Origin of the sequence: Bartonella sp. B1098 (genome assembly GCF_944896145.1) — a bacterium.
GTDB lineage: Bacteria > Pseudomonadota > Alphaproteobacteria > Rhizobiales > Rhizobiaceae > Bartonella.
The window spans coordinates 512,501-570,171 of sequence record NZ_CALYLP010000003.1; the positions used below are offsets into that span (position 1 = coordinate 512,501).

At 39.0% G+C, this 57,671-nt stretch carries 41 protein-coding genes, 9 pseudogenes and 1 riboswitch (2 of these 51 running past the window's edge); of the genes and pseudogenes, 24 read left to right on the top strand and 26 right to left on the bottom strand.

Going from position 1 to position 57,671, the window contains the following annotated elements:
* Window positions 1–1,428: the 3' portion of a DHA2 family efflux MFS transporter permease subunit gene (locus NNJ85_RS06635; protein WP_254474631.1), read on the top strand. Its footprint begins 144 nt before the window's first position; only the last 1,428 of its 1,572 coding nucleotides appear in the window; the start codon falls outside the window, past its left edge; it ends in the stop codon at window positions 1,426–1,428.
* Between the two features lie 658 nt (window positions 1,429–2,086).
* Here the strand turns inward: NNJ85_RS06635 and NNJ85_RS06640 are convergent.
* The 3 genes from NNJ85_RS06640 to NNJ85_RS06650 all read right to left on the bottom strand — a co-directional run bounded on the left by NNJ85_RS06640 (window position 2,087) and on the right by NNJ85_RS06650 (window position 6,342).
* Window positions 2,087–2,671 carry a GNAT family N-acetyltransferase gene (locus tag NNJ85_RS06640; RefSeq protein WP_254474633.1) on the bottom strand — a complete coding sequence of 195 codons (585 nt, stop codon included), beginning with the start codon at window positions 2,669–2,671 and terminating at the stop codon, window positions 2,087–2,089.
* Between the two features lie 76 nt (window positions 2,672–2,747).
* Window positions 2,748–3,881 carry a type III PLP-dependent enzyme gene (locus NNJ85_RS06645; RefSeq protein ID WP_254474635.1) on the bottom strand — a complete coding sequence of 378 codons (1,134 nt, stop codon included), beginning with the start codon at window positions 3,879–3,881 and terminating at the stop codon, window positions 2,748–2,750.
* Window positions 3,882–5,424: 1,543 nt separating this feature from the next.
* The gene (locus tag NNJ85_RS06650; protein ID WP_254474637.1) at window positions 5,425–6,342 is read right to left on the bottom strand and encodes a rhodanese-related sulfurtransferase; all 918 of its coding nucleotides are present in this window, start codon (window positions 6,340–6,342) and stop codon (window positions 5,425–5,427) included.
* Window positions 6,343–6,457: 115 nt separating this feature from the next.
* Here NNJ85_RS06650 and eda point away from each other — a divergent pair.
* A pseudogene (gene eda / locus NNJ85_RS06655) lies at window positions 6,458–7,124 on the top strand (bifunctional 4-hydroxy-2-oxoglutarate aldolase/2-dehydro-3-deoxy-phosphogluconate aldolase).
* Between the two features lie 159 nt (window positions 7,125–7,283).
* Here the strand turns inward: eda and NNJ85_RS06660 are convergent.
* Window positions 7,284–8,114: a ferredoxin--NADP reductase gene (locus NNJ85_RS06660; protein WP_254474639.1), complete on the bottom strand. Its 831-nt coding sequence runs from the start codon at window positions 8,112–8,114 to the stop codon at window positions 7,284–7,286.
* 627 nt (window positions 8,115–8,741) lie between these two features.
* On the opposite strand from NNJ85_RS06660, the gene alr reads away from it, so the two are divergent.
* The gene (gene alr / locus NNJ85_RS06665; protein ID WP_254474641.1) at window positions 8,742–9,857 is read left to right on the top strand and encodes an alanine racemase; all 1,116 of its coding nucleotides are present in this window, start codon (window positions 8,742–8,744) and stop codon (window positions 9,855–9,857) included.
* Between the two features lie 1,119 nt (window positions 9,858–10,976).
* Here alr and gcvP read toward each other — a convergent pair.
* Genes gcvP through gcvT form a run of 3 tightly spaced genes read right to left on the bottom strand, consistent with a single transcriptional unit; the run spans window position 10,977 to window position 15,265 of the window.
* Window positions 10,977–13,772, bottom strand: coding sequence for an aminomethyl-transferring glycine dehydrogenase (gene gcvP / locus NNJ85_RS06670; RefSeq protein ID WP_254474643.1), 2,796 nt, complete (start codon window positions 13,770–13,772; stop codon window positions 10,977–10,979).
* Between the two features lie 5 nt (window positions 13,773–13,777).
* A complete protein-coding gene (gene gcvH / locus NNJ85_RS06675; RefSeq protein WP_254474644.1) occupies window positions 13,778–14,146 on the bottom strand; it encodes a glycine cleavage system protein GcvH in 369 nt (122 codons plus the stop codon).
* Window positions 14,147–14,152: 6 nt separating this feature from the next.
* Window positions 14,153–15,265: a glycine cleavage system aminomethyltransferase GcvT gene (gcvT, locus tag NNJ85_RS06680; protein WP_254474646.1), complete on the bottom strand. Its 1,113-nt coding sequence runs from the start codon at window positions 15,263–15,265 to the stop codon at window positions 14,153–14,155.
* 136 nt (window positions 15,266–15,401) lie between these two features.
* Window positions 15,402–15,499, bottom strand: a riboswitch (glycine riboswitch).
* Between the two features lie 452 nt (window positions 15,500–15,951).
* Here gcvT and NNJ85_RS06685 point away from each other — a divergent pair.
* From NNJ85_RS06685 to NNJ85_RS06700, 4 genes are all read left to right on the top strand, one after another.
* The gene (locus NNJ85_RS06685; protein ID WP_144755123.1) at window positions 15,952–16,614 is read left to right on the top strand and encodes an LON peptidase substrate-binding domain-containing protein; all 663 of its coding nucleotides are present in this window, start codon (window positions 15,952–15,954) and stop codon (window positions 16,612–16,614) included.
* A 13-nt stretch (window positions 16,615–16,627) separates the two neighbouring features.
* Window positions 16,628–16,834 carry a Trm112 family protein gene (locus NNJ85_RS06690; protein WP_139412298.1) on the top strand — a complete coding sequence of 69 codons (207 nt, stop codon included), beginning with the start codon at window positions 16,628–16,630 and terminating at the stop codon, window positions 16,832–16,834.
* A 797-nt stretch (window positions 16,835–17,631) separates the two neighbouring features.
* On the top strand, window positions 17,632–18,012 hold the full coding sequence (locus NNJ85_RS06695) for a helix-turn-helix domain-containing protein (RefSeq protein WP_254474648.1): 381 nt from the start codon (window positions 17,632–17,634) through the stop codon (window positions 18,010–18,012).
* Between the two features lie 499 nt (window positions 18,013–18,511).
* A complete protein-coding gene (locus tag NNJ85_RS06700) occupies window positions 18,512–19,543 on the top strand; it encodes an aspartate-semialdehyde dehydrogenase (RefSeq protein WP_254474650.1) in 1,032 nt (343 codons plus the stop codon).
* Window positions 19,544–20,049: 506 nt separating this feature from the next.
* Here the strand turns inward: NNJ85_RS06700 and NNJ85_RS06705 are convergent.
* The gene (locus tag NNJ85_RS06705; RefSeq protein ID WP_254474652.1) at window positions 20,050–20,697 is read right to left on the bottom strand and encodes an SH3 domain-containing protein; all 648 of its coding nucleotides are present in this window, start codon (window positions 20,695–20,697) and stop codon (window positions 20,050–20,052) included.
* Between the two features lie 518 nt (window positions 20,698–21,215).
* Between NNJ85_RS06705 and NNJ85_RS06710 the strand changes: the two genes are divergently transcribed.
* From NNJ85_RS06710 to NNJ85_RS06720, 3 genes are read left to right on the top strand one after another with little or no spacing between them, the layout of a single operon-like run.
* Window positions 21,216–22,034 carry a MetQ/NlpA family ABC transporter substrate-binding protein gene (locus NNJ85_RS06710; protein WP_254474654.1) on the top strand — a complete coding sequence of 273 codons (819 nt, stop codon included), beginning with the start codon at window positions 21,216–21,218 and terminating at the stop codon, window positions 22,032–22,034.
* A gap of 48 nt (window positions 22,035–22,082) precedes the next feature.
* Complete coding sequence (locus NNJ85_RS06715) at window positions 22,083–23,117, top strand: methionine ABC transporter ATP-binding protein (protein WP_254474656.1); 1,035 nt, start codon at window positions 22,083–22,085, stop codon at window positions 23,115–23,117.
* Entirely contained in the window at window positions 23,110–23,769 is a 660-nt protein-coding gene (locus NNJ85_RS06720) for a methionine ABC transporter permease (RefSeq protein ID WP_254474658.1), read from the top strand. The genes NNJ85_RS06715 and NNJ85_RS06720 overlap by 8 nt, the downstream gene beginning before the upstream one ends.
* Window positions 23,770–24,034: 265 nt before the next feature.
* Here the strand turns inward: NNJ85_RS06720 and NNJ85_RS09665 are convergent, their stop codons facing one another.
* On the bottom strand, window positions 24,035–24,157 hold the full coding sequence (locus NNJ85_RS09665; RefSeq protein ID WP_256481080.1) for a hypothetical protein: 123 nt from the start codon (window positions 24,155–24,157) through the stop codon (window positions 24,035–24,037).
* A 42-nt stretch (window positions 24,158–24,199) separates the two neighbouring features.
* Between NNJ85_RS09665 and NNJ85_RS06725 the strand changes: the two are divergent.
* The 5 genes and pseudogenes from NNJ85_RS06725 to NNJ85_RS09750 form a co-directional block, all read left to right on the top strand.
* A pseudogene (locus tag NNJ85_RS06725) lies at window positions 24,200–24,696 on the top strand (tyrosine-type recombinase/integrase); the annotation flags it as partial.
* 210 nt (window positions 24,697–24,906) lie between these two features.
* A complete protein-coding gene (locus NNJ85_RS06730; RefSeq protein ID WP_254473274.1) occupies window positions 24,907–25,107 on the top strand; it encodes an AlpA family transcriptional regulator in 201 nt (66 codons plus the stop codon).
* 103 nt (window positions 25,108–25,210) lie between these two features.
* Window positions 25,211–26,086: a toprim domain-containing protein gene (locus tag NNJ85_RS06735; RefSeq protein ID WP_254473277.1), complete on the top strand. Its 876-nt coding sequence runs from the start codon at window positions 25,211–25,213 to the stop codon at window positions 26,084–26,086.
* Window positions 26,083–27,063, top strand: a pseudogene (locus NNJ85_RS06740) (DUF3987 domain-containing protein); the annotation flags it as partial. The gene NNJ85_RS06735 and the pseudogene NNJ85_RS06740, both read left to right, overlap by 4 nt.
* 104 nt (window positions 27,064–27,167) lie before the next feature.
* A pseudogene (locus NNJ85_RS09750) lies at window positions 27,168–27,979 on the top strand (hypothetical protein).
* A 429-nt stretch (window positions 27,980–28,408) separates the two neighbouring features.
* On the opposite strand, the pseudogene NNJ85_RS06755 reads toward NNJ85_RS09750, so the two are convergent.
* The 5 genes and pseudogenes from NNJ85_RS06755 to NNJ85_RS06775 form a co-directional block, all read right to left on the bottom strand.
* Window positions 28,409–28,888: pseudogene (locus NNJ85_RS06755) on the bottom strand (restriction endonuclease); the annotation flags it as partial.
* A 612-nt stretch (window positions 28,889–29,500) separates the two neighbouring features.
* Window positions 29,501–31,099: pseudogene (locus NNJ85_RS06760) on the bottom strand (YfjI family protein).
* On the bottom strand, window positions 31,096–31,971 hold the full coding sequence (locus NNJ85_RS06765) for a toprim domain-containing protein (RefSeq protein WP_254473277.1): 876 nt from the start codon (window positions 31,969–31,971) through the stop codon (window positions 31,096–31,098). The pseudogene NNJ85_RS06760 and the gene NNJ85_RS06765 overlap by 4 nt, the downstream one beginning before the upstream one ends.
* Before the next feature lie 103 nt (window positions 31,972–32,074).
* A complete protein-coding gene (locus tag NNJ85_RS06770; RefSeq protein ID WP_254473274.1) occupies window positions 32,075–32,275 on the bottom strand; it encodes an AlpA family transcriptional regulator in 201 nt (66 codons plus the stop codon).
* A gap of 210 nt (window positions 32,276–32,485) precedes the next feature.
* Window positions 32,486–33,654 (bottom strand): annotated as a pseudogene (locus tag NNJ85_RS06775) (tyrosine-type recombinase/integrase).
* Between the two features lie 172 nt (window positions 33,655–33,826).
* Here NNJ85_RS06775 and NNJ85_RS06780 point away from each other — a divergent pair.
* A pseudogene (locus NNJ85_RS06780) lies at window positions 33,827–34,133 on the top strand (autotransporter outer membrane beta-barrel domain-containing protein); the annotation flags it as partial.
* A 419-nt stretch (window positions 34,134–34,552) separates the two neighbouring features.
* On the opposite strand, the gene NNJ85_RS06785 reads toward NNJ85_RS06780, so the two are convergent.
* The 9 genes and pseudogenes from NNJ85_RS06785 to NNJ85_RS06825 all read right to left on the bottom strand — a co-directional run bounded on the left by NNJ85_RS06785 (window position 34,553) and on the right by NNJ85_RS06825 (window position 47,003).
* A complete protein-coding gene (locus NNJ85_RS06785; protein WP_254474662.1) occupies window positions 34,553–35,335 on the bottom strand; it encodes an ABC transporter ATP-binding protein in 783 nt (260 codons plus the stop codon).
* Window positions 35,322–36,206 (bottom strand): ABC transporter ATP-binding protein, encoded by an 885-nt coding sequence (locus NNJ85_RS06790; RefSeq protein WP_254474664.1) that lies wholly within the window; start codon window positions 36,204–36,206, stop codon window positions 35,322–35,324. The genes NNJ85_RS06785 and NNJ85_RS06790 overlap by 14 nt, the downstream gene beginning before the upstream one ends.
* The gene (locus NNJ85_RS06795) at window positions 36,199–37,128 is read right to left on the bottom strand and encodes an ABC transporter permease (protein WP_254474665.1); all 930 of its coding nucleotides are present in this window, start codon (window positions 37,126–37,128) and stop codon (window positions 36,199–36,201) included. Before NNJ85_RS06795 ends, NNJ85_RS06790 begins: the two co-directional genes overlap by 8 nt.
* Before the next feature lie 2 nt (window positions 37,129–37,130).
* Window positions 37,131–38,204, bottom strand: a complete 1,074-nt coding sequence (locus NNJ85_RS06800; RefSeq protein WP_254474667.1) for an ABC transporter permease — start codon at window positions 38,202–38,204, stop codon at window positions 37,131–37,133.
* Window positions 38,205–38,314: 110 nt separating this feature from the next.
* Entirely contained in the window at window positions 38,315–39,916 is a 1,602-nt protein-coding gene (locus NNJ85_RS06805) for an ABC transporter substrate-binding protein (RefSeq protein WP_254474669.1), read from the bottom strand.
* Window positions 39,917–40,600: 684 nt separating this feature from the next.
* On the bottom strand, window positions 40,601–41,227 hold the full coding sequence (locus NNJ85_RS06810; RefSeq protein WP_254474671.1) for a DNA-3-methyladenine glycosylase I: 627 nt from the start codon (window positions 41,225–41,227) through the stop codon (window positions 40,601–40,603).
* Window positions 41,205–42,635 carry an exodeoxyribonuclease VII large subunit gene (gene xseA / locus NNJ85_RS06815; RefSeq protein ID WP_254474677.1) on the bottom strand — a complete coding sequence of 477 codons (1,431 nt, stop codon included), beginning with the start codon at window positions 42,633–42,635 and terminating at the stop codon, window positions 41,205–41,207. The genes NNJ85_RS06810 and xseA overlap by 23 nt, the downstream gene beginning before the upstream one ends.
* A gap of 403 nt (window positions 42,636–43,038) precedes the next feature.
* The gene (locus NNJ85_RS06820; RefSeq protein WP_254474679.1) at window positions 43,039–44,670 is read right to left on the bottom strand and encodes an ABC transporter substrate-binding protein; all 1,632 of its coding nucleotides are present in this window, start codon (window positions 44,668–44,670) and stop codon (window positions 43,039–43,041) included.
* Window positions 44,671–45,377: 707 nt separating this feature from the next.
* A pseudogene (locus tag NNJ85_RS06825) lies at window positions 45,378–47,003 on the bottom strand (ABC transporter substrate-binding protein).
* Window positions 47,004–48,085: 1,082 nt separating this feature from the next.
* Here NNJ85_RS06825 and NNJ85_RS06830 point away from each other — a divergent pair.
* Window positions 48,086–48,367, top strand: a complete 282-nt coding sequence (locus NNJ85_RS06830) for a DUF6460 domain-containing protein (protein WP_254474680.1) — start codon at window positions 48,086–48,088, stop codon at window positions 48,365–48,367.
* Between the two features lie 24 nt (window positions 48,368–48,391).
* On the opposite strand, the gene NNJ85_RS06835 is transcribed toward NNJ85_RS06830, so the two are convergent.
* From NNJ85_RS06835 to NNJ85_RS06845, 3 genes are all read right to left on the bottom strand, one after another.
* A complete protein-coding gene (locus NNJ85_RS06835) occupies window positions 48,392–49,204 on the bottom strand; it encodes a TIGR02186 family protein (RefSeq protein WP_254474682.1) in 813 nt (270 codons plus the stop codon).
* Window positions 49,205–49,206: 2 nt separating this feature from the next.
* Window positions 49,207–50,133: a sulfite exporter TauE/SafE family protein gene (locus NNJ85_RS06840; protein WP_254474684.1), complete on the bottom strand. Its 927-nt coding sequence runs from the start codon at window positions 50,131–50,133 to the stop codon at window positions 49,207–49,209.
* Window positions 50,134–50,314: 181 nt separating this feature from the next.
* A complete protein-coding gene (locus NNJ85_RS06845) occupies window positions 50,315–51,217 on the bottom strand; it encodes a hypothetical protein (RefSeq protein WP_254474686.1) in 903 nt (300 codons plus the stop codon).
* Between the two features lie 535 nt (window positions 51,218–51,752).
* Between NNJ85_RS06845 and NNJ85_RS06850 the strand changes: the two genes are divergently transcribed.
* From NNJ85_RS06850 to NNJ85_RS06880, 7 genes are all read left to right on the top strand, one after another.
* Window positions 51,753–52,499 carry an electron transfer flavoprotein subunit beta/FixA family protein gene (locus tag NNJ85_RS06850; protein ID WP_254474688.1) on the top strand — a complete coding sequence of 249 codons (747 nt, stop codon included), beginning with the start codon at window positions 51,753–51,755 and terminating at the stop codon, window positions 52,497–52,499.
* 46 nt (window positions 52,500–52,545) lie between these two features.
* Window positions 52,546–53,466: an electron transfer flavoprotein subunit alpha/FixB family protein gene (locus tag NNJ85_RS06855; RefSeq protein ID WP_254474690.1), complete on the top strand. Its 921-nt coding sequence runs from the start codon at window positions 52,546–52,548 to the stop codon at window positions 53,464–53,466.
* A 3-nt stretch (window positions 53,467–53,469) separates the two neighbouring features.
* The gene (locus NNJ85_RS06860) at window positions 53,470–55,131 is read left to right on the top strand and encodes an electron transfer flavoprotein-ubiquinone oxidoreductase (protein WP_254474692.1); all 1,662 of its coding nucleotides are present in this window, start codon (window positions 53,470–53,472) and stop codon (window positions 55,129–55,131) included.
* A gap of 297 nt (window positions 55,132–55,428) precedes the next feature.
* Entirely contained in the window at window positions 55,429–56,319 is an 891-nt protein-coding gene (gene rsmI, locus NNJ85_RS06865) for a 16S rRNA (cytidine(1402)-2'-O)-methyltransferase (RefSeq protein ID WP_254474703.1), read from the top strand.
* 4 nt (window positions 56,320–56,323) lie between these two features.
* A complete protein-coding gene (locus NNJ85_RS06870) occupies window positions 56,324–56,692 on the top strand; it encodes a YraN family protein (RefSeq protein ID WP_254474904.1) in 369 nt (122 codons plus the stop codon).
* 103 nt (window positions 56,693–56,795) lie between these two features.
* A complete protein-coding gene (locus NNJ85_RS06875; protein WP_005773112.1) occupies window positions 56,796–57,041 on the top strand; it encodes a hypothetical protein in 246 nt (81 codons plus the stop codon).
* Between the two features lie 55 nt (window positions 57,042–57,096).
* On the top strand, window positions 57,097–57,671 hold the 5' portion of the coding sequence (locus tag NNJ85_RS06880; protein ID WP_254474705.1) for a pyrroline-5-carboxylate reductase. Its footprint extends 217 nt past the window's final position; the window shows 575 of its 792 coding nt (coding positions 1–575); its start codon is at window positions 57,097–57,099; its stop codon lies off the right edge, out of view.

Here is a 57,671-nt window from a genome sequence, read left to right on the forward strand (position 1 = left end):
GCGGGTCTTGCTGCAAGCTCTGAAGAAATTTCATGGGTTCAAACCTCTTATCTCATCGCTGAAGTCATCATGTTACCTCTTTCTGGCTTCTTAGGAAGATTGCTTTCAACACGCGTTTTCTTTACGATCTCGGCAATTGGATTTACGATTACCTCTATTCTTTGTGCAACAGCAACATCCATTGAAGAGATGATTATCTACCGTGCATTGCAAGGTTTTATTGGTGGAGGAATTATCCCAAGCGTTTTTGTCGCCTCTTATGTTCTTTTTCCTCCTTCCAAACGTCCAGTTGTCGTCCCTATTGTTGGACTCGTCGCAACACTCGCCCCCACAATTGGTCCAACGGTCGGCGGTTATCTCTGTCATCTCTTATCATGGCACTGGCTTTTTCTCATCAATGTGCCTTTTGGGATTATTATTTCAATTCTCGCTTGGAAATTAATTAATTTTGATAAAACAAACCCATCTCTCATGGCTAAATTTGATTGGTTGGGACTCATTTCTATGGCTGTTTTTTTAGGAACTTTAGAGTATATACTAGAAGAAGGCGCACATCATGATTGGTTAAATGATAGACTGATTCGAAATTTGTTCATTATCATGATTCTTGCTGCCGTCCTCTTCTTCTGGCGCGCTTTTACGGCAAAAGAGCCTATTGTTGATCTTACGGCTTTTTCTAATTTCAATTTTTCTGCTGCATCCATTTTTTCCTTTTCTTTGGGAATAGGTCTTTATGGACTCACATATCTTTATCCTGTTTATTTGAGCCAAATCCGCCATTATGATGCTCTCATGATTGGAGAAACATTGTTTCTTTCAGGATTCGTCATGCTATTAACCGCCCCCCTTGCCGGATATCTTTCCGCACGAATGGATCCACGTTTGATGATGGCGATAGGACTTTTGGGCTTTGCAATAGGAACTTGGATGGCAAGTTCTATCACAGACAACTGGGATTTTTGGCAACTCTTTTGGCCACAAGTTTTCCGTGGTGCTTCTGTCATGTTATGTATGGTTCCTGTTAATAACATTGCCTTGGGAACACTTCCGCCAGAACGCATGCAAAATGCTTCTGGACTTTTTAATCTCACACGGAATCTGGGGGGGGCTGTAGGGCTTGCCATTATCAGCACTCTCATGACAAAACGCACAGACTTCCACTACGAACGAATAGCCGAAACGCTCAATCACGCAAATAGACAAGCAACTGAAATGCTTTCAAAGCTTGCTTTATTCTTCAAAACAGAAACCTTTGATTCGTATACGCTTGCTCTTTCTCAACTATTTGGTATAGCGCGCATCCAAGCAACGATTATGGCTTTGAGTGATATTTTCTTTATCATAACCATCATCTTTGGTCTTTTGACATTTATGACCATTTTTCTCAAAAAAATACCACCCCTCACTGATTCTACACCAAGCCACTAGACTTAACCTAAATTGAGAAATATTTTATTGCTTCCCTTTATTCTCTATAACTTTATTGCCTTTTAAGAGATAAGACAAACCTACATATGATTCTAAACGATTTTTTCTGATAAAAATTCTTTTCAATGCATGGCTCTTTAGGCAGTAAAAAATAAAAGGGCAGAAAAATCATTAAAAGAATATTTGCCCTGTCATGAGAGTGCTCATCTTTCAGGCAATCTATTTTACGCCACTGTCTTCATAAAAACGATCCTGTAAGATTCTGTGCGCTTCACTCTTTTTAAGCTTACGAGAATAGATCACCTTTCTCTTTTCCTATTCTCCATGGTGCCCTCTTTCTTTGAAGTATTTCATAAAAGATTGATGATTCTTTTGAGTTTTATTTACGTCCCAATTTCCTTACGATCAGAGGCTGTTACTCTATATAGAACAATGATTTTTTGATTCTGCATGTGAAATTTGAAATGAGAATCCTGTATTCGACACGCTCATACCATTTGAAAAACATTGCCTTTAGAGTAAAGAAGTAAGAATATGTTTTTTAAGAAATTTTCAAACATGTGATTTTATTTTTTATGCTCTGTACAAACCCTTTGTTGCCTGCCAATAGGCGCTCTTTCAATGCTCGCAGTGTTGAAAAACGGAATGAATACAATCTTCAAGCCACTTTATGATGCTGAAAACGCCTAGAAACGGCTCGTTCCCCGCTCGCAACCAAAGTGCCATAACAACTAGAAAGATAGTGTGGTATCAGTTCCAAGGCTTGAAAACGATGCTTTTCGTAAGGACCAGGCATGGACAAATTTTCTGTTAAACGATTTGAAAAACCAAAACGTTGATAAAATTCACAATCTCCTACCAATAAAATAGCGCCATATCCTAATTTTTTGGCTCTTTCAATTGCATGGTGGACTAAAATGGATCCTATTCCCATACTAGAACATTCAGTAGCAACAGCCAAAGGTCCCAAAAGTAAAGCATGTTGTGTTTCATTTTTTTCTTTTAAAAAAGACACATGCCAAAGACGCACACTCCCCACAAGCTCACCAAGCGCATTTTTAACCACAAAAGAAAGCCCTTGAGCCGCTAACCGACCACGACGTAAAGCCTCTGATGACTTACGTTTACGTCCACGCCCCATCGTTGCATCAAGCAAAATTTCTCGATAAGGCTTGTCTGCTTCTTGCTCCAATAAAAGTGTAAAACGTGCCCCATTTTTTGTTTGAAAATTAATCGTGTTCATCTCGATGACCCACCCTCTTATAGTGCAATACGAGCACAGCAAAAAATCTAAAAACACCTATCGTTACAAGGAAATTTCAGATCACATACGATCGTAAAGGCTCAAAACCATTAAAGGCAACAGATGCGTAAGTTGCTGTGTAAGCACCCGTTCCATGGATTAATATCTTATCTCCTATTGTTAGAGATAAAGGAAGCGGATAAGGTGTTTTTTCATAGAGAACATCTGCCGAATCGCATGTTGGCCCAGCTAAAATACAAGGCTCCATAACCTTATCATCATGAGGGGTCTCAATAGGATAACGAATGGCTTCATCCATCGTTTCAGCAAGACCATTAAATTTTCCAATATCAAGATAAACCCATCGGACATTATCATTATCAGCTTTTTTAGAGATCAGAACAACTTCTGTGCGAATAACACCAGCATTGCCAACCATCGCACGCCCTGGCTCAATAATTGTCTCAGGAATACGATTACCAAAATGCTTTTTTAATGAATCAAAAACTGCCGTACCATAAACTTGTTCTGTAGGAACATCTTTCAAATAACGCGTTGGAAAACCACCCCCCATATTCACCAACTTCAGTGAAATACCTTCTTGTTCCAAATTTTTAAAAACCGCAGCCACATCCGATAAAGCACGATCCCACGCACTTAGATCAACTTGCTGAGATCCAACATGAAAAGAAACACCATGGGCTTGCAAACCTAATTGGTGTGCGCGTTTTAGCACATCAATCGCCATAGAAGGGACACAACCAAACTTGCGTGACAATGGCCACTCTGCACCTTTTCCATCGGTAAGAACTCGACAAAAAACACGTGCTCCAGGGGCAGCACGCGCAATTTTTTCCACTTCTTCAACACAATCAACGGCATAAAGTGAAACCCCCAATGCATAGGCACGCGCAATATCACGCTCTTTTTTAATTGTATTCCCAAAAGAAATACGCTCACCCGTTGCCCCTGCTTTTAAAGCCATTTCAATTTCTGCAACAGAAGCCGCATCAAAAGAAGATCCTAAAAAACTTAGCAAACGCAAGATCTCAGGGGCTGGGTTCGCCTTTATTGCGTAAAAAATACGAGACTGCGGCAGAGCTTTTTCAAAGTTTAAATAGTTGTCACGAACAACATCAAGGTCAACAATTAAACACGGACCTTCAGAACGATGTGCTGCAAGAAAATCGCGAATACGTTGCGTTGCCATCTGCAATTCTCCTCGAGGGAAAGCCCCCACTCTATGCTTGGACAGCCAAAACTGCCAAGAACCAAAAGACAAAGAACACACAACAACCATCCCCATTCTGATTACAAAAAACCAGAAATTAGCATTGCATGCAGCGAAAGAATAGCGCGAAAACCGCGTCATTCTACTTTATCTGCCTTTTTGATTGGAGTTGAGAAAAACACTTCCGCACTGAAGGCAATGAGGTGTGCCTCTATAGTAATCCCAGCATTTAAAAGCTGGAAGACACCAGAAAGGCCCGCACCGTCGTTGCTTCAAGATGTCCTCATTCTTGCAATTGGCTGTAAGAATGACTGGAGCGGTTAGTTCCAGGTACCGTACCGGTTGATCTCACCATTTGAGAACCAGCGGACACCCACAGGCACGTGCGACTTTGGGCAAGGAGACCTATAAAACGAATCCTTTCTCATTTCAATCATTTTTTTACTTTTAAACATTTTTTAATTCTTAAAGAGAACATGATGCTAAAAAGCAACACTCTCCGCCACCAGACAAAGCCATCCCCCCACTTTTATGAGATCACTCCCCTACACCATCCGTACAACAGAAATCACAATCTTGCTTTAAAAGTGCCTCTTGTTTAGCTTTCCCATTCTATTTTCCAACATCATCCATAGAAAACAACGCAACATATCACACTCAACATATTAATTTATAATTGATACTTTCATTATTCTAACCCTAGATCAAGAATCCAATCTTAAAATACTTTCATTTCCCCCTCTCTTGCAATGCATCAATCAAAATCATGTCTTTTCACATCACCAGTGTAAAACAGCGTGTGGCTACAAAACAGTTGAAAAAAGAGTAAAATATCTCTTATAAATCCTTTTTAATGCGAGGAATCCCAACATTGAAGTCTAGGGATATCTGGGCTGAATCAGCAGCATCTTTAAAGATAATGATATTCTTCCCCCCAACACCCTTTATCTTGCTCACTGATATCCTAAAAAAACATCCGTACTTTCAACATCCATTTCACTCTATCCTTAAAGCAAGAGATCATGTAAAATCACTGTATAATAGAGCTGGTATAGTATAACTCAACTGTGTTTCACCATCTTTAAGCTTCATCAAAAAGCAAGCCGATCATCATCACGCACTGAACCAATGTGCAACAGCTCTTGACATTTAAGAAGATTCATAAGAGGTATGTCTTTCTTGTATCATTTTACTCTACAGGACTTTCCTCGCTTGTGACGTGCAAAAGACATGGATTTTAATTGATTCAATATAGAAACAGTAAATTATTATAAATCAATGTTCTAGACTGTTCGTCAACGGTTTTTCTATTTTAAAATGAAAGGTATTTGAAAGACACAACCCTATTAAATAAGGAGAGTGAACAATCTATAATGATTATTTATCAATCAATAAATTAATGTAAAGAAAAAGACCGAATAACATCCAGTCTTATGAAATACTTTTCTTCGAAGATTAAAGACGCTTTTCTCTTAAATGTAGGAAAAAACGCTAAAATTTAAATCCCTACACGACCGATACCTTATGTTCCTTGATGCGCATCAATTGCACGCAACTTCAACAATTGAAATTGCCTATGGCGCTCACGAAAACGCTCTCTATCCGCTTCACTACGCGTGTTATAACAAGCCTCACAAGAAACACCTTCCTCATAATGAGGCGATAATTTGCTTTCAGCATTCAAAGGAGAACGACACGCGCGACAGAGCTCGCGTCCACATTCCTCAAGACCATGCTGCACAGAAACCCGCTCATCAAAAACAAAGCATTCTCCCCACCATAAACTTTCCTCTTTTGGGACCGTTTCCAAATATTTCAGAATTCCTCCTTTTAAATGGTACACTTGCTCATAACCAAGTTCACGAACATACGCTGTTGATTTTTCACAACGAATACCGCCTGTACAAAACATAGCAATTTTCTTTTTTTTCTTCAAATCAGCTTCATGTTGACGCACCCATTCAGGAAATTCGCGAAATGTTTTAATCTGTGGATCAATCGCTCCTTGAAAACTCCCAATTGCATATTCATAATCATTACGGGTATCGATCAAAATTGTTTCTTCATCTTGAATAAGAGCATTCCACTCTTCAGGCTCCACATAAGTCCCAACAACTTTTAGCGGATCAACCCCTTCAACCCCCATTGTCACAATTTCTTTTTTCAACCGCACTTTCATGCGATGAAAAGGCATTTTTGATGCCCATGAATATTTAATCTCCGGTGTTTGAAACGCTGGCTCAGCCGTAATAAAATCGATCAACGCCTCAATCGCTTCACAAGAACCAGCAACAGTTCCATTAATTCCCTCTTGTGCTAAAAGGAGGGTCCCTTTGATATCCTTTGCCCGACATAAATCCTGCAAAGGCTTTTGTAATTGACGATAATGCTTCAAATCTGCAAAGCAATAAAGTGCAGCAACTTTAAAATTCTTTTCCATGTGTTTTGCCATAACGTGCGTTTCATTCAATTTCAAGATCTATTCATATACTCTTTAACATATTGTGCTTAATCAAACGATATAAACAATACCATATCCAAAAAGAAAAAATATCATGTGCCAAAAAAGAGAAACCCTTTTATCATACCTCCAAGGACAAACCGTTATACCTATTTTGACCATCGACAATTTACAAAATGCTGTACCCTTAGCACGTGCTCTTGTCAAAGGCGGATTAAAAACAATTGAGATCACCTTGCGAACACCACACGCCCTCAAAACAATTCAGATAATGACACAAAAAGTCCCTGAAGCTATTTGTTGGAGCCGGAACAGTTCTCAACACAACACACTACGAACAAGCTGAACAAGCTGGAGCAAAATTTATCGTAAGCCCTGGATTATCAAATGAATTAATCAATTGTGCAAAAAATAGTGAAATTCCACTTCTTCCTGGTGCAATGACCCCAAGTGAACTCATGCAAGCATTCGATAAAGGCTATTCATATCTTAAATTTTTCCCTGCCAAAGCCGCTGGAGGTCTTGCCTTCATCCAAGCATTAGCCTCTCCTTTTTCTGAAATTTTCTTTTGCCCTACAGGCGGTCTAACACAAAAGAGTGCAACACAATGGCTCCAACTTCCTAACGTCTTCTGCGTTGGCGGTTCTTGGATAACGCCCTAACAGCTCATTGCCATAAAGGATTGGGATTCGATGAGTGCCTTAGCGCATACTGCATCAAAACTTCTCTCTCACCCTACAAAAGCGCGCTCTACAACATGAAGATGCGGGAGCATTATTCGCCCCTTCAACAAGACCAAAACCCTCACACATCCTTGCACAATCTTTTAACTCCTGCCATAGAACCACAAATCATCACCCGATCTTCATCAGGAAAAATTCTGGACAAGCCGGTTGCTTAAAAAAGCACCAGCCTCATCATCACCCTACAAAAGCGCGCTCTACAACATAAGTCGCTGGGGCATTATTCGCCCCTTCAACAAGACCAAAACCTTCACACATCCTTGCACAATCTTTTAACATTGCCATAGAACCACAAATCATCACCCGATCTTCATCAGGAGAAATTTTCGGTAAACCTGTCGTTTCAAAAAAAGCACCACTCTCCATAACAGTCGTAATGCGTCCCATATGCTCGGAAGGTTCACGCGTGGTCATAGGATAAAATTTCAACTGTTGTGCATATGTCCCAATCAGTGGATCTTGTTGCAAAGAGCAAACAAGGTCTTTTGCATAAGTCAACTCATTCTTTTCACGCGTTGTTTGAATAAGAATAACTTCTGAAAATTTCTCATAAGTGTCAGGATCACGAATAAGGCTTGCAAAAGGAGCAACCCCCGTACCAGTTGAAAGAAGATAAAGGCGTTTTCCAGGAATAAGAGCATCAAGAACCAGCGTTCCTGTAGATTTTTTACGCATAAGCACTGTATCACCAATTTTAATTTTTTGCAGATGCTCAGTTAATGGTCCTCCTGGAACTTTTATCGAAAAAAACTCAAGCTGTTCATCCCAAAAGGGACTTGCAATCGAATAAGCGCGATAAATCGGCTTTTTTGCATTTGGCAAACCGATCATAACAAATTCACCCGAACGAAAACGAAAACTTTCCGGACGATTCAAGCGAAATTTAAACAAACGATCTGTATAATGATAAACTTCTTGAACAGTAAGAGCGTATACATTCTCAGGAATCGGAAAATTTGAAGCAACGCTGCTGCTGTTTGACGGAACATTGGTAGCAGACGTATTCATACTCTTCCCCATATCTTTATTGAACGTTAAGTTTCGAGTCCCTGACGTGATATAATACTTGCATAAACATCTGCCAACAATTTTCTTAAAACAAAAGTCTTAAGATTAACATTTTTATGTCCAAATTAATCGAATGAAGAAAATGCCAATACAAATCATATTCAAAGAAAAATAAAAATTTTGAGCCTTAAACAATCACTGCACTCTCTTCGCCTTTTTAACACACAACGCATATTTTCCATTGTTAAGAAAGCCATGTATGTTAATCAAAACAACCTCATCCGCAACCAACAGCATAACATTGCACTCTTCAAAATGATACAATACAATAAGTTATGCTTTATTTTTTTAATACGCCTCAACAAGAGAAAACAAGTAAAAAACAAAAGCCTATGTTTTACAAATTATCAGAAGGCACCGTGTTGCTAACAACACAAATAAAACTAAAATATCTCTTATATTCAGAGTATCATTTTACATAAAAAACAACTTTCATGGTGCATAATTCAGTATGGAAGACTTAATGATTTTAACTGTCGCAGACAATATCCTTTCCTTTTATCTAAGGAATCTCTGTAAAATAACCAAAGAAAAAACCGTACGTACAAACAAAGATAAGATTTAAAAATGAATAAATCCGTTAATGATGAAATAAACACACACCTCTATGCAGCTGTCGCAACCATTGATGTCAGTGCTATTGTGGCCAATTATATCACTTTAGCCAAACGGGTAGCGCCAACACAATGTTCAGCCGTTGTCAAAGCAAATGCCTATGGGCTAGGTACTCACAAAATTGCCCCTGCCCTTTATCAAGCGGGGTGTCGTACTTTTTTTGTTGCTCAAATCAGAGAAGCATTGCACTTAAAAAGCATTTTACCATCAGATGTCACGATTGCTCTTCTAAATGGACTTCCACACTTAGCAGAAGAGTTTGTAGCACAGTCTGGTATTGTTCCTGTCCTAAACTCTTGGAATGCCATTGAAATTTGGCAAAAGATTTGTCAAAAAAAGGATAAAAAATTTCCAGCAATTGTTCAGATCGATACCCATATGAACCGATTAGGACTTGATCAAAAAGAATTACAAAAACTCATCAAACGCCCTACAATTTTTGAAAACGCAGACATAAAATATATTCTCAGCCACCTTGCTAACGGAGAGGATGATACTCACCCATCAAATTATACCCAATTAACTTCTTTCAAAACAGCCCTTGCACAACTGCCCCCTTGTAAAGTTTCCTTTGCAAATTCTGGAGGTATTTTTTTAGGCTCAGATTTTTATTTTGACCTCGTTCGCCCCGGTATTGCACTTTATGGAATCGACCCTTCAGGAAAACACCCATCCCTTCTAAAACCTGTTTTAAAACTTGAAGCCCAAGTCATTCAAAACCGTGTTGTTGGTGCAGGAGCACCTGTTGGTTATGGAGAAAGCTTTATAACCAACAGACCAAGCACTCTTGCAACCATTTCTATTGGCTATGCAGATGGTTGGCTTCGTGCTCTTTCAAATAAAGGAGCTGTTTATTTCAATGGGCACAAACTTCCCATGGTTGGGCGCGTTTCTATGGATTCCATTATTGTAGATACAACCGATCTTGATCAAAAACCTCAAACAGGTGACTGGGTAGAACTCATTGGTCCCCATCAAACACTTGAAAAAATATCTTTAGATGCCAACACCCTTCCCAATGAAATTCTAACATCTCTTGGATCACGCTATAAATACATTTACACCTAAAGGCTCTTTAAACAAATAAACCGATACAAATCATCATTTTAGAAAATCAGAGAGCTTTTACGAAAGTTTTTACAACAATCAATCATATAGCATAGTCATGAGACACCGCCCATTCACAGAAGTCTCAAAATAGACAAATTGATGGGCTGTTTTATAAAAGTAAACGTCACCCAAAACACAAAAATTGAACTTTTTTCTCACATAAATTAACGAAGATGATAAACTGAGGAATGATTTTCACCTTTACAGCTTTTACATTTTTCCAAAATGAGATTGTCTTTCAGTTTTAAAGATGCCCCCAACAGAGATAGACAATCCCTCGCCCTCATCTGGCATACAGCCATGAAAAAGCTGGAACTGTTCATAAAGCCTTTTTTTGCCTCACTCTCTATCGCAAATATGCTGCTATATTAGGTTTGGATATTGATTGATGGGCAACAGCTAAAGCACACGCGCTCTTAAAAAAATTAAGCCATAAAGTCAAAAACTGATTTGCAATAAACTAGAAAAATGTGTCGGCTTTTTATTAAGGGACTCTGTAAAAAACAACCATAACACCATTTCATTTGGCTTTATGTTTACTTATTCTGACAGGTGTTCATCCATATTTTTTGCGTCATCTTCATAAAAAGTCGGTAGAAGAGAAATATTTAGACAATGCTTGGCTCGAAAATCTGAAAAGTTGACGAGATACAACAACAAAGTTTCGCATACCTTTATGATTAAAAGCACTAAAAGTGAATTTATTCCTTCTGCAACCGATCATAGTCTTTTTAGTGAGAATAGCATGTCACACCCCATGTACTAAACTGTAAACCCTATCCCCATAGGTTTTGCTTTCGTTTATGTGGAGATTGGCTGGCTTAGAAATAACCGATGCGCCTAGTCAACTCAAACCATGTCATACGATAGAAAAAAAGGAGAGTATACCTATCGCTTACAAAGTACAGCTTTTTTGTCAACTTTTTCGATTTTGCTCATGTTATAAAAACAAGGAAAAATTCTAGAAAATAGACAAATAACGCCATAGGAGCATGGCTCAATAAACACAAAGCCCACACAAAATGTGCAGGCTTTTTTTCTTTATACAAATAAACAAATTAAGTACATATTTTTTATTTAATAAGTATTTCCCAAGGGTGGACACGAACAAATAAGCATCCTGTCTCCCGCAACATTATCAATCCGCGATACAGGAGGCCAATATTTATTGGCTGGATCAAGGGAACTATTGGGAAAAGCAGCTTCTTGTCGCGAATAGGGTCGCGCCCAAGCATCATCTAAAGTATCTGCGACTGTATGAGGAGCATTCACCAATGGATTATTGTCTTTTGGCCAAACCCCATTCCCAACTTTTTTTGCTTCTTCAGCAATCGAGAGTAATGCATCACAAAAACGGTCAATCTCTGCTTTTGGTTCTGATTCCGTTGGCTCAATCATCAAAGTTCCCGGAACAGGAAACGACATCGTAGGCGCGTGGAATCCATAATCAATGAGACGTTTTGCAATATCATCAACACTCACCCCATACTGATCTTTTAACAGGCGTGTATCCACAATACATTCATGGGCAACACGTCCATGTTTGCCTCGATAAAGAATGGAATAAGTGGGTGAAAGACGTGCAGCAATATAATTAGCATTTAAAATAGCTATTTGCGTTGCATATTTTAAGCCATCAGCGCCCATCATTCGAATATACATCCACGTAATGGCAAGAATAGACGCACTTCCATAAGGCGCTGCCGAAACCGCATAGGTTGTGCCATCTTGTTCATGCCCTGGTAAGAAGGACTTGAGATGCGCTGCGACCCCAATTGGTCCCATCCCAGGACCACCCCCTCCATGGGGAATAGCAAATGTTTTATGCAGATTCATATGACAAACATCAGCCCCAATATCTGCAGGACGCGCAAGCCCTACAAGTGCATTGAGATTAGCGCCATCAAAATAAACTTGTCCGCCATTTTCATGAATAATGGAACAAATTTCCTTAATACTTTCTTCATAAACACCATGGGTTGAAGGATAAGTAATCATGAGAGCAGCCAATTTATCCTTATGCAATTGCGCTTTCATTTTGAGATCATCTACATCAACATCGCCATCACTTAAACATTTTACCACCATAACTTCCATGCCCGCCATATGCGCCGAAGCTGGGTTTGTACCATGCGCAGAAGCAGGAATAAGACAAATAGTCCGTTGATGTTCTCCCCGTGAGTGGTAATAGCGTCGAATAGCCAAAAGCCCCGCATATTCACCTTGAGCACCAGAATTTGGCTGAAAAGACACTTGCGCAAATCCTGTAATTTCACACAACCACGCATTTAACTGATTAATCATCTCCAAATAACCCGCCGCATCCTCTTGTGAAACAAAAGGATGTATATTGGCCATGCTCGCCCAACTTACAGGCACCAATTCAGCTGCCGCATTCAGCTTCATTGTGCAAGAACCAAGAGGGATCATCGCCCGATCCAGTGCCAAATCCTTATCGGCTAAACGACGCAAAAAGCGCATCATATCTGTCTCTGAATGAACCGCATGAAAAACGGGTTGAGAAAGAAAAGCACCATCCCGCCTTTGACCAAAGAGTCTTGGAGACACCTGATCAACGAGTTTTGCACCTAAAAGCTGTGCTAGAGCAGAAGCATCTTCTTCTGTCGACAGTTCATCAAAATTGATTGCAACAGTATTATCATCGAAGACACGAACAAGGCGTCCACTCATCTTGGCTTGATGTGCAATTTCTCGCGCTTTCCCCTTCACAACAATGCTAACACAATCAAAAAAAGCTTCACCTTCACAAGAAATGCCAGCAGCCTCTAAACCAGCAACAAAACGACATGTTAAATGATGAATCCGCTGTGCAATTTCTTGTAAGCCTTTTGGTCCATGCCAAACAGCATAAGCGGTTGCCATATTAGCCAACAAAGCCTGAGCTGTACAAATATTTGATGTCGCTTTATCCCGTCGAATATGTTGTTCACGTGTTTGCAAAGCTAAACGAAAACCAACGCGCCCTTCTGTATCGGCGGATTGCCCCACTATACGCCCTGGAATAAGGCGTGTGAGCGCATCACTCACCGCAAGGTAGCCAGCATGGGGACCACCAAACCCCATCGGAACACCATAACGCTGCATCGAACCGACAACAATATCAGCGCCCCATTTTGCCGGTGCTTCCATAAGCGTAAGCGCTAAAGGATCAGCCACAACAATAACCAGCGCACCTTTTTCCTTTGCCTCTTTTATGACCTCACTATAATCATGAAAAGAACCTTTTGTATCGGGCCAAGAGAGAACAATTGCCGCTGTATCAGAACAAATTTCCTTCTCAAAGCTGATCCGAATGCCTTGTGTTTCAGCACGCGTTTGCACAACACTCAAAGTCTGAGGATGTAAAAGACTCTGAAGATAAATTTTTGTTTTTTTCTCCCGCGCAAAACGAAAAGCAAGAGCATTGGCTTCCGCTAAAGCAGTTGCTTCATCAAGAAGAGAAGCAGCAGCAACAGGCAAACCTGTCAGTTCACTGATCAATGTCTGAAAATAAAACAGGAGTTCTAAACGACCTTGACTAATTTCTGCTTGATACGGCGTATAAGCGGTATACCAAGCTGGATTTTCAAACAAATTTCGTAAAATAACCGGAGGCACAAATGTTCCATGATATCCTTGCCCAATAAAACTTTTGTGCACACAATTACGCGCCATCATGTTGGAGAGTTCTTCCAAGGCTTGGCTCTCACTCGCAGCCTTGGGAAGATTCAATGAACGTCCCAAATGGATAGAATTGGGAACCGCTTGAGAAATGAGTGTATCAACACTATCGAGCTCTAAAACATCAAGCATTTTTTGTGTTTCATCAGGACGCAGCCCAATATGTCGAGAAGAAAAAGAACGCTCGATCATGACACTCATCCAATCAAAGCTTTATAAGCATCTTCATCCAACAACCCTTCCAGTTGTGTTTCATCCTGCACTGTCATTTTCCATAACCAGCCTTCTGTTTCGGCTTTCTGGTTTACCAATTCAGGATTATCAGCCAGTGCTTCATTGATTTCGACCACTTCACCATCAAGAGGAGAATAAACATCTGAAGCTGCTTTAACGGATTCCACAACAGCCGCCGCCTCACCTTTGGAAAGTTTTGTCCCATTTTGGGGTAAATCAACAAAAACCAAATCGCCTAATTGCTCTTGCGCATAATGTGTAACCCCAACAGTCACCATTTGTCCTTCAACGCTAAGCCATTCGTGGTCTTGTGTAAAATAAGTTTTAGACATAAAAAATCATCCTTTAAAATAACGTTGTTCAACAAAGGGAAGAGAATGCACTGAAAGTGCAATCTTTTTGCCTCGCAATTCTGTAAAGACTTCTGTTCCTTCAACTTTACACGCAACAGGAACATACCCCATCGCGACAGGACCATCAAAAGAAGGACCAAAACCACCGGATGTTACCACGCCAATCTCATTGCCCTGTTCATCGAGAAGCACCGCACCGGCACGAATAGGTTGGCGCGTTTGCGGTTTTAATCCAACACGACAACGATCAGGTCCTTTTTGCAGCGCTTCAAGAAAAGCCTTTGCACCGTAAAATTGTGCTTTTTCTCGGACACTTTTAGGAACAGCCCATGTTAAAGCTGCATCAATAGGTGTCGTCTCAGGGGTAATATCATTTCCATGCAAACACAACCCTGCTTCCAACCGCAAGCTATCGCGTGCAGCAAGTCCAATCCACTCAACACGCGAATCACTCAGCAATTTTTCAGCCAACATATGCGCATGCCCTATGGGCAAAGCAATTTCAAAACCATCCTCTCCGGTATACCCAGAACGCGTTATAAACCAATCTTGTTGTGGTTCGAATCCCTGCATAAAGAACAATTCATTCCCTGGCAAATCGGCATCAGCCAGAACAGCTGCGGCTTCAGGACCTTGAAGAGCAAGCAATACCCTTTCAAGGGCAATCACTTGACATTCAAAATCACCAGCACGCTTTTTCAGTTCTTCAAAATCAGCCTGTGCATTCCCGGCATTGGCAACCAACATAAAACGGTGCTCATCCAAACGAGTAATGATCAGATCATCAAGAATACCAGCCTGCTCATTTAGCAAATAATTATACCGTGAGTGCCCAATCTTTAAAGCTGCTGCATCAATAGGAAAAGCATAGGATAAAAATTCTACGGCTTGTGCCCCTTCAACGGCAATCAATTTCATATGAGAAATATCAAAAAGTCCTGCATGTGCACGGGTATGAAGATGTTCTTTCAAAACGCCAAGAGGATAAGTTAAAGGCATATTCCACCCCGCAAAAGCACCAAATTTTGCTCCTGCTTTTTCATGCAGATCATATAAAGGAAGTGTTTTTAAAAAAGATGTTTCTTGTTGTGTGCCCATAATAACTCCAAAGCTGCGCTAACGCCCACACAATATGGTCGTCTCTGCACCCCTCTGTCATCAACCTGAGAGACTCGCGAAAAGACTTTCGCTTACACCTTCGGCGCGGGCTCTCCCGACTTTCCAGATCTGCCTTCCTCCTTTTACGGTCCTTAAAGCCTGAGAGATTATGGGCTATTTCCCCTTCGGCGGCAATGCGAAAACTTGCAATTTGCACTCTCCCGCAAAAGAATGAAAGAAACGATAACGTTCTCTCCAGCATGTGCTAATCTATAACCTATCTTTATCGCACTGTCATTAGTAAAGTGATAAACGTACTCTCATTTTAAAACTTGCATAAGCTGCTTCAAAAGATTTATAATAGTTCCCTTTTGAAGCTTACAAAAATTGTAAGGAACACATTTTAGGAAATTTAGAACAAAAATCAAAAGCTATAGATAAAAATACCTCTTGAAAATCGTGCAAAACGTCACACACTAAAAAGATCGCAAAGCAGTATTCTTTCGTGTGCAATTCAGCCTTAAGAGTAGGGTTTTATATCCTTTTAAGAATCAAGAATAAAGACTTCAAGTATTGTATAAGGTTGATTTTAATGCACAAGAAGTGGATTTTCTGCTTTCTTAATAATGTCGTAAAATGCAACGATTGACAGGCTAAAATTACCGAATAAAGGTCACAATATACTCATGAAAGCTGGTAATATCTCCTACAATTGCGAAAATGATCTTCCAAAGCAAATTGCTCTTTTCCCTTTAGAAGGTGCACTCTTACTGCCCGGGGGGTTTTTATCGCTCAACATTTTTGAACCAGAATCGCTTGAAATGATTGAAAATGTTATGGTATCCGATCGTCTCTTGGGCATTATTCAACCCCTTTCATCGGATACGGACCGCTTTTCTACACAACTTTATAAAACAGGTTGTATAGGACGTATTACAAACTACAGTGAAACAGGCAATGGACAACTGTTCATTATCTTACAAGGTGTTTGCCGTTTCACCTTAGAACAAGAATTGACAAATACAAAGTCCTATCGAACAGCTCTCATCCAATCAAACATCAAAGACTTACAAGAACTCGATATTGAAGAAAGCATTCATCGAGAAAGCTTACTTGACGTTGTTGAGAAATATCTGACCATTCATGAAATGGAATATAATTGGAGCAGTATCATAGAAGCCCCAACACCGATATTGGTGAATGCTTTTTCAGCGCTTATTCCCTTTACACCGGCAGAAAAACAAGCTCTCCTTGAAGCCCCCGATATCAAAAGTCGTGCCCAAACGCTTCTCGCATTAACAGAACGCTCCCTCATGAAACAAACAGGAACAGATTATCGTTTAAACTAATGAACGTAAAAACATGAAAAAAATGACCACAGATCCTAAAATGCTCGAATTGCTTGTCTGCCCAATGACGAAAGGCACGCTTTCTTTCAACCGAAAAACACAAGAGCTTATTTCTCTCAAAGCCAAACTTGCCTATCCTATTCGTGATGGTGTTCCCATTATGCTTGCTTCAGAAGCGCGTCCTTTGCAAAACAATGAAAAAACAACTCATAAAAAATAAACACTCTTTAGGCAATTTTTCTTTCAAAAGCCCACTGTTATTAAACTTCTATCAAGATGATATCTTAGTGTCTTGAGAAAAAGAATTTTACAATTCGACTTTACAACTTTTCAAAGCCTCTCAAACGATATTTTTATCTATCGTGGATGCCTTGATGACATCAAAACTTGAAAAAACCAACAAGGAAAATGGGCTGTAATTTCAATTGACGATTGAAAGCTATTGCCTTAAGGTTTAATCAGTATACATGGCGGTCAGGGGGCTTTCAAATTCAAACATTAAATCCTGTTTTGTAAATATTGTGAAACTTCCGGGACTCTTGTTATGTCCAAGTGCATCTTACGCACTAAAAGCAAGAGGCTGTTTTGAGTCAGCACTTCCAGATCCCGGAAGTCCCCAATCCTGAAAGTTGAATGCCGAGGGTGCTCGCACCTGAAAGGCATAGGTATAAGCCCAATATCCAGATTTAATGACATTTCTATAGGCTAATCTATAAGCTAAAAAATGCACTTTATTTTCTTGGAATAAGCAATTTGAATTTCAATTGACGACTGAAAGCAATTGCCTTATGAAGGGGGATTGTGTTTTTGGTCGTATACGCGACGATCAAATAGGGCCTGGAAGCCCTAACATCGAACGCAGAATGAATCCGCTTTGCGGGTGTCCCGGAATTTCCGGGGGCTCTTGTTATGTCCAAGTGCATCTTAAGCACTAAAAGCAAGAGGTTGATTCGATGTCAGCACTTCCAGACCCCGGAATACCAATGCGAGGGCGCTCGCAACCGGAGGGGAAACAAAGTGCAAGCTAAAAATTCACATTCTTACGACATTTCTTTAGGCCAAAAAATTCGCTTCAGAAGAAATATGATGGGGTTTTCTCAAAAACAATTAGGAAGTCATTTGGGCGTAACGTTTCAACAAATCCAAAAATATGAAAAAGGTTTAAATCGTGTGAGCGCAGCACGTTTACAGGAAATTGCTGATGTACTGGGTGTTCCCGTTTCCTTCTTTTACGCTGAGTGCGCAAAAAAAGAAGAGACTTCCTCGCATTGTGATGACAGAATATCGAGTAAAGCAGAATATTTACTTTTGAAAAATTTCAGAGAGCTTACCCGCAAAAAACAAAGAGCAATTTTGCAGTTGATTTCTGATGAAAAAAACAGCCCCTTATTTTTATGAATTTACTGAAAAGCCCTCAACTGTTCTGAATAACATTGAAAAGCATTTTAACTGTCTCCGCCCCAAAAGACGAAGATTTTTATCCAATCTGGAAACAGTCTGAATAGAAATTTTTGTCTTTAGAGAGAGGGAAGAAATCAAATAATTGGACACTTAACAGATAAAAGACAAAAAAATCTTCCAAGGCGATGCGCCATACCATCTTTTAAAAACTCAAAAGTGTGAAGAGAAACAATTGACAGAAGAGAAAAAATTCACTTAAGTGCTCTCGCAAAGAGATGAAGAATTCGCATAAAATATTCAATTTTTTTCACTTCTGAAAGATTAAAAAAGACAATATTATTTGCAATACAATACTTTATTGTGCTGACAATTCTGATTGTTGTGCACAACATGGGATTTGTTGAAGATATAATTTAATGATGTTCCTTGACCAACTCATTCTCTCCTGAGTATAGCGCGGGGAATAAACGTGGAGAGACACGAAGGAGTATAGAAAATGAGTTTTAAAGTTGCAATTGTCGGCGCAACAGGAAATGTCGGTCGTGAAATGCTTACAATTTTAGAAGAGCGTGGTTTTCCTGCGCATGAAATTGTTCCTCTGGCATCACGACGCTCATTAGGACAAGAAGTTTTTTATGGAGACAAAACTTTAAAAGTAAAAGCTCTGGATACGTATGATTTTTCTGACACAGATTTGTGTCTTATGTCTGCGGGAGGAAGCATTTCCAAAGAATATGCTCCTAAAATCGCGGCAGCGGGCTGTGTCGTTATCGACAATTCCTCTACATGGCGCTATAATGCCAATGTTCCGTTAATTGTCCCTGAAGTCAATGCTGAAGCTATAAATACCTTTTCTAAGCGTAATATTATCGCCAATCCTAATTGTTCAACAATTCAACTGGTCTTAGCTTTAAAACCTCTCCATGATGCTGCTATCATTAAGCGGGTTGTTGTCTCTACATATCAATCTGTCTCTGGAGCTGGTAAAGAAGGAATGGACGAACTTTTCGAACAATCCCGCGCTGTGTTTGTTGCAGATCCTATTACATCAAAAAAATTCACCAAACGCATTGCCTTTAATGTCATTCCTCATATCGATGTTTTCATGGAAGATGGTTATACAAAAGAAGAATGGAAAATGACGGCTGAAACGAAGAAAATTCTTGATCCGAAAATTAAACTCACAGCCACGGCTGTTCGGGTTCCTGTCTTTATCGGGCATGCAGAAGCCGTCCATGTTGAATTTGAAAAACCACTCAGCGTATCTGAAGCGCAAGCGCTCTTCCGCGATGCCCCTGGTTGTCAACTTATCGATAAACACGAAGATGGTGGCTATACCACGCCTTATGAAAGTACAGGGGAAGATGACACCTTTATTAGCCGTGTTCGTGAAGATATCACCGTTGAAAATGGTTTAGCTTTCTGGGTTGTCGCCGATAATTTAAGAAAAGGAGCCGCATTGAATGCCGTTCAAATTGCTGAATTGCTCATTTCTCGTAATTTGATAAAGCCTACGTCTGCCAATTAACGCCCTATCTAAAAGGACGAAGAATCCTAGCCGGTCTGTCAAAAGTCCGGCTTCTCTTCAAAAAAATCTTCCCCTACTGTGGATTTATATCATCACCCTAAAAGATAACCATTCAGGGAATTAACAAATTCTACTCTTAAATATCCTTGGATACCTCTTCGCCTTAAAAACGAAGATCTCTATCTGCATTGCTCTTGTACACAATCGCACTTTTTACCCAGTTTGCACCAATCTCTGTCCTCATGCCGCCTTACGACACAATAGTACAAGGACAAAAAGCTCCTAGCCATTCTCTTAAAAAAATCCATCAAACATTATCCTAAAGGACAGTATCTCGAAGCGTTGATAAATTTCACCCTAAATATACTTAACTCTCGCCACCTTAAGTTATCTCTCACCACCTTGATGCTATTTTATGGGATAATAGGATCAGCAGCATAAAGCATTTTTTGCTTCATACTGCCATCCTTTTTGTCATTCCTGTTGTGAGATTGATTTTTTTATCCTTATCGAGCAGGATAGGTCACAACACGATAACGCGTTTCATTGCGTTCAAAATTTTTGTCATTAACCTTATCCGGAAAGAAGGGATTATAAGCATTGACGTGCTTTACAGAAACTTCTTGTGCTTTTGGCGAAGGATTAAAAATTGTTCTTTCATCTCTTTTTTTGACTCCTGTGGAATCGATAATCACATCTGTTCTGTACAGTTTTTGCATGTTTTTGCGTGTTTTTTGCACCGCTGGAAAAGCTTTAAAATCAGAAACAATCTGTTTTACTTTTTCTTTCTTTACTTTTTGCGATTTTATCATGGAATTTGATTTTACCGACACCTTTTTAAAAGCAATGGTAGGAACAGTAGCGACATTGACATAACGTGCAGATGCCCAACCAACTTTTCCATGATACCCAAGAGAACACCAAGTTTTATTGGATAAGCAGCCATAAATTTGCACTTTTGCGCCCACTGGAACCGTTGCGATCACTTTATAAGCTGTCGCAGGACCGGTGCGTAACGATACCTGACCTGATGCAACACGAGCAACAGTTCCAGCAATAGTCCCAGCTTGCGCGTGAGAAGCAGTTATAGCCACCCCTGATGCTCCCAAAGCCCATAAGATCATTGTCGTTGATAAAAAATTCTTTCTTAACATTATTTTTCTTCCTCTCTAATCTGTGAAGGGCAAAATATTCACCTTTGCAAAAATTTGCCGCATTTAAATCCAGTAATCATCACTCTTTGTTTTTCCCCAAACGCCCCCAGCCCCATTGCAACCAAATCTCTCTTTGTCCCCTCCACCCCTCTCCACAAACACGGTCTTTTGACTTTGATTGCGCAGTATGTCCCTCATAAATTGACCACTAAAACATCATCTGATTGCTTGCCTCTTTAAGCCAATCGTCTCTTAAAGAAGTTTTTAAAGTGTCATTGGTTCCATCAATAAATCATTACAATAGACGAATTGATTGCCTAAATTTCAGAGGACTTCTATGAACAAATGATGATGTTTCCCCAAAACTGCGGAACATAAAGAAAAAAGAACATGATTTTTTAAAATAAAAGTGATTGAATATTCTCTAAAGCTTGTATAACCTCAAATCTCCTTAAAAGAATATAGAGTATATTGAAGCTTTCCTCGAAAAATCTCTTGGAAAAGAAAGTTAAAAGCACATGACACTAAATTTTTTTTCTCGCAGTCAGGTTATAGGATTATTCCTCTCTCTCTTTACCCTTTTTTTGTCTACTGCTTTTTCCATGGCCGCCGACAAATCAAAAATCAAACTTGGTGTCATGGAAGGACACGAAGCCACTGTTTGGCAAGTCGCTGCAGAGCAAGCTAAAAAAGCTGGTTTAGAAATTGAGCTGGTTTATTTTTCTGATTACACTTTGCCCAACGATGCTGTTAATGCGGGAGAGATTGATGCCAATGCTTTTCAGCACACGCCTTATCTTAAAAACCAAATGGAACAGCGCGGTTATAAACTTTCAGTTGTAGGATATACGTTTATTGCCCCAATCGGTGTCTATTCCCACAAAATTAAAGATTTAAAAGATCTGCGTGATGGTGCACATGTTGGCATTCCTAATGATCCATCCAACGGTGGAAGAGCCCTGCTCCTTCTCAATTTTTTAGGTCTTATTAAATTAAAAGACCCTCACGATATTCTTGCCTCTCCACTGGATATTATTGAAAATCCTAAAAACGTGCAAATTCGTGAACTTGATGCCGGCATGTTAGGGCGAGCTATCGATGATTTTGATATTGCCGTTATCAATACAAATTGGGCTTTGGTCTCTGGATTAGACTTGCAAAAAGATGTTGTCGCATGGGAAAAAGCAGAAAATAATCCCTATACCAATATCATTGTTGTGCGGACCAGCGACAAAGATGAACCATGGATCAAAAAATTAGTGGCTGCCTACAATAGCAAGCCTGTTCGTGCAAAAATCAAAGAAATCTTTGGTCCAGCAGCACAAACATCTTGGTAATTATACCCCATATTCACGTCGTTTTGCTAAACATTCTGGTAATTTTAAATGGAAAAAAACGCCCTCATTTCCTTAAAAAATGTCAGCCGTTGTTTTAACAAAACAGCGGAAAATCCAGCAGTTGATAACTTATCTCTTGATATCCATACCGGTGAAATCCTTGGTATTATTGGTCGTAGTGGAGCAGGAAAATCAACACTTATTCGCTGTTTAAATGGATTAGAAAAAATTGATACAGGCTCTCTTTTTTTTGAAGGCGTCAATATTTCAAATCTATCGGAGACAGAATGGGCACCTTACCGTCAACGGATTGGAATGATTTTTCAACATTTCAATCTTCTCTCATCGCAAAAGGTGATTGATAACATTGCATTACCGCTCAAATTAAGTGGTGTAAATAAAAAACAGCGCAATAAACGTGCCCTTGAGCTTATTGAATTGGTAGGATTATGGGGAAAAGAATATTGTTATCCAGCAGAATTGTCTGGAGGGCAAAAACAACGCGTTGGCATTGCACGTGCGCTCGCTGCTAATCCTAAAATATTGTTATCAGATGAAGCAACCTCTGCTCTTGATCCTGAAACAACACAGTCTATTCTTAGACTTCTTGCCGATATTAATAACCGCCTCAATCTCACAATTGTGCTTATTACCCACGAAATGGAAGTGGTACGCACAATTGCGCATCGCGTTGTTGTTCTCAATCAAGGGCGCATTGTGGAAGAAGGACGTGTAAAAGATATTTTTACATCCCCACAAGAAGAAACAACCATTGCCATGCTCAAACTTGTTACGCCACAACTTCCTGAAAAATATGCAAAAAATCTCAAACCCATCGGTCAAGAAGCTGTTATTGAAATGAATATTGCCGGCGAAATTGCCCAACAACCTTTTCTCCATCTTCTAGAAGATGAAAGCGGTTTAAGAGCACGTATTCTCCACGGAGGCATTGATACAGTCCAAGGGGAAACCATCGGGCGCCTCTTCTTATGCCTTCCAGCTCAAGATCAAGAAGCTTTTAAAAAGGCCGTTCAATGGTTAACCGAAAAGGGACGATATTGCGAGGTGTTAGGTTATGTTTAATGTTCTATCTCATGAACTTCCCAATGCCCTTTTTGATACAATCTTGATGACGATAAGTGCTTCTTTGATAGCGCTTATTATAGGGCTTCCCCTTGGTCTTCTTCTTCATACAACAGCACGTGGTGGAATCTTTGCTTCATCTCTTATCAATCGCCCTTTAAGCATCATCGTTGACAGTATTCGTGCCATTCCTTTTATTATTCTTGCATTTTATCTTCTTCCCGTTACCCGTATCGTGGTAGGAAGAGGTGTAGGAATGTCTTCTGTTATTTTTGTTCTCACCATTTCAGCTATTCCTTTTTATGCACGCATGGCCGAACTCTCTTTTAAAACCGTTGAAAACGGTCTCATTGAAGCGATCCGCTCTATGGGGGCAAGCCGTCTTCAAATCATCAGACATGTTCTTATTCCGGAAGCTCTCCCTAGCCTGATTACAGGTTTTACAGTCATGGTCATTTCTCTCATAGGCGCCACCTCACTTGCCGGATATCTTGGTGGAGGCGGTTTAGGAGACATGGCAATTCGCTATGGCTATCAACGCTATAATACCTTCATCATGACCATTGTCATCCTTCTTTTGATCATGCTCAATATTATCACCCAATGGACTTCTGATAAAATCGTACAAAAACTTGATAAAACGATGCATTAAAAACTGAGGATTTCACACACCAGCATTATCATCCTCTTCGCCACTTCCAAAGTGAAAGCATCTCCCCAGTATACCCATTGGTGATCGAAAGCATTCATTTAAAAAACAAGCACTTTTTCTCTTATCTTAAACGACTTTATTGACATAAGTTCCCATTTTGTAACCAAGCAAATAGTTTGAATAGCTTCAATATAAAAGGAAATTAAATGAGAGCTCTTACAACGTTCAAAACTCTCTCTCACCGTAAAAATGATAAATGACCATGTTAAATCACCCCACTGATCACAATCCATCCATAGCAATACCCCATCAAAACAGTCGAGCAGACAGAACAATCGGCGATGACGAGCAAAGCTATAACACCTCCACCATAATTATGCCTGATCACTCTCAATGTATGAGTGTTGTCTCCTAAAGTGTTTGATAAAAAACAACCCTAACACAACTGGCTTTACGTTTGCTTATTCTGACAGGGGTTCGTACTTTTCCTTTATGTCATATTCATAAAGATCAAGTTGATGGGGATATATGGACTATCCCTGCTGAGAATATGAAAGGTCGACGTGATACGACAACAGAATTTCGCGTGCCTATAACAACAGAGGCATTAGAAATTCTTAAACAAGCGCGTTTGCTTTCTCGCAATGATTTCTTTTTTTCTGCAACCGGTCGGGATCCTCTTGGTGAGAATTGCATGTCACACTATATGCAACAGATTGGACTTGTGAAGCACGTCCGCATGGATTTCGCTCTAGTTTACGCAATTGGCTCGCTGAAACAACCGATGCCCCCTATGAGGTCGCTGAAACCATTCTGGGGCATGTGGTCGGGGGGCAAGTAGAACGTGCCTATCGTCGTACTGATTATTTAGAACAGCGCCGTGTTTATATGGATAAATGGACAGCTTATGTCACCGGTCAATCTTAAGATATGGGGTGCATAACCCCATGATCTGTGGATAACTTTCTCTCTCTCTTCTCTCATATCATCTCAATTAAACTCATAAATTATCACATCAGAAAATATATGATAAAATACTGTTTTCTATGAATAAAATACCTTCAAAAATAAACCAAAATGTGTTTAATAAATAGGCATGATTTGTTCTCATTTTTTAATATTTGAAAGGATTTTAGTATGATAGAAAATGATATTCTTTTAACAGACCGTGAAAGTGCAAAACTGCTTCATATGAGTGTCTCAACTTTCCGCCGTCATGTGACCAATGGCTCTTTACCAAAACCTTTAAAATTTGGTTTTTTATCCCGTTGGTTACAATCGGATCTTACCAATGTTATCGAACAAGCAAAACAGCAGCGTCAAAGTGATGCGGCATAAAAAAAACCTTGTCACATAAGGATGGACAAGGCTTTTCATTTTCACACGATGATTATCGATAGCAGAGTCCGTCCTATGATGCAATCATTATAGGATCAAAAATATGTTTTCTTTTACGAATGCTTGGGGCATCACACGTGCCTTGCATGGGGTTTGGTATGGGCGTTATGGACTTGCCCGTTGCCCTGCTCATGATGATAGGCTGCCTAGCTTATCCATTACCAATGGACTTGATGGGCGTCTCTTACTCACTTGTTATGCTGGCTGCTCTTTTAGAGAGATCATACAAGCGCTTAGAAGAATTGGCTTGCTTGGAAAACAAGCCTTTTGGGATAAAGCTTATGATCATACGCTTTCTTTCTCAAAACAGTTTTGTGCTGATTTCAAACGAGCAAAAAAGATTTGGAAACAAAGTCAACCGATCAAAAATACTTTAGCAGAAACCTATTTACGCATGCGGGGTATTACGTGTGAATTATTTCCTTATTTACGATTTCACGACAAATGCCCTCACCCATTAGGAATGACATTGCCCGCGTTGGTAGCTCTTGTTAAGGGGGCTGGTTCCTTTGCCATTCATAGGACCTTTTTAAAAGCCAATGGCTGCAAAACAGATCAGAAACCAGCCAAAGCCATGTTGGGTTCTGTCATGGGCGGTGCTGTGCATTTAAATCAAGGCAATCCAAAACATCTGGTTATTTGTGAAGGTATTGAAACGGGTCTGTCTCTGCTGTCTGGTTTATTATCAGAACCCGTGAATTTATGGTCGTCTCTTTCCACCAGTGGCATGATGCGTGTGAATTTACCCCCGATAAAAGGGCGTCTGACAATTGCAATGGATGGGGATGATGCGGGTCGTAAAGCAGGTTTTACCCTAGCAAATCGTGCTTATAGCCAAGGCTTTGAGGTCTTTATCATGCAAGCTCCAAAAGGAACCGATTTTAACGATTTTCTCTATTATTCAAGGTACGTAATATGAAACAAGATAATAAAAATGTTTTAGAGAAGAATACCCCCGTCAATGATAACGATAATGCCTCTTTAAACGATAATGCTTGTTTAAAAGCCATTCCTTATAAACAAGCCTTGCAACAAAATGGTTGGGGGGAATTAAAACCAATTGCTACGGCTCTCTTACCCGTTGAACCTTTTAATCCATTACAACTCCCAATGCCATTCATGGACTATATTTATAACGTTTCAGAGCGTCAACAGGCTCCAATAGATTTTATTGCTGTCTCTGCGCTCTGTGGTTTGTCTGCTGTGATTGGTAATGGCGTGCGGATTGCTCCAAAACAGCATGATGATTGGACAATTGTTCCTAATCTCTGGGGGGCTCTTATTGGTCAATCGTCAACATATAAAACACCAGCCATGAAAGCCGCTTTAGCCCCTATCACGCGCCTTCAAAAGGAATGGTATAAAGAGTGGTTAAAGCAGAAAGAAAGGCAAGAAATTGAAGAGAGATTAGAAAGTTTAGACAAAAGAGAAAAAGAAAGACAAGCCAATAAAGCGCTTAAAAAAGGTGAGTGTGAAATAGCCCGTGCTCTGTTGTTTGAAACGCTCTCTAAAGACAGTGCTCATGATGATGATGATGTCTCGCGTTTTATTGTCAATGATGTGACGGTCGAAAAGCTTGGGGAATTGTTAAAAGAAAACCCCCGTGGTCTCTTAATGGTCCGTGATGAATTATCTGGGTTTTTAGCCGATTTGGAGAGAAAGGAATATCAAACAGACCGTTCTTTCTATTTAACAGCTTTTAATGGAGATGATCAATTTACCTATGACCGTATCGAGCGTGGAACCATTTTTATTCCCCATGTAACTTTATCAATGATTGGAGGCATTCAACCTTCACGAATTATTCCCATCATTCAAGCCATGCACCGTGGAATAAACGATGACGGTTTATTACAACGGTTTCAAATGCTGGTGTGGCCCGATGAGACAAAGCAAAAGTCTATGGGAATGCTTTTATTAATTGGTATACGCGTGTTGAGGACAATGAAACGATTAATTTTGCATCTAAAATTTGTGATGATGCTTGTGTCTCTTTACCTATAACAAAAAAATATGAATTTACGAATGAAACTAAGATTATTGAAGGGTTTACCTTACACCGTATTAAAGCCATTAGAGATTTTGATGATATCAAAGCAGGTACCTTAGGTGGTTTTATTGAAAATGAAAGCAACCTATCCCATGATGGTCATTGCTGGGTTTATGATAATGCTACCGTTTTTTGGGATGCTGTCGTTTCTGACAATGCAAAAATACATGATAATGCCCGTGTCAATAGAAATGCAAAAATTTATGGCAATGCCGTGGTTAATGATGATGTATGGGTTTTCGGTGCGAATGCTCATGTTTATGGCAATGCAAAAATTAATGACAATGCTATCGTTCGTGGTCAAGTTTATGGCAATGCCTTTGTTTGTAATAAAGCTAATATCATTTTTGATGCAAAAATCTATGACAATGCGAAAATTGCTGATAATGCTTATGTAAAGGGCTTTATTTATGGCAATGCCAAAAATATTAGGCTCTGCTCGTATTGATTGGGCTGCTCATGTTTACGATAATGCCGTCGTTTCTGACAATGTATATGTTAGTCACTCAGTAAAAATCTCTGACAATGCTGTTGTGAGTGGCGCTTGCAAAGATTTATGGCAAGGTCTATGGCAATGCTATAGTGAGTGGTCGTGCCGCGGTTTATGGCTCTGTTTATGGGAATGCGAAAATCTCTGGTTATGTCAAGGTTTGGGGTCGTGCCTATGGAAGAGCAAAAATAGATACACAAAGTAAAATAAGATTGGTTCCCGATAATTATGAGGTCTATAAAAGCGATGAGGTTGTAAAGATTGAGAAATAAAACAAATAATAGTGTGTGAGTGCCTTCTTTATGGCTATAAATGCATTATAAGCATTGTTTAAAACGTATCATAAAAGAGAGAATTCAAAAAGAAAGCCGTGCCATTAATATGACGCGGCTTTCTAATTTTGATTCTAATGATTAAAATTAATCACCCACAATGGAGTAATGCATGTCTATATACAAAACGTATTATATTGCAAGCGTTTTCTTGTTTTTATGAAAACTTATCAAAAGGAATATAAATGATGGGTATCATCTTGATAGCATTCATTTGAATGAGAGAAAATATAAACGCTTTATGGTTATCAAACGTATTAATAAAATGCCCTTTTCTTTAAAGAGATTCATTTGAAACAAAGCACATGATCAAAACGCATCTTAAAACGTTTAAAAGTACTGACCTCGAAATTAAGTTGAGTGAATTCAAATAACGCATTTTCTAAAATCAAACAGATTAATCTGTTGAATACGAACCTCTTGACCATCACACGTGTTGTTCGCATTATCACTCCAATTGCTTTCGGTGCTATCAACCAGTATACGACGCGTGAAGATCTTTTTGCCAGAGGCAGTGATAAAACTATCAATATCTTCTTTTTTAATGATGTGAGAGGCGTCATAGCATTTACATTGAATAGCCACATAGCCTTCTTGATTGCGAAGTTTTGCAACCAGATCAATGCCGATATCATTTTTATTCCAATCTTTACGCTCTTTAGCCCATTTAAAATAGCTTTCAACCTTTTCATAGCGTCCATAATGGATAGGGTCATGCATAAGATATTTGCTAACAAAATCTTCAAAAATTTTTCCCTTTTTAGCATTTGAAGTTGCTTGATCGCGATACTCTTCCAACAGAGAGCGTAGAGTGACGTGTTTATTATCAGACTTAACAGATTGCAGCATATTAAAACAGAGCTCCATTTTGGCATGAGAGGGTTAATTCTTTTCAAAAAAATCGAAATGAAGCTTATTAAATCCATTTTGGACGAATTGAGAAAAAAATGTAGAAAAGTGCGCAAAAACGGATAAATTTTTTCAAAAGAGTTTTTAAAAGGATACTTATCAACAGCCTATGAGAAAGATCAGATCAGCAAAGTAGTGAAATTTGCTATTCATTTGATGTGTTAATCAAGACAAATGCACTATGGGCGCTTAAAATATCATAATGATTATTTTGATAAGTTTTATACAAACTTTACAGAGAGGTTTTGAAGGTTCCTAACACTCTCAAAATACCTTCAAAATATATTATGGGTTGTATCTATAGTTTTATAATATCACTATAGGTTGTTATTTTTAAACTTAATAAAAAATAACGTTTTGAAATATAATAACTTTTATTTTTGATTAAAAAATATATAGAAAGGGGGGCTAAAAAGAACTGACAAGACTGACAGCACTGACAAAACTCTTTTTACAAAGTCATTCAGATCATTTTTTTTGGAAAAAAATTACTTAATGAGAATGCTATAAAAAGAGTTTTGTGTGATTGTTTTAAAAACTTCAAAAGAGGTGTTATTGTTTTATGCTGTTGTTTTTGACCAAAGGATGCCATTCATAATAGGCGCTAGGGTGTCCACTTGTCTGATGTGTTATAAACTTTTTTCGCAGGTGATTAGAACGACATAAAAGCTCTAAAGCTTGCTTCACAGCTTCTTTATCTTTTAAAGAACTCCAACATCGTCTATAGATATCCCTTGCCGTAAAAACATCGGGTAAACAATCACAGCGTTCGACAATCAATTTTGCACGCTCTGCTGTTAATGTATCCCCCGCTGCGTAAAGACGTTTCGCATGACTTATCAGATATTTTTCCCAACGCAACGCTGTTGTGATAGCATAGAGACCAATTTCAAAACCACCACTGTCAAGAAGTTCAAAAATCAACGCAAGGCTTGCTATAGTCTTTGGCATTTTTAAAACATGCGATTGTAAGCTTTCTGAGAAACGATCACTTTTTGCCTCTCTATGAAGATTTTCTAGCCATTCATAAAATTTCTCTTGTGCTTTTGGCATAAAACGCATGATCAGCGGATGTTCTGGAGAACCTAGTCGTTTATCACGAAAAGAACGAAACACCCCTTCATACTTTTGCTAACCCTCTTGATTGGGAGGTCTATCAACCAATTGCCAATCTTTTGTCTCATCGGGCCACACCAGCATTTGAAACCGTTGTAATAAACCGTCATCGTTTATTCCACGGTGCATGGCTTGAATGATGGGAATAATTCGTGAAGGTTGAATGCCTCCAATCATTGATAAAGTTACATGGGGAATAAAAATGGTTCCACGCTCGATACGGTCATAGGTAAATTGATCATCTCCATTAAAAGCTGTTAAATAGAAAGAACGGTCTGTTTGATATTCCTTTCTCTCCAAATCGGCTAAAAACCCAGATAATTCATCACGGACCATTAAGAGACCACGGGGGTTTTCTTTTAACAATTCCCCAAGCTTTTCGACCGTCACATCATTGACAATAAAACGCGAGACATCATCATCATCATGAGCACTGTCTTTAGAGAGCGTTTCAAACAACAGAGCACGGGCTATTTCACACTCACCTTTTTTAAGCGCTTTATTGGCTTGTCTTTCTTTTTCTCTTTTGTCTAAACTTTCTAATCTCTCTTCAATTTCTTGCCTTTCTTTCTGCTTTAACCACTCTTTATACCATTCCTTTTGAAGGCGCGTGATAGGGGCTAAAGCGGCTTTCATGGCTGGTGTTTTATATGTTGACGATTGACCAATAAGAGCCCCCCAGAGATTAGGAACAATTGTCCAATCATCATGCTGTTTTGGAGCAATCCGCACGCCATTACCAATCACAGCAGACAAACCACAGAGCGCAGAGACAGCAATAAAATCTATTGGAGCCTGTTGACGCTCTGAAACGTTATAAATATAGTCCATGAATGGCATTGGGAGTTGTAATGGATTAAAAGGTTCAACGGGTAAGAGAGCCGTAGCAATTGGTTTTAATTCCCCCCAACCATTTTGTTGCAAGGCTTGTTTATAAGGAATGGCTTTTAAACAAGCATTATCGTTTAAAGAGGCATTATCGTTATCATTGACGGGGGTATTCTTCTCTAAAACATTTTTATTATCTTGTTTCATATTACGTACCTTGAATAATAGAGAAAATCGTTAAAATCGGTTCCTTTTGGAGCTTGCATGATAAAGACCTCAAAGCCTTGGCTATAAGCACGATTTGCTAGGGTAAAACCTGCTTTACGACCCGCATCATCCCCATCCATTGCAATTGTCAGACGCCCTTTTATCGGGGGTAAATTCACACGCATCATGCCACTGGTGGAAAGAGACGACCATAAATTCACGGGTTCTGATAATAAACCAGACAGCAGAGACAGACCCGTTTCAATACCTTCACAAATAACCAGATGTTTTGGATTGCCTTGATTTAAATGCACAGCACCGCCCATGACAGAACCCAACATGGCTTTGGCTGGTTTCTGATCTGTTTTGCAGCCATTGGCTTTTAAAAAGGTCCTATGAATGGCAAAGGAACCAGCCCCCTTAACAAGAGCTACCAACGCGGGCAATGTCATTCCTAATGGGTGAGGGCATTTGTCGTGAAATCGTAAATAAGGAAATAATTCACACGTAATACCCCGCATGCGTAAATAGGTTTCTGCTAAAGTATTTTTGATCGGTTGACTTTGTTTCCAAATCTTTTTTGCTCGTTTGAAATCAGCACAAAACTGTTTTGAGAAAGAAAGCGTATGATCATAAGCTTTATCCCAAAAGGCTTGTTTTCCAAGCAAGCCAATTCTTCTAAGCGCTTGTATGATCTCTCTAAAAGAGCAGCCAGCATAACAAGTGAGTAAGAGACGCCCATCAAGTCCATTGGTAATGGATAAGCTAGGCAGCCTATCATCATGAGCAGGGCAACGGGCAAGTCCATAACGCCCATACCAAACCCCATGCAAGGCACGTGTGATGCCCCAAGCATTCGTAAAAGAAAACATATTTTTGATCCTATAATGATTGCATCATAGGACGGACTCTGCTATCGATAATCATCGTGTGAAAATGAAAAGCCTTGTCCATCCTTATGTGACAAGGTTTTTTTTATGCCGCATCACTTTGACGCTGCTGTTTTGCTTGTTCGATAACATTGGTAAGATCCGATTGTAACCAACGGGATAAAAAACCAAATTTTAAAGGTTTTGGTAAAGAGCCATTGGTCACATGACGGCGGAAAGTTGAGACACTCATATGAAGCAGTTTTGCACTTTCACGGTCTGTTAAAAGAATATCATTTTCTATCATACTAAAATCCTTTCAAATATTAAAAAATGAGAACAAATCATGCCTATTTATTAAACACATTTTGGTTTATTTTTGAAGGTATTTTATTCATAGAAAACAGTATTTTATCATATATTTTCTGATGTGATAATTTATGAGTTTAATTGAGATGATATGAGAGAAGAGAGAGAGAAAGTTATCCACAGATCATGGGGTTATGCACCCCATATCTTAAGATTGACCGGTGACATAAGCTGTCCATTTATCCATATAAACACGGCGCTGTTCTAAATAATCAGTACGACGATAGGCACGTTCTACTTGCCCCCCGACCACATGCCCCAGAATGGTTTCAGCGACCTCATAGGGGGCATCGGTTGTTTCAGCGAGCCAATTGCGTAAACTAGAGCGAAATCCATGCGGACGTGCTTCACAAGTCCAATCTGTTGCATATAGTGTGACATGCAATTCTCACCAAGAGGATCCCGACCGGTTGCAGAAAAAAAGAAATCATTGCGAGAAAGCAAACGCGCTTGTTTAAGAATTTCTAATGCCTCTGTTGTTATAGGCACGCGAAATTCTGTTGTCGTATCACGTCGACCTTTCATATTCTCAGCAGGGATAGTCCATATATCCCCATCAACTTGATCTTTATGAATATGACATAAAGGAAAAGTACGAACCCCTGTCAGAATAAGCAAACGTAAAGCCAGTTGTGTTAGGGTTGATGCTTCGCAAAGCGTTTTATAAAAAGCAGGAACATCTTTCCAATCCATAGCTGGTCTATTAATAGTTTTATGACGTTGTTTACCTAAAAGAGCGCGTGCTTTTTCTGTTGCTTGTAAATCAACATCCAATCCTAATGCAGCCGCATGTTTGAGACAAAGATTGAGACGAATAAGAGCTCTACGAGCTGTTCCAGCTTTTGAATGCCAAATAGGGGAAAGCGTATTGCGTATCTCTGTTTGGGTAATCTCTGAAACGGGCAGACAGCCTAATTTAGGGAGAATATGAAGGCGTAATGGTAAAAACCAACTTCCATCTTTTCCATCCCCTTTTAATTCAGCTTTCCGACTTTCAAAAGCATCTACGGCAATATCTTTTAAATAATGAAGATTGCTTATTGCTTCACGCTTTTGTTTATTGCGTTCTTTAATGGGGGCACGCCCTTCACGAAGAACAGAACGCCATTGGTTTGCCAATTCACGTGCTTGTTTTAAAGAAACATCTCTTAAAGCACCCAAGCCCATTTCACGGCGCCGCCCGTGAAGGGTATAACGGTAAATCCATTGAGCACCCCCATCTTTACGCTTATGAAGAAGCAAGCCGGCACCATCATTATATTTGCCAGCCCCCAATGTTGCGACAGACTTTGCATTAAGACGGTTCATAAGGACCATTTTTACTCCTTTCTTATACAAATTTTACCCACACGCCAGCCCCGCTTATGACGCGCAAGCGAGTGGTTTTGATTGATTCAACATACACAGACTTGAAATGAGAGAATCTTACGTTATTCGGGATTCTTATTCAATATGCAAAACAGTGAATTATCATTATAAATCAATGCATTATCAATGGATGATCCGTGTTGGTGGACGTTTGAGCAAAACCGTTGTCAATGGCGAAAACCGGCGTGCTGTTTCCTTCTATGGGAAAAGTAAATGCCATCAAAACCTTTGGTGATGATCAAGCACTCCATATTGATAAGAATTATAAACTCGATCCTATGGGCTCTTTCCTTGAAGGTGGATTTGGTATCAATGCACAATTATCTCAAAATGTCTCGCTTCATGGTAATATTAGCTATCAACAAAAACTGCAAAAGACCGGTATATCTGGAGCAAGCTTTTCAAGAGGAATACGCTATCAATTTTGAGGAAAATTTAACAGCAGGTGTATCCTTATTCTGTACGCTTTATCAAAAAAGGCAGCACAATATGCTGCCTTTTTTGTTTATAATAAGCTGTTTTTTAAAGCCCTTTTTTAATAGAAAATAGCAAAAAAGCTTCAGCATTTTCCGATGAATAATGCCTAAAAATGCAAAAAAGAGCACAACTAAAAATAAAATGATAAGCAAAAATAGTACAACGCTATCAGATAAAGAATATATGTTATGAATCAGCTGTATATTCCATAACCGGAGTTCTCATAAGATTAAAATATTATTGCTTTAACACTACCCAGCAAACCCATACTAAAAAAATCTACCATATCCCTTCCCTTTCAACAATGCCGCCAAACATCTGCAGAAACTTCAAAACAGAAAAAATTACATTTTCTTTTCTGGCAAACCGATCACGCTCTTTGCTCTCTATGGACAATAGGCTCAATACTGGCTTCAAAAAACTGCCTTGTATAGTCATGTTGTGCATGTAAATTACGCAGATCATCATTATTAAGCTCTTCAAGAATAATCCCTTTATGCATAATTCCAACCCGTTCACAAATATGTGCAACAACAGCAAGATCGTGCGAAACCATCAAATAGGTAAGCCTTTTTTCTTCTCGCAAAGATTTTAACAAATTTAAAATTTCCGCCTGTACCGACACATCCAATGCAGAGGTTGGCTCATCAAGTAACAAAACCTCTGGTTCAATAATTAAAGCACGCGCAAGAGCAATACGCTGACGTTGCCCACCCGATAACTCATGGGGATAACGATAAAGGAATGAAGAATTTAAGCCAACGGAATTTAAAACATCACGTACCCGCTCTTTTTGATTATCCATACCATGAATTTTAAGAGATTCAGAAAGAACAGTATGAACCATTTTTCTTGGATGAAGCGAAGCATAAGGATCTTGAAAAACCATTTGAATACGACGCAAAAAACTCTTATCCCTTTTTTTGGCGATCTCTTCTCCATCAAATTTGAAACGGCCGCTATAGTCTGGAATAAGCCCAACCAATGTATTTAAAATCGTGGATTTCCCACATCCTGATTCACCAATCAAACCGTAAGCTTCACCATGCTTAATACGAAAATTGACATTTTTAACAACTGTTACTGCCTTGTGTCTGTGCCCAAACGTGACAGATAAATTAGAAACATCAATAATATTCTCACAATTTGTCATGATGAGCCTCCTCAACACCATTAACAATCGTAGGATTATACAACCAATCAGGATCACGCTCAGGAACAGCCAAAACATCGACAGGATTATCAAGCCGTGGCAAACTGGCTAGCAAAGCTTTTGTATAAGGATGACAAGCGTGAGACAAATCAGAAGCAGGCAATTCTTCTAGCACACGACCTGCATACATCACCAAAATACGATCACAAAAGTCAGCAATCATATTCAAATCATGACTAATGAAAATAAGCCCCGTTCCAGACTTTGTCACAAGTTCATCTAATACGGATAAAACTTGTCGTCTGACCGTAATATCAAGAGCAGATGTTGGTTCATCGGCAATAATTAAATCAGGTTTTGGAATGAGCATCATTGCAATCATCACGCGTTGCCCCATCCCCCCAGATATTTCATGAGGAAAGAGACGCATCACATGTTCAGGATCACGAATATGAACAGATTCTAACATAGATATGGTTCGCTCCCGCGCTTCAGCTTTTGAAACACGGTAATGAATACGGTAAGCCTCCATAATCTGTTCCCCAATCCGGATGAGTGGATTAAGTGAATATTTGGGATCCTGTAAAATCATTGAAATACGCTTACCGCGGATTTTTCGCATCTGAGGTTCACTTGCCGTCAATAAATCGACATCCTCAAAGCGCATTTTTTTGGCTTTAACAATGGCTGATTTTGGACTCAGCTTTAGTATTGCGCGTCCAGTCATCGATTTTCCAGATCCGGATTCACCAACAATGCCAATTTTTTCTTTTCCGACAGAAAAGCTAACACCGCGCACAACTTCTGCAATGCCGCGCGTTGTAGGAAAAGAAATACGTAAATCTTCTACTTCTAATAATTTATTACCCATTGCGTGGATCCAATACATCACGAAGACCATCACCTAAAAGATTGAAAGCAAGGCTTGCAAATAATATTGCACAGCCTGGTATTGCTGCCAACCACCAATTTGTCATCATAAATTCCCGTCCTGAAGAAAGCATCGCCCCCCATTCAGGACTTGGAAGTTGTGCTCCCAACCCTAAAAATCCAAGGCCTGCAGCCGTTAAAATAATTCCAGACATATCTAAAGTTAATCGCACAATCACTGAAGGAATACACATAGGCGCAACATGAAACAAAATAATCCGCCAAGCAGAAGCTCCCTGCAAGCGAACCACAGAAACATAATCAGAAGAACGTATCGTCAAAGTCTCAGCGCGCGCTAAACGTGCAATTGGTGGCCATGCTGCAATTGAAATTGCAATAGAAGCATTTTCTATCCCTGGTCCCAATGCAGCTGAAAAGGCAAGAGCTAAAATCAAACCTGGAAAAGCAAGAAAAATATCGACAATGCGCATGAGCACAGTATCAACCCATCCCCCCATATAACCAGAGACAGTCCCAACAATAAGCCCTATTGGTCCGACAATAACTGTTGTAAGAAAAACAACATAAAGAGTAATACGAGAACCAAAAACAAGACGACTAAAAATGTCACGTCCTAATTCATCTGTCCCAAAATAATGGGCCATAGAGGGAGGCTGCAACCGATGCCCCAGATCATTGCTCAGAAAATCGTGCGTCGCAATCCAAGGAGCAAAAAGTGCACATATGATAATAATACAAATAATAAACAGACCGAATACAGCCGAAAAGTTATGAAAAAACTTAACCAGCGCGTGATAAATTCTTTGTATATTTGCTTGAATTACGGATCTTGGAACAGGATCATTTAACCAAGAGCTCAAAGAAGATGATGATAGCGTTTTATGATAATTACTGACTGTCATATTCAACGTGTCCTTGGATCAAAAATGCGATAAAGCAAATCAGAAAATAAATTAATGGCGACAAAGATAAATCCTACAAGTAAAGTACATCCTACAACTGCATTCATATCTCCAGCAAGGAGAGCATTTGTCAAATAATGTCCGAAACCAGGCCAAGCAAAAACTGTCTCGGTCAAAACAGCCCCTTCTAATAAAAAAGCATAAGAAAGTGCAACAACGGTAATAACCTGAACAGCAGCATTCCGAAAGGCATGTCCCCAAACCGTTCGCGCCCACGATAATCCCTTTACACGTGCAGTAATGATATATTCCTGATTGAGTTGCTCAATCATAAACCCACGAGTCATACGACTAATATAAGCCATAGCCCCGAAAGCCAAGATCAAAGCAGGCGTAATAATGTGACTAAAGACATTCCCAAAAGCCTCCCATTGTCCTTGGCTCGCGGTATCCCAAAGAAAAAATCCTGTTTTGGGTTCAAAAGAATATTCATAAAGAAAATCAAGTCGCCCTGGACCACCAACCCAGCCAAATTTAGCATAAAAGATTAACAATGCCATCAGCCCAAGCCAAAATGTCGGCGTAGAATAACTCAAAAGTGTAAAAACACGGACAACATAATCAATAAATGAATCGCGATACATTGCTGCAAAAACACCAAAAGGAATTCCAAGAGTTGTGCCAATAACAATAGCAACCGTTGCAAGCTCTAATGTTGCCGGAAATACGCGCATAATATCTTCTAAAACAGGACATCCAGACGTTAAAGCATCTCCAAAGTCAAACAAAAATACATTATGAAGATACTTCCAATATTGAACAATCAACGGCTTATCAAGCCCCAGCTTATAATACATGGCATCATAAGCTTCCTGACTAATATTATCACCAAGAATAGACAGAACAGGATCGAGAGGAAGAAGATGACCAAGAAAAAAAGTGATCGTCACCAACCCAAGCAATGTAATAAAAACTGAAATAAGAAGTTTTAATCCCTTGGACAAAAAATCCCATAAAAATAATTTTTTCTGCTTTTCTGATACAGCTCTTTCAGTCTCTGAAAGTGGCAAAACCATTATATAAATCCCCTCTGTAGTAACAAAACATAAAGTGAACACCTTTTTTATAGAATGAAACAATTTATATTAAGCATGTTCTGCAATTCTTCTCTATAACATGCTTCTTTTTATTTTTCTGCTTCATTGTAGTAAAGTCTGTAACTATTCCAAACCCATTTTTTGACATCAGGTCCCATACCAACGGTATAATATGTCTGAAATAAATAAACCATAGGACCATGCTCTAGCACATAATGCTGTAAAGTACGATATTGAGCAATACGCTTCTTAGGGTTTTGTTCAAACAAAGCATCTGTCACCATTTTATTAATATTTTCATCATAATACCCAGCGCGCCAAGCCAAATACATATTATACTTTTTCGTAAATGTTGGATCAGGATTAAACACGTGATTCAATGAAGCAGGATGTCCATCAGGATCAGCACTCCCCCACCCCATAAGGGCTGTATCATAATTTCCACCACGTACACGACTCAATAATTGATTTTGTGCCATTTTTTCAATGGTAAGTTCAACATCAATTTTACGAGCATTCGCTTGAATAGACTGCGCAACAGACGACATATAACTAAGGCTACCTACTAAAAGATTAGCTTTAAAACCGTTAGGATAACCAGCTTCAGTAATTAATTTTTTTGCTTTTTCCAAATCTAACTTAAAGGGAAGACCTTCTTTTTCATCCAAAGCACCCGGAACACCTAAAGACATATAAGTTGCCCGCGGAATAGCAATCCCCTTTAAAACAGTTTTTCCAAGACCTTCATAATCAACCAAATAACGAAGTGCTAATCTGACCTTTTCGTTTGCAAAAATTGCATTCTTATTGTTTAACGATAGATAAATAATCTGAGGACGTAAAACACGACTAATTTTGACCAAGCCACCTTTTTTTTCAAGGTCTAAAATATCCTCTGAGGAAAGATCACGCGCTATATCCACATCACCTTTTTCCAAAAGAAGCCTTTGACTGGCTGAATCCGCCACATGCCGCACGACAATCTGCTTAATTTTAGGCACATACCCCCAATAATGTTGTGTAGCCTCTAACACAACTTTGTCCCCTGGAGACCAATTTGCCAATTTATAAGGTCCAACACAAGCCGAATGTGTTGCTAAGTATTTATTCCCCATATCACCGTTAATACTCTGCGCTTCAATTGTTTTCCGATCAAGCAGAGCAGAAGCATAGGATTGTCCAATAACAGTCAATATGAGCTGAATAGGATAGGGTTTATCTAATTTTAATTGTAAAGTCTTATCATCAAGAGCCTGAATATTTGTTTCAACATTATCTTTGGTAAACCCATAATCCATTAAAGATTGAGCATAGCTCAAGCCTAATTTAATAATCCGTCGCATCGACCATACGAGATCTTGTGCCGTCGCCACTCTTCCATCATCAAACTTTAAGTCATCACGAAGATGAAAAACTATTCTTTTGCCATGATCTAAAACGTCCCAAGATTTTGCCATAGCAGGACGAATTTTTGTAGGATCATGCTTATCATATTGCACGAGCGCGCTACAAATATTCATCAATAATTCACTTGTCACAACCTCAACGGTTTGCGCTGGATCAAAACCACTAATTGAATCAATATTCCATGCCATCACCAATATATCTTTAGATGAAGCACTAAATGCTGAGACTATAGCCCCATTTAAAAATCCTAATGTGCTTAATAAAAAACAAATTCTTTTCAACATTCTTTTTTCCCCATTTTATCTCTTTCTTTTGTATTTCTGTAGCTTTTCACACAAAGTGATGGTGATTTTGGTCTTTCACCTTTTAAACAGCATGGTATCAAACATCAACTTCATTTAATCAAACGAGGTATCTATAAATTAATTCTCTCATATATCAATCTATATTCGAGATAAAGAGAATCTGTAACCATAAACAAAGCCTCCCCATTATAACTTTCCATATTTACCTCTCCCTATAAGTAACCTCAATCTTATACGGCCCCCCCACAATTCCATTCTCCTTTAAAAGACTGAAGGGCTTCCATATGGAAGGATATTTTCATCATACAATTATGATCAAGCTATTTCTATTTTTGATGATGTGAAAAGACACACTTATTTTTCAATGGCATTATAAAAAATTTGTGGTGCGCTATTCCAAACCCACTTTTTGACATTAGGTGTCATCCCGATGACGGTATATTTCTGATAGTTAAAATATTACGCCTTTTTGCATTTGTTTTTCCATTCTCAAAATTATACCTTTGTCGTTTTGATGAGCAATAACAATAAGAAAACATCACTATACGTATCGTCTGTATGCTTCAATTATCTTATACGATAGAGTTTTATAATCGCACATTTATGGAACAATTCAATGGTTATCCTATCGATCATTGCCCTTATGACAGAAATTTTACCAATTTATCGACAAAAACATCCTTCAAGATGGTCATTGACAATCCCTACAGACTGCATAAAAGCATAACAAATCGTGGGACCAACAAATGTCCAGCCGCGCTTCTTTAAATCTTGAGAAAGACGAAGAGAAGCTGGAGTGGTGGGATTTGCCAATAATGTTTGAAAATCTATCTTTTCATAACGCTCTGATTGTGGTGGCTGAAAAGACCAGAAATAGTGGGACAAACTCCCCCACTCAGTTATAACTTCCTGTGCTCTCAAAGCATTATTCAACACTGATCGAATTTTTCCTTGATGGCGAACAATGCCTTTATTCTGCATCAACATTTGCACCTTTAGCGCATCGTAACGAGCAATCTTTTCAAAGTCAAAATCATCAAATGCAATGCGAAAAGAAGAGCGTTTTTTTAAAATCGTAAACCAAGAAAGCCCAGCTTGGAAACCTTCAAGACAAATTTTTTCAAACAGAGGGATATCCTCAAAAATAGGTTTTCCCCATTCGTTATCATGATAAGCGCAATAAAGTGAATCCGTTCCTGCCCATGCGCAACGAACTTTTCCATCCACTCCCTTAAGAAGACCATCGGCAAGCATAATCTTCACCTTATTAAAAGAGTGTTCCTTGATCATCGCTTGGCGACTTTATCTTCCTATGTTTTGAACGTGTCGGAGAAACAGGCTCTTGTGTTGCAACACAGATATCTCCATCAAAAAAGCGTAAATTTATTTGTCCACTTTCCGGAAACTGTGCCAACCGTTTAATAGGTTTATGATCTTGCCCCAAAGCCAAAACAAAACCACGCTCTAAAATATTCTGATAAGAAGTGCTTTTTAAAAGCCTACATGCCAACTCTAACGCCGCACGTTTTTTTTCTACACTGCGCACAAAAGCACGACGAAGGAGTGCTGTATATTCCTTTATGTGACGTTGTGCTTTTTCACTCTTTAACAAACGGGGCGAAAGACGGAGGTGAAGGGCATGAAAAGAAAAACGTTTTTTATCGTAGCTCACACAAAGAGCACGTTGTAATCGACTTGAAATTTCATCAAAACCACGCCGCGGTAGAGCAAAAAGTTGGTCGACTGTGGGAAGACCTCGTCTGGCTGCACGCAACTTTTGTTGATGAAAATCAAAAGAACGTGCAAGTCCTTTACGCAAACGTGCCCCAAGTGACGCAACACTTACTTCAAGATCAAGCTTAACAGGAACAGCCTTTTCTGCGGCTCCTGTAGGGGTTGGAGCACGCCAATCAGCGACATAATCAATCAAAGTCCAGTCTGTTTCATGCCCAACAGCAGAAATAACGGGAAGGTTAGAATCATAAACAGCACGAACAACAGCTTCATCATTAAACCCCCATAAATCTTCTAAACTTCCTCCTCCTCGTGCAACAATAAGCAGATCAGGCTTTGGAATCAGCCCTCCTGAAGCAAGTGCATTAAAACCTTCAACAGCAGCAGCCACTTCGCTCCCGCTTGTTTCCCCCTGAACACGGACAGGCCAAACTAAAATATGCAACGGAAAACGATCAGATATACGATGAATAATATCGCGAATAACAGCCCCCGTTGGTGATGTTACAACCCCTATAATTCGAGGCATATAAGGCAAAGGCTTTTTCTTTGCTTCATCAAATAAGCCTTCTTCTGCAAATTTTTTCTTACGATTTTCAAGAAGAGTCATCAAAGCACCAACCCCTGTTGGTTCAAGAGCCTCAATGACAATTTGATATTTCGATGACCCTGAATAAGTCGTAAGCTTGCCGACAGCAATAACTTCCATCCCTTCTTCAGGAGGAAATTTGAGCTTTTCCAAGGAACCGCGCCAAATAACAGCTTCCAACCGCGCTTTATCATCTTTTAAGGCAAAATAAGCATGTCCCGAAGCATGAGCACCGCGATAACCCGAGATCTCTCCACGCACCCGTACATATCCAAACTTTTCTTCCACAACACGCTTTAAAGCACCTGCTATTTCGGAAACAGTAAATTCCGCAACATTCGTTGCACTTGTCTTTTCACCAAACAAACCTACCATTTTTAAATTCTTTACGCCCGTTTCTGTGAATCTTTTTAAAACAACGCATCTTTAATTTTTAATAGCTTTACCCAATGTCCGTAACACCAATGAGCAAATAGTGTCCACCCTTAACCTCACACCGATGATCAAAACCATCAAGGCTAAAAACATGGAGATCAGCTGATTGTTGCATCTAGAATTTTATCAATGAAGGTTAAAATATTCAATCTCAACATCCATAAAAATTTAATGAGAAAAAGAATACCTTTCTAAAAGAGCCCTATCTTGAAAAGACTTCTCTATACAACAGATTGATTTGTTAGCGATAAACTTCAACGTTTTGCAAAGCTTTTAAACCACATGCAAAACATCGAAGATATCGTGATCATATTTTTTATATATTATAACATTGAAAACGTGCTTATTTTTCAATGGCATTATAAAAAATACGTGGCGCACTATTCCACACCCATTTTTTAACATCAGGTGTCATAGCGATAATACTATATGTCTGATAGATAAAGGCAAAAGGTCCTTTTTGCATAAATTTACGCTGTAAGTCAGCATATATTTGTGCCCGTTTCTGTGGATCTTTTTCAAACAATGCTTCCCTTACCTTTTTATTCATATCTTCATCCAAATAGCCATGGCACCAACTAGGATAGCCTGTGTTTTTAGCTTCAAACCGATTATCCGGATTATAAACAAGACGTGAAGCCATTGTATAAGGATCTGCAGAATCGTTATTCCATCCCATAAAAATTGTATCAAAACCTCGTGCATAAAGTTTTGAAAACAACTGTGTTCCCACAAAATGTTCAATCTTAAAGCGCACGCCTATTTTTTTTGCATTGTCTTGAATGGACTGAGCAATAGGCAAAGCAAAAGGATAAGGAGATTTTCCTGCATAAATATTAGCCTCAAAACCATTTGGATACCCTGCTTCTGTTAAAAGCTGCTTGGCTTTTTGAAGATCAAGCTTAAAGGGTTGTCCTTCTTTTTCATCCAAAGCACCAAGATTTCCAATGGGAATAAAGCTTGCCCGTAAAATGCCAACATCTTTAAGAAGAGTCTTTCCTAAAGTGTCATAATCGATAAGATAGCGCATTGCCAAACGCACTTTTTCATTGGCAAAAATAGGATTTGTCACATTGAATCCCCACATGATCACAGATGGTGCCAACACTTTTTCAATCTTAATATCTGTTTTTGCTTGGAGATCGACTATATCTTCTGGCATCAAATTACGGGCCACATCAATATCGTGTTTTTCCAACAATAAACGTTGTGTTCCAGGCTCTGCAATATGACGAATGAGAACCTGTTTTAATTTGGGTGTTTCTCCCCAATAATGGGAACTTGCACGCAACAAAATCGCATCTCCAGAACGCCAATTCACTAACTGATAAGGACCAACACAAGCAGCGTGACTTGCCAAATAACGATTTCCCATATCACCATCTTGTTCGTGTTTCATAATTGTCTCACGATCAAGCAAAGCAGCAGTACGCGTAGTAAGAATATGCCCAAGGATTATCTCTGCCGGATAAAGCTTATCAAACTTCATCACCACTGTCTTATCATCTGGGGCTTGAAGAGTAGAATCAACATTTTGTTCTGTAATTCCATATTCGTTAAATATTGCCGCTGCAGACAATTTTAACTTAACAACCCGCCTCATCCCCCAAACAAGATCATGAGCACTAGCAGGTCGGCCATCATTAAACTTCAAACCATCACGCAGATGAAAAGTAATGACTGTACCCCCGCCCTCATTTGAAACATCCCAACTCTTTGCCAAAGAAGGCGCTATTTTAGCAGCATCATCTGTTGCAGAATCGATCAAATTATCACAAATATTGGCAACGATTTCATTACCATAACGTTCATTGATCTGTGCAGGATCAAAAGTTTCAATTGAATCAAGATTCAAAGCCATTACAAGAGTATCGGCTGGTGTTTTTGCTGAAACTGGTTGTACCACCATTCCCAGAGCCATAAGAGCAGAAATAAAAGGACTGCTCCCTTTTAATATTTTTCTTTTTAAGTTCATAGATTTCTCCCTTTAAAGGTTATTGTATAAATTTTCCATGCTACAAAGATACGCAAAATAATAAAATGGGATGAACTATAGGCACCAAGAGATAAAGTTTTAAAACCTTCACCCCAAAACCTCTCTTAATATCATCAAAGCACTCCCCCCTATTGGCTCAAGTACCTTAATAACAAAGAGCCTTCATAAGAATTTGAAATATCGATAAAATAGAAAATTTCGTCAATTTGCCAAGTGCAACGACTTTCATTCTTTCTTCAAGTTTTTGCTTCACTTCCTGTAAAACAACACCTTCCAATTGGCATCTCATCATTTTTCACAGAAAAAGAAAATACCAACACCATAAAAAACGGATATTCCTCACCCTCTCAATATACTTCCATAAAGAATTTTTGCTTCAATATTGCAAAGCCTTTTATCCTTTAGAAATAATAAATTATGCGACATTGGTTGTACTGTTTTTTTCAGCAAAGAAATTGCCTCTTTCCCATTCAGAGAAGTTGAAATGTTCAATCTTAACATCCACACAAACACATCTTCAATAAGAAGAAAAAATCTCTCTTCACAGAATTTCTTGAAAAGATATTCAACAACATACCCACTCCTCACCCATAAATTCGACGTATTCTAAAGCTCAAACACTTATGCAAAACGCCGAATATATTATGGCTATGCTCTTTATCTATTTGACAGCATTAAAGACACACTTATTTTTCAATTTTATTATAAAAAATTTGTGGCGCGCTATTCCAAACCCACTTTTTGACATTAGGTGTCATCCCGATGACGGTATATTTCTGATAGATAAAGGCATAAGGTCCTTTTTGCATCAATTCATGTTGTAAATCAGCATATATTTGCGCACGTTTTTGTGGATCTTTTTGAAATAAAGCCTCTTCAACTTTTTTATTCATCCTAACATCAGCATACCCATGCTGCCAACTAGGATAGGCTGTATTTTTTGCCTCAAACCGATTATCCGGATTATAAAAAAAACGTGAAGCCATTGTATGAGGATCCGCAGAATCATTATTCCATCCGACAAAAATCGTATCAAAGCTACGTGCATAAAGTTTGGAAAACAACTGTGTGCCAGCCAAACGCTCAATTTTAAGATGGACCCCTGCCTGTGCCGCACTATCTTGGATTGACTGAGCAAGGAGCAAATTATAAGGAGTATTTGAAACAAGAAAATTTGCCTCAAATCCATTTGGATAACCAGCCTCTGCTAAAAGTTTCTTGGCTTTTTGAATATTAAGCTTAAAGGGCTGCCCTTCTTTTTCATCCAAAGCTCCAAGGTTGCCAAGAGGAATAAAGCTTGCCCGTGGAATACCAACACCCTTGAGAAGCTTCTTGCCAAGACCTTCATAGTCTATGAGATAGCGCATCGCCAAGCGTACTTTTTCCTTCGCAAAAATGGGATTTGTCATATTGAAGCCCCAATACATCATGGTTGGCTCTAACACTTCCTCGATTTTAACATCTGTTGTTTTTTGTAGATCTGCAAGATCTTCAGGGGTCAAATTACGGGCAACGTCGATATCATGTTTTTGCAACAATAAACGTTGTGTTCCAGGCTCTGCAACATGGCGAATGAGTATCTTCTTCAATTTTGGTGCTTCTCCCCAATAATGAGAGCTTGCATGCAACAAAAGAGCTTCTCCAGGGCGCCAACTTTTTAACTGATAAGGACCAACACAAGCAGCATGCGTTTTTAAATACTGATTGCCCAGATCGCCATCTTTTTCATGCTTCATAATTGTTTTACGATCAAGCAAAGCTGTTGCAGGACTTGCCACAATATTATTAAGAATAAGCTCTGCTGGATAAGGCTTATCAAATTTCATCACCACTGTTTTTTCATCGGGAGCTTGCAAAGCATCATCAACATTTTGTTCTGTAATGCCATATTCATTAAAAATTGCTGCATTCCCCATCTTCAATTTAACAACCCGCTTCATCCCCTAAACAAGATCATCGGCGTTAGCTGCTCTCCCATCATTAAACTTCAAGCCATCACGCAAATGAAAGGTGATTACCGTACTGTGATCATCCCCAGAAACATCCCAATGCGTTGCTAAAGATGGAACCATTTTAGCAGGATTATCTGTAGCACCACTCACCAAATTATCACAAACATTGCGAATAATTTCACTTCCATAAACATCTGTGAGTTGCGCGGGGTCAAATGTACTGATTGCATCCATATTCCAAGCCATCACAAGAGTATTCGCCGGCGTTTTTGCTGAAGCCTGTTGTGCAACCATCCCCAGTGCCATAAGAACAGAAATAAGAGAGCCGCTACTTTTCAATATTTTTCTTTTCAAGTTCATAGACTTTTCCTTTTAACGTTTATTGTATAAATTCCCCACGCAATAAGAACGTGCAAAATAACAAGATTAGATGAACCATAGGCTCTAAGAAACAAAGGTTTAAAAATTCAGACAACACTCCTTACTAACCACTCCTCCTGCCACCCTTATAAGCTATCCCCTCCCATATGCACCGAAAGACAATTTAATATACAATAAAATGGTATAACCGATAACATAATCTACTGATGATATAAAAACATCCACCCTTGAAGACTATAAAACAGAGATTTTTTCCCTCTTGTCGAGCAAGCTTATCTCTTCTTTTTTCTGACAGTGTTTTTTCTGTCATCAAAACACTCCCCCTGTTAGCGCCAGCACCTTAATAACAATTTTATCTTTCAACAAAACAGGAAAATTCACCTATTTTTCAATATCAAGTACCTCTCCACCTTCTGCAAAAGGAATTTCGAATTCCCCGCTCAATAACAAGCTCCTCATTATACCTTATTTCAAAAAAATATCTTATTTCAAAACAAAAAGAGCATGAGCACCAAAAATCCCTGATATTTACTCACGTGTTCGTACAGCACAAAACTTTTTCAACATCCTATTTTAATACCTCTGCTCCTTTAACAACACTCAATTCATTGCTTGTATTTTTCAGCAAAAAATATCTTTTCAATTCACTAAGGTTGAAATATCTAAATATAATGCCTATATAAGCACAGCATTATTAGAATAGATAGTCTTTTTTTTAAGTAAATTGCCTTAAAATATTATTTCTATACACGGAATAATAATAAGTCCGTTACAAAATCTTTAACGGATGAGAACGCTCACCCTAATGCGAAATATCAAAACGTTAAAAAATTCCCTTAGAAATTCTCAGAAATACAAAGAGATTTCTTCATGTAATAAAAGGAGGTCCGTGAAAATATCGTGAAAATGTAATAAAATGCGCATGTATTTCAACGACCAGCACCGGTATCACACCAGTACAAAGGTGTAAAAAAATAAGAAAATATTTTTCCTTTATGATAATAAAATCACTCTACGATGATAATACAACAAAAACACTAGAGATTCGAAAGTATATTTAAATGAGCCGAAAGAAAAAATTGTCAAATTCTTTTCATGTATTTCTTAAAGAAACATTCAGCCGTGTCAGTCTAAAATTACTTATCCTTTCATTCTTCATGGGTATTGTAATGAAATTTTTTGGATGGACACCTCACAACCTCATACAAAAAATAATAGATTTTCTTCAATCTTTATGGGGAACAGGATTTATAACGCTTAAAAACTTCTTCCACACAACCATGATGGGCGCTATTATTGTTGTGCCTATTTTTCTCATCTTGCGCATTTTTCACAAAAAATAAACACTTTAAATATTTTTCTTAGCATTAGTCTTTTCGAAAAATCAAACGACATAAAAATCCTGTGCTCACAGCGATAATCACCGCAACAATACCATAGAGGAAACGATACTTGTGCGCCGCATAGAAAATTGTATAAGCAATATGCGCTTTAACAATTTCAAGAGTCGTTGTTGCACTATCAATAAACTGCCCATCACGAAAAAGATAAGCACGAGCCTTATAATGCCCAACAGGAATATTGGCCGGTAAACGAAAATGTGCTGTGAAAAGTTTATCAGAACCAAAACGAACACCGCCTACTTCTTCATAATAAAGACTTTTAGCTTTTTGCAGTTTTATAAGTTCATCACGAAAGATTTGTACTTTTTTCTGATCCTTTTCATCTGTTTGTAATGGCAAATAGAGTACCCCTACCCCCAAACGTTTATAATCTTCGATGCTGGTAATATCATCAATTTCACGCGTTGTAACCATAGAGTAAAAAAGAGGAACATTTTTAAAAATAAGGGAATCCGTATTAACCCATACACCGGCATTGCGTTTTTTTTCCCGCATGACCATTGGCCGGGTTTGTCCTTCCAAGCTTACAACAACATCATAACGGTTCTGTTGAGAATATAATGGATCAATATTTTCCAAAACACCAGCAATATAAAGATCACGACCAGCAAAATTTGTATCCACCGTAATCGTGTTCGTTGTGACGATAATTTGGACAGTTTCGTGATCAATTTGATCAATGAATGTTTTTTCTGTCGTCCCCACATGTGACCATGTAGAAAAAGAAACAAGACAAAAGCAACTTGCAATGATGCATAAAGAAAATAATCTACCCATTTTTATCTCATAAGAATATCCAGAGAGAAAAGATTATCAGGGCGTACAAATAATTGAAAAGCAAGACGCATACACACAATCAACACCAAACATGCAAGGGCCATACGCAATTGTTCAGCCTTTAACTTCCGTCCAGCCCGTGTTCCATATTGTGCGCCAATACTTCCTCCAAGCATTAACAAGAAAGCCAAAACAATATCAACGGACTGATGAGTCATACTTTGCAAAATTGTCGTGAAAGAAGACACAAATGTAATCTGAAAAAGTGAAGTCCCTATCACAACACTGGTTGGAACACGCAGAAGGTAAATCAATGCAGGAATCATAAAGAATCCCCCACCAATTCCCATAATAGAAGATAACAACCCCACAATGAGACCAATCCCTAACACTGGAATAATGCTGACATAGATCATAGATGTTCGGAAACGTATTTTTAACGGTAAGCGATGAATCCAGTTATGTCGATGTCGACTTGCAAGACGAACATTGGCTTTTCCTAACCTACGCTTGCGCATCATATCATACCAACTTTCAACAATCATCAAGCTTCCTATACTTCCAAGAAGAATCACATAAAGAAGCGAAATCATGAGGTCTAATTGACCTAATTTTTTCAAAACAGAAAAAATCTGAATCCCGATTAACGAACCGATCCCTCCTCCAATCGCCAAAATAATACCAAGTTTGATATCAAGAGTCCGCCGTCTAAAATGTGTAATCGCCCCCGTTACAGATGATGCAATCATCTGGTTAGCGCCTGTTCCAACAGCAATAGCAGGAGGAATATTATAAAAAATCAATAAAGGCGTGATGAGAAAACCACCCCCAATGCCAAAAAGACCTGAAAAAAAACCAGCAACGACTCCCATACCAATCAAGATCAGCATATTGAGTGACATTTCAGCAATTGGTAAATAAATACTCACAGGCAGAACCTTTAAGATAATTTGAGGTTTTTTTTAGCAATTGGAGGGTCTTTCTCCAACTCTCCCTTTTCCAATAATCTCTGTTGCGTGTTTAAAAGAGATGATTTTAATTGCCATAGCTTCCGCACAATTTACGAATGCATAATATATTTCACATCTATTAACATCAACAGCGTAAAAACTAAAAAAAACGAGCTCCTTTTAAAAAGCTATAAAAACATAACGTTATCGCACCCATAAATGCAGCGGTTAAAAAACAAAGGACACTTTTTTTTATAAAAACAGATAAAAAAGAGACATGTCTGCGAGACTGCGCCTTTAAGGGAGGAGAAAAATCATTCTCCATGCAATGATGAGATTCTGGGAAATGGTTAGATGCTGGAATCTCCATACTCTTTTCTTCTATCACAGTATGCTCCGCTGCTCCTTCAGTCTTTTTAAAAGAAGACTTCAGAGCATCCCTTGGTAAAAGTGCCTCACTTGGCAAAAGTGCATCACTTGGCAAAAGTGCATCACTGGGTAGAGAGCTTTTATTTTCTTGCTGCAACGCATTTTCAATATTTATTTGACGTGGTGTTATACTGTTTTGTCTTGAAAAATTTTGTGCCTTTTGAAGGTATAAGCGTTCTTGATTTTCCTCACACTCCATATGAGCAAGTTTTTGTACAACAGAATCAGATAATTTTGAACGAGACATCCGTCGTGTTATCGCTGCTTCTTCTAAACTTTTTTTTTCACTCTGCAAACTTTGAATAAGTGTTTTAATCTGTTCTAAAGACTCAAAAAGTCTTTTTTCCCTTTGGCGACGAATATAATATTCAGCCAAAATGGCCCGACTAATATCATCTAAGTAAGATTTAAAATGCTCTTCGACAGCCCCCTGCTGGTTCAAAGGACGAGGTGAATGTTTCATTTGCATTTGTGCATAAACAGTGCGTAATTTTTGAGCAATATCCGACATTGTTACTTCCACAGGCGTATCCACTCTTGTATCCATTCTCCCCTTCTGCTCAATAAAAGAAGAGAATTGATCACTCCGAACCTGATTAGCTGCCTGATCGATCGTATGACCCTTCGTATTCACAAATGCTTACCCCTCATTAACCTTTTTGAAAAGAATCACAAGAAATGATGAGAAAGTATGCTCTATTTTAGTAAATAGAGCTTTAAGAACTCCCTCAATTTTTTGTTAGAAATATTTTTTCCCAATCTTTATCTACAATATTTGCTTAATATTCATCCCAACTATTTGAAAGAAAGATTTTTAATTTTTCTACCCTTAAGATTTGAAGCGTAAAATCATTTCCCCATTTTTATTTTTTTGCTTCATTTTTCATCGTATAAAGTCCCTATTGCACCATCATAAACAAAGCCTATGAAACGAAAAAAGAATATTCTCACAAGACAGATTATTTTTTTACTTTTTATTCAAGCAAATAAAGCAATTATAAAAATGCAAAAGAAATGACGATTGAAAATGACGACAAGAAAATACAAGTAAACATAAAAAAGCTTATATGAAAGAGAACACAAGTTATAAATGAGATTTCATTCTAAACAATTTGGTTTCTTATGATTATTGCTATAAACTTGTGACCAAACAAACAAAGAGGATCATCATGAAGATAATTGTCGCTGTCAAACGTGTTGTTGATTATAACATCAAGATACGCGTCAAGCCCGATAATACAGGCGTTGATCTATCTCATGTAAAAATGTCTATGAATCCCTTTGACGAAATAGCCGTTGAGGAGGCAATTCGCCAAAAAGAATCTGGTAAAATTTCAGAAGTTGTTCTTGTTTCAATTGGACCAGAAACAGTCCAAGAAACTTTACGAACAGGACTTGCCATGGGGGCTGATCGCGCACTTCTTGTCACAACAGATCAAACACTTGAACCTTTAAGCATCGCTAAGGTTCTCAAAGCCATTGTTCATGAAGAAAAACCCGATATGGTCTTTTTAGGAAAACAAGCAATTGATGACGATAACAACCAAACTGGACAAATGCTCGCCGCTCTTCTTGGTTGGGGACAGGCAACTTTTGCCTCACATCTTAACATAGAAGATGGGCATGCTACCGTTACACGTGAGGTTGATAATGGAACACAAACCCTTTGCCTTCCCCTTCCCATGGTTATGACGACCGATCTGCGGCTCAATGAACCGCGTTACACCTCTCTCCCCAATATCATGAAAGCAAAAAAGAAAATCATTGAACAAAAAACTCTTGCTGATCTTGGCATTGATACGAAAGCACGCCTAACAATTTTAAGTGTTGAAGAGCCCAACCCCCGTCAGTCTGGGATTAAAGTCGCTAATGTGGCAGAGCTTGTCAGTGCACTAAAACAAAAAAGCTGCATTTAATATTCTCTAAAGTAAAAGCAATACTCACATAAAAGGGTAAAAATTTATGGCAATTCTTTTATTAGCCGACCATCATACAGAAGAAACCGCAAAAGCACTCACCGCTGCGCACGCACTCAAAAGCGATATCGATATTTTAGTTTGCGGAGAAAACATTCAAACAATAGCGGAAAAGAGTGCTAAACTTAACGGTGTGCGGCAAGTTCTTATTGCTGACGCTGACTATTTAGCCCATCAACTTGCCGAGCCTATGGCCAATACAATTATCACATTAGCCAATGATTATGATGTGATCATGGCGCCATCCAGCAGTACTGGAAAAAATGTGATGCCACGCGTAGCAGCCCTTCTTGATCTTATGCAAATTTCAGATATTACCGCCGTTCTTTCACCCGATACCTTCAAACGGCCCATTTATGCAGGCAATGCAGTTGAAACTGTCCGCAGCAATGATCATAAAAAGATCATCACCGTTCGCACAGCCTCTTTCCCACCAACGCCTTCTCAAAATAATTCTGCACCCATTAAAACAATAACACCAGCGCCCAATCCCAATCTTTCGTCTTTCGTAAAAGCAGAAACTAACAAAAGTGATCGTCCTGATCTTACCTCTGCACGTGTTATTATCTCAGGGGGACGTGGTCTTGGTTCACAAGAACGATTTATGGACCTTCTTCTTCCCCTTGCAAACAAATTAAATGCTGCTTTAGGTGCCAGCCGCGCAGCCGTTGACGCAGGCTATGCTCCCAATGATTGGCAAATTGGACAAACAGGAAAAGTCGTTGCCCCCGAACTCTATATCGCTGTTGGCATTTCCGGTGCAATCCAGCATTTAGCCGGTATAATGGATGCACAAATTATTGTTGCTATTAATAAAGATGAAGAAGCACCCATCATGCAAATTGCCGATTACGCCCTTGTCGGTGATCTCCACCAAATTATTCCAGAATTGGAGAAAGCTTTATAAGCCATGAAAGCACCTCTGCATGACCAGCGTGAAAGTATGGAGTTTGACATCGTCATTGTTGGAGCAGGTCCTGCAGGGCTTTCTGCTGCCATTCGTCTGAAACAAATTAACCCTGCGCTTTCTGTCACAATTGTTGAAAAAGGGACTGAAGTTGGAGCCCATATTCTCTCTGGCGCCGTTGTTGATCCCATCGGTATTGATACACTCTTACCGGAATGGAGAAGTGACCACGACCATCCCTTCACAACCCCTGTTACCCGTGACCAATTTTTTTTTCTAAAGCCTCAAAAAGCAACACGATTGCCCAATATCTTGCACCCCAAAATCTTATCCAATGACGGGTGTTATATCGTTTCACTTGGAAATGTTTGCCGCTGGCTAAGCAAAAAAGCCGAAGCACTGGGTGTAGAAATTTATCCAGGTTTTGCGGCAACAGAAACCATCCAGAATGAGAACGGAGCCATCATTGGTGTTCTCACGGGGGATATGGGACGTAATAAAGATGGAACCCCTGGAAAAAATTATATGCCTGGTATAGCATTATTGGCAAAATATACACTAATTGCGGAAGGCGCACGCGGCTCTATTGCAAAACAATTGATACAGCATTTTAACCTTAGTAAGAATCGTGAACCCCAGAAATTTGGTCTCGGTCTCAAAGAGCTCTGGACAATTGAACCGCAAAAACACCAACGCGGTTTAGTGCAACATTTCACCGGTTGGCCCTTAGACAATCATACCGGTGGGGGTGGTTTTCTTTATCACCAAGAAAACAATATCATTTCTATCGGTTTTGTTGTGCACTTAGATTACAAAAATCCTTATCTTTCTCCCTTTGAAGAATTTCAACGTTTTAAAACCCATCCAAAACTCTATGAAATCTTCAAAGGAGCAAAACGCCTTTCCTATGGGGCGCGCGTGATCAGTGAAGGAGGATGGCAATCTGTACCAAAACTCACCTTTCCTGGTGGAGTGCTTATTGGCTGCTCAGCTGGCTTTGTCAATGTTCCTCGTATCAAAGGATCACACAATGCCATCTTATCAGGCATATTAGCCGCCGATAAAATTGCTACCGCTCTCGCACAAGGTCGCGCCCATGATGAAGTCAAAGAAATCGAAGAACAATGGCGGAAAGGGCCCATCGGCAAAGATCTTTATAAAGTGCGAAATGCCAAACCGCTATGGGCAAAATATGGGACAAAATATGGAATTAAACTTGCTGGTTTTGATATGTGGTGGCAACAACTGTTCGGATTTTCCTTATTTAAAACACTCTCCCATGGCAAGGAAGATTATGCCTGTCTTGAACCTGCAGAAAAATTTCAACCCATTGCTTATCCAAAACCCGATGGTATTATAACTTTTGACCGCCTTACAAGTGTTGCCCTTTCTAATACGCACCATGAAGAAAATCAACCTTGTCATTTAAAAATAGCCTCATTGGAAAAACAAAAGGACTCCGAATATGCAATCTATGGAGGACCTTCTACACACTATTGCCCCGCCGCTGTCTACGAATGGCTAGAGTCTCATGATCATCTAACGTATAGGATCAATGCTTCAAATTGCATACATTGTAAAACGTGCGACCTCAAAGATCCAAATCAAAACATCACCTGGACCTGTCCACAAGGCAGCGAGGGTCCCTTCTACCCCAATATGTAATCTCTCCCGCCAATATCATCATTGTTCGTTCTCCTAAAATTGAAATAGACAAAACGCAATGGATCAAAATATTTCCCTTAAGAATCAGAAATCTATCAATCACCTTCATGCATTAAGCTCTTTCACGATACAAAAAGTTATCCTCTTGTGAAGTGATCAACGATTTCATCAAGGAAGACTGAGCAAATAAGCCGTTGTAATGATAAAAATCTGCTGGTAAAAAGTGAGCAAAAATAACTTATGAGTACGGATAAAAATCTTATTGTGGTAAGGGAAATTTGATGAAGAGAAAAGAGCATGTGTGAAAAAGCATATTTTATAGGTACGCATGCTTATTCGGCCCCCATCATAGAACCAGGGCTTTATCTTGTAGCAACGCCTATTGGAAATCTTGCAGATATTACGCTTCGTGCTTTGCAAGTGCTGGCAAGCGCTGATATTTTAGCGTGTGAGGATATGCGGGTAACATGTGTTTTGTTGCAACGTTACGGTATTCAAAAAAAAGCTTTTCTTTATCATGAATATAATGCGCAAAAAGCAGGTCCAAAGCTCTTAGCGGCTTTAGCGGAAAACAAAACGGTAGCGCTTGTTTCAGATGCGGGAACACCGCTTATCTCTGATCCTGGATTTCGATTAGTTGAAGAAGCCCGTAAAGAAGGTCATAAAATTATTCCGATCCCTGGAGCCTCCGCTCTTTTAGCGGCTCTGATACCGACAGGGCTTCCGACCAATAGCTTTTTCTTTGCAGGTTTTTTGAGTGCCCGCAAAGCACAGCGTCAAAAACGATTGGAACAATTAAAAAAGATTCCAGCAACTTTGATTTTTTATGAAGCACCGCATCGTCTTATTGAAACTTTACAAGATATGGTCTCTCTTTTTTCTGCGGATAGACCTGCCGCCATTTGTCGTGAATTAACAAAAAAGTTTGAAACTATAGACGTTTCTAATTTGGGCAGTTTGTTGGAAAGTTATAAAAAACAGACACAGATTCGTGGGGAAATTGTTGTGCTTGTTGGTGAATCATTATCGCCTTCTTTAAATGTAATAAGTGATCAAGAAATTGATGAAATGTTATTAGAACACGCACAGACACATTCCGCAGCTCAAGCCGCAGCTTTGGTAGCAAGAAAGACTGGGTTTAAAAAGCAGGAACTTTTTCAGCGATTAATTTTTTTAAAAAATGCGTAAGACGATACAAAAAAAACAGAGACAAAAGTCTTTTTATCGAGGGATTCGTGCAGAAAAATTGGCCGCTTGGTGGTTGCGTTTCAAAGGATTTCACATAACCGAAATGCGTTTTAAAACAAAGTGTGGGGAAATTGATTTAATTGCACGACGTGGGAATTTAGTGTTAATTGTTGAAGTTAAAGCACGTTCAACGTTGACGGAAGCAATGGAAGCGGTTTCCCGAATGAATGAAAGACGAATTGAGGCAGCCGCCGATATTTGGCTCGCACGACAAAAAGATTATGCCCTTTTATCTGTACGCTTTGATTTGATTGCAATTTTACCTTGGCGTTTGCCACAGCATATCCCCGCATTTTTTACCTCTAATCAATAAAAGGCGCCCCACGTTTTAACCATACTCAATAAAAAACATTTCTCCTTTATGTATATATACGTTAAAAAGTCTATAACCGTTTGAGCGCTATAAGGAGCGAAATATGGATGATTATGAAAAGTTTGCAACAGGTTTGCTCATTGTTTTTGGAGCGCTGATTATTGGTGGTTTAATGGCAATGCATATTGTACTGATGAATAAACCAGGTTTTTTATTTGCATTAGCCGCAGCTATTGTTGGTTGGTTTTCTGCTTTTGCCGTTCTGTTTGACAAACCAAAAATCTATTTGGGGTTGATTATTCTTGCAATGCTCTGTGTTGCTTCTTCAATTAGCATTTATGTTAGTTAAAACACCTGAAATATTGATCGAGATTCCTTTTAAAAGATAAAACTGAGAAATAAAAATGAAACTTGGCTTTTTGGGAACAGGTACAATCAGCGCTTCAATGATTGATGGACTCATGACAAGCGCCTTTAATGTTTTTTCCATTATTGTTTCACCGCGCAATGCACAAACAGCAGAGCGTCTTTCACGCACTTATGATAAGGTTATGATCGCTGAAAATAACCAAGCGTTGCTCGATGTGAGTGAGTGTATTTTTCTTTGTTTGCCCAACCAAATTGCAGAAGGCGTTTTGCGCTCTCTTCGTTTTCGTCCAGAACAGTTGGTTATTTCCGTTCTCGCTATGGCAAAAGCAGCAGAAGTGGAAGCGTGGATCAACCATAAAGTTTATCGTGCTGTTCCGTTACCTTTTGTCGCAGAGTGCAAAAATTTGACACCCATTTATCCCGATCATCCCTTTTTACGCAGTTTATTTGATGCATTGGGGGGCACCTTGGTGCTAGAGGAGGAAGAGCAGTTTAATCTTTTTATGACAGCGGGTTCTCTTATGGGGGTGTATTTTAATTTTATAGAAACAGCCCATCAATGGTTTATAACCCAAGGGTTAAAAAAACAGCAATCAGCAGAGTTTCTTAC

What these genes read in the sequence shown, in the direction of transcription:
- NNJ85_RS06640 (WP_254474633.1), bottom strand. Translation starts at nt 2,671, where the DNA reads ATGAACACGATTAATTTTCAAACAAAAAATGGGGCACGTTTTACACTT.
- NNJ85_RS06645 (WP_254474635.1), bottom strand. Translation starts at nt 3,881, where the DNA reads ATGGCAACGCAACGTATTCGCGATTTTCTTGCAGCACATCGTTCTGAA.
- NNJ85_RS06650 (WP_254474637.1), bottom strand. Translation starts at nt 6,342, where the DNA reads ATGGAAAAGAATTTTAAAGTTGCTGCACTTTATTGCTTTGCAGATTTG.
- NNJ85_RS06660 (WP_254474639.1), bottom strand. Translation starts at nt 8,114, where the DNA reads ATGAATACGTCTGCTACCAATGTTCCGTCAAACAGCAGCAGCGTTGCT.
- alr (WP_254474641.1), top strand. Translation starts at nt 8,742, where the DNA reads ATGAATAAATCCGTTAATGATGAAATAAACACACACCTCTATGCAGCT.
- gcvP (WP_254474643.1), bottom strand. Translation starts at nt 13,772, where the DNA reads ATGATCGAGCGTTCTTTTTCTTCTCGACATATTGGGCTGCGTCCTGAT.
- gcvH (WP_254474644.1), bottom strand. Translation starts at nt 14,146, where the DNA reads ATGTCTAAAACTTATTTTACACAAGACCACGAATGGCTTAGCGTTGAA.
- gcvT (WP_254474646.1), bottom strand. Translation starts at nt 15,265, where the DNA reads ATGGGCACACAACAAGAAACATCTTTTTTAAAAACACTTCCTTTATAT.
- NNJ85_RS06685 (WP_144755123.1), top strand. Translation starts at nt 15,952, where the DNA reads ATGAAAGCTGGTAATATCTCCTACAATTGCGAAAATGATCTTCCAAAG.
- NNJ85_RS06690 (WP_139412298.1), top strand. Translation starts at nt 16,628, where the DNA reads ATGAAAAAAATGACCACAGATCCTAAAATGCTCGAATTGCTTGTCTGC.
- NNJ85_RS06700 (WP_254474650.1), top strand. Translation starts at nt 18,512, where the DNA reads ATGAGTTTTAAAGTTGCAATTGTCGGCGCAACAGGAAATGTCGGTCGT.
- NNJ85_RS06705 (WP_254474652.1), bottom strand. Translation starts at nt 20,697, where the DNA reads ATGTTAAGAAAGAATTTTTTATCAACGACAATGATCTTATGGGCTTTG.
- NNJ85_RS06710 (WP_254474654.1), top strand. Translation starts at nt 21,216, where the DNA reads ATGACACTAAATTTTTTTTCTCGCAGTCAGGTTATAGGATTATTCCTC.
- NNJ85_RS06715 (WP_254474656.1), top strand. Translation starts at nt 22,083, where the DNA reads ATGGAAAAAAACGCCCTCATTTCCTTAAAAAATGTCAGCCGTTGTTTT.
- NNJ85_RS06720 (WP_254474658.1), top strand. Translation starts at nt 23,110, where the DNA reads ATGTTTAATGTTCTATCTCATGAACTTCCCAATGCCCTTTTTGATACA.
- NNJ85_RS06730 (WP_254473274.1), top strand. Translation starts at nt 24,907, where the DNA reads ATGATAGAAAATGATATTCTTTTAACAGACCGTGAAAGTGCAAAACTG.
- NNJ85_RS06735 (WP_254473277.1), top strand. Translation starts at nt 25,211, where the DNA reads ATGTTTTCTTTTACGAATGCTTGGGGCATCACACGTGCCTTGCATGGG.
- NNJ85_RS06765 (WP_254473277.1), bottom strand. Translation starts at nt 31,971, where the DNA reads ATGTTTTCTTTTACGAATGCTTGGGGCATCACACGTGCCTTGCATGGG.
- NNJ85_RS06770 (WP_254473274.1), bottom strand. Translation starts at nt 32,275, where the DNA reads ATGATAGAAAATGATATTCTTTTAACAGACCGTGAAAGTGCAAAACTG.
- NNJ85_RS06785 (WP_254474662.1), bottom strand. Translation starts at nt 35,335, where the DNA reads ATGACAAATTGTGAGAATATTATTGATGTTTCTAATTTATCTGTCACG.
- NNJ85_RS06790 (WP_254474664.1), bottom strand. Translation starts at nt 36,206, where the DNA reads ATGGGTAATAAATTATTAGAAGTAGAAGATTTACGTATTTCTTTTCCT.
- NNJ85_RS06795 (WP_254474665.1), bottom strand. Translation starts at nt 37,128, where the DNA reads ATGACAGTCAGTAATTATCATAAAACGCTATCATCATCTTCTTTGAGC.
- NNJ85_RS06800 (WP_254474667.1), bottom strand. Translation starts at nt 38,204, where the DNA reads ATGGTTTTGCCACTTTCAGAGACTGAAAGAGCTGTATCAGAAAAGCAG.
- NNJ85_RS06805 (WP_254474669.1), bottom strand. Translation starts at nt 39,916, where the DNA reads ATGTTGAAAAGAATTTGTTTTTTATTAAGCACATTAGGATTTTTAAAT.
- NNJ85_RS06810 (WP_254474671.1), bottom strand. Translation starts at nt 41,227, where the DNA reads ATGATCAAGGAACACTCTTTTAATAAGGTGAAGATTATGCTTGCCGAT.
- xseA (WP_254474677.1), bottom strand. Translation starts at nt 42,635, where the DNA reads ATGGTAGGTTTGTTTGGTGAAAAGACAAGTGCAACGAATGTTGCGGAA.
- NNJ85_RS06820 (WP_254474679.1), bottom strand. Translation starts at nt 44,670, where the DNA reads ATGAACTTAAAAAGAAAAATATTAAAAGGGAGCAGTCCTTTTATTTCT.
- NNJ85_RS06830 (WP_254474680.1), top strand. Translation starts at nt 48,086, where the DNA reads ATGAGCCGAAAGAAAAAATTGTCAAATTCTTTTCATGTATTTCTTAAA.
- NNJ85_RS06835 (WP_254474682.1), bottom strand. Translation starts at nt 49,204, where the DNA reads ATGGGTAGATTATTTTCTTTATGCATCATTGCAAGTTGCTTTTGTCTT.
- NNJ85_RS06850 (WP_254474688.1), top strand. Translation starts at nt 51,753, where the DNA reads ATGAAGATAATTGTCGCTGTCAAACGTGTTGTTGATTATAACATCAAG.
- NNJ85_RS06855 (WP_254474690.1), top strand. Translation starts at nt 52,546, where the DNA reads ATGGCAATTCTTTTATTAGCCGACCATCATACAGAAGAAACCGCAAAA.
- NNJ85_RS06860 (WP_254474692.1), top strand. Translation starts at nt 53,470, where the DNA reads ATGAAAGCACCTCTGCATGACCAGCGTGAAAGTATGGAGTTTGACATC.
- rsmI (WP_254474703.1), top strand. Translation starts at nt 55,429, where the DNA reads ATGTGTGAAAAAGCATATTTTATAGGTACGCATGCTTATTCGGCCCCC.
- NNJ85_RS06875 (WP_005773112.1), top strand. Translation starts at nt 56,796, where the DNA reads ATGGATGATTATGAAAAGTTTGCAACAGGTTTGCTCATTGTTTTTGGA.